Genomic DNA, 44,675 nt, shown 5'->3' on the forward strand with positions numbered 1-44,675 from the left:
GCCCTGCCGGGCACTTCTCCCCGTATAGTGACGGGGAGAAGGGGCTGGCCGCAACGACTGTGCTCTTCTTGCAATGCTGGTCATTGGCGAAACCGGTGATAATAGCGCCCCTCTCCCCGTCACTATACGGGGAGAGGATGCCGGCAGGCAGGTGAGGGGCGGCGCAGACGCTGGCCACTATGAACGGTCGCTGTGACGCAGTAGCATCAGCCGGTCGCTGGCACGGGAAACTTACTGCCGCAGCGCGGCGGAGATGGCGTCGAGGCCGCCGCGCAATTCGGCTTCCGTCGGCCAGCCAAAGCCGACGCGGAAGAAGCGCTTCTCCATCTCGAACCAGTGGCCGGGTCCGACATAGGCGCCATGGTTTTCCAGCAGGTTCGCATAGAACCGGTCGAGGTCGAAGCCGGGTTCGACATTGAGGCGCGGGAAGCCGACGACGCCACCTTCGGGCCGCACCCAGTCGACCAGCGGTTCGCGATCGATCCAGGCCTGGACGATGTCGCGGCGCTTGGCCATTTCGGGCAGCAGCGTCGCCAGGAAAGCGTCCCGGCGTTCGAGCATGCCGCGGGCAATGCCTTCGTCGATGACGCTGCCGCAAATGCCGATCTGCTCCTTGGCGGCGAGGAATTTCTCTTGAAGCTCAGCGTCCCGGGTGATCAGCCAGCCGATGCGGATGCCGGGAATGCCGAAGGCCTTGGACAATGACGAGACGCTGATCGCCTTCGGGCTGAGTGAGGCAGCCGTCGGCAGCCGCCGGCCGTAGGAAAGGTCGCGATAGGTCTCGTCGACCAGCAGACGGCCGTTGCTGCTTTCGGCAAGCGCAACCAGCGCATTGAGCTCGGTTCGGCTCATCATCGTGCCGGTCGGGTTGTGCGGGCAGGTGACGCTGATCAGCTTCGTGTCCGGCCGCAGCTCCGCCTTGACGCGTTCGACATCAACGGCGAAGCCTTCCTCGAAGGCCAGGTCGACAAAGCTGATGGCGCAGCCGATCGCCCTTGGGGTTTCGATGTTGGTGGCGTAGTTGGGCCTGATGACGACGAGATGGTCATTGGCCGACAAGAGCGAGGTCGAGATGATGAACAGCGCGCCCGCGGCACCGGCAGTGACCAGGACATCATCCGGCGAAATGCCGGCATCCTGCGCCGAGATCAGGGCTCGCAACTGATTGTCGCCGCGATGCTCGCCATAGAAAAGCGTGAGATCAGGCAGCGACAGGCCGATGTCGGAGAGCTTCTGGTCGGCGATCGAACTTTCCGAAAGATTGTAGCGGATACGGTCATAGCCATATTCTTCCGGCGCTTCTTTCTCGATCACCATCCTGGTGTAGTTCATGGCTTCCCCCAAAGACCTTGCCCGGCCCATCCAAGCCATAAAAATAGGAAGCCTGCCAAGGCGGATTCGCCGGCAGGCTTCTGTTCCAGTCGTCCTAACTGTTGGCTCAGGACTGAATATTCAGGCCGAGGCCTTGGCCTTCCTGCCCTTGGCGGGTGCCTTCACGGGGGCAGCCTTGCGGCCGAGGCCGATGGATTTCGCCAGCAGCGAACGCGAGGCCGCGTAGTTGGGAGCGACCATCGGATAGTCCGACGGCAAGCCCCATTTGGCGCGATAGGCGTCCGGTGTCAGGCCGAAATGCACGCCCAGGTGACGCTTCAGCGATTTGAACTTCTTGCCGTCTTCGAGGCAGATGATGAAATCGGGTGTCACCGACTTCTTGGGGTTGACCGCCGGGACCAGGGGGGCAGCCACCGGGACCGCAGGCTTGCCGAGCGCGTTTATCGAGGCGCTGACGCTGGCGATGAGGTCGGCCAGGCCGGAGGCGGGCAAGCGGTTCTTCTCGACGTAAGCGGACACGATGTGGGCGGTCAGCTCGAGCAGATCGATGTCTTTACGGGCACTGTTGCTATCGTCGGTCACTCTATTTCTCCGTCTACAGCGAATGACCTGAAAATCGGATTCGACTTCCGGAAAGGATCATGCGCGAAATCAAAATGCTATGGCGTCCTTCGTGCGTCCACGGGACGAATGGCGTTGGTGTAGCGCGGGATTCCTAGTCGGCAAATCTGCGTATTGCAACGACTTGATGTCAGGTCACACGTTATTTTGAACAACTATATTAAACAATAACAGTATCAGACTATCAGCGCTTTGTCGCGCCACAAACGAAACCCGCCTTCGAAGGCGCGTGTGTTGTCGCCGCGCCTGGAGTCGGTGGGCAATTCATCGAGCTTGTCGACGTTGCCGCCGCCAATCACGACATAGTCCGGCTGCATGGCGGCACGGAGCCGGTCGACGACGTCGAAGACGTATTTGCGCCATTTCTTCTTGCCGCGCTTTTCCAGGCCGCGTTCGCCGACATAATCCTCGAAACTCCTGCCCTTCTTGTAGGGCAAATGCGCGAGTTCCATCGGTTGGGCGACGTTGTCGGCAATCATCGCCGCACCGAGACCGGTGCCGAGCCCGAGGAACAGCATGCGCCCGCCCTCGTAGCTGCCGATGGCTTGCATCAGCGCATCATTGACCACTTTCACCGGTTTGCCGAACGCGCCCGCAAAGTCGAATCCAGCCCAGCCCTTGCCGAGATTGGCGGGGTCGGCGAGCGGCCTGTTGTGATTGACCGGGCCGGGATAGCCCATCGAGACGACGTCGTAGGACAGGCCTTCGGCGAGCTTGTTGACCACGTCGATCATCTGCTGCGGCGTCAGGCCCGGCCCCGAATCGGCGCGGCGCTCCTCGCCGCCGGCGCTGGTGAGGATCTTGACGTGCGAGCCGCCGATGTCGATCGTGAGCACGATCTTTTCAGTGTCCGGCTTCTCGGTGCCCGATGCAGGTTGCTTCACCGCCTTGGCCATCGTGTGGTCCTCTCACTTCACCGGATCGATCCAGCCATTGGGCGGCCCGAACCCGGCCATGACGTCCGCCGGTCCCCATGTGAGCGGCTCGTAGAGATGCGGCGGCGTGGTGTCGCCAAGCACCGGGCCGACGATGCGCCAGGCCAGTTCGCTGGCGTCCTGGCGGGTGAAGAGCTGGCCGTTGCCGTTCATGGCGTCGCCGATCAAACGCTCATAGGGCGGCATGTCGCCCTTTGAATCGTCGAGCGCCGTCAGTTCGACCTGCTCGCCGATCATGTCGTCGCCCGGCGCCTTGCGCTGTGCTCCGATGGCGATCACCACCTGTGGGTCGATGCGGAAGCGGACGTAGTTCTGGTCAGCGGGCTTGATCGGATCGAAGACATCGAGCGGCGGCCGCTTCAGCCGCACCACCACTTCGGTGACATGCACCGGCATGTTCTTGCCGGCGCGGATGAAGAACGGCACGTCCTGCCAGCGCCAGGTGTCGACGAAGAAACGCACCGCCGCGAAGGTCTCGACGGGCGAGTTCGGCGCCACGCCCGGTTCGGCGAGATAGCCGGTGAACTGGCCACGCACGACATCGTCTTTGGTCAGCGTCCTGATCGCGCGCAGCACTTGCACCTTCTCATCGATCAGGTCGTCGGCGGACCGGCCGACAGGCGGCTCCATGGCAAGCAGCAACAGGATGTTGAGCAGGTGGTTCTCGATGACGTCCCTTATGCAGCCGACATCGTCATAGAAGCGGCCACGTCCCTCGACGCCGAAATCCTCGGCCATGGTGATCTGCACGCTTTCGACGTAGTTGCGGTTCCAGATCGGCTCGAGCAGCGAATTGGCGAAGCGGAAATAGAGCAGGTTCTGGATCGCTTCCTTGCCCAGATAATGGTCGATACGGAAGATCGACTGCTCGTCGAACACCAGATGCAGGACCCGGTTCAGCCAGCGCGCCGATTGCAGGTCGTGGCCGAAGGGCTTTTCCACCATCAGCCGCGCGCCATGCGCGGTGCCTGATTGCTCCAGCCCCTGGACGACGGTCTCGAACATGGTCGGCGGCACCGCCATGTAATGCAGCGGCCGCTGCGCGGTGCCGAGGGCGTTTTTCAGTTTCTCGAACGTCGCTCCATCGCGGTAGTCGCCGCTGACGTAGCGCAGCAGCGAAGCGAACTTGGCGAACGCTTTCTCGTCGATCTTGCCGAGCGCATTGACGATGCCGTCGCGGGCGCGCGCCTGCAACTGCTTGAGGTCCCAGGCGTCGAAGGCGACGCCGATCACCGGTTCGGTGAGCGTGCCCTTGGCGACCATCTGGTAAAGGGCTGGAAATATCTTCTTGTGGGCGAGGTCGCCGGTTGCCCCGAAGAGCACCAGCGTGTCGGACCGTTCCTGGCTCATGCGCGTGTCTCCCCCGGTGTCGTCACTTGCCGGCCTTCGGCTTCTCGACATGGCCGCCAAAGGCATAGCGCATGGCGGAGAGCAGCTTGTCGGCGAATTCGGATTCGCCCTGCGAGGAGAAGCGGTCGAACAGCGCCGAGGACAGCACCGGAGCCGGCACGCCGGTGTCGATCGCCGCCTTCAGCGTCCAGCGGCCTTCGCCGGAATCCGAGACGCGGCCGCCGAAATTCACCAGGCCCGGATCGCTTTTCAAGGCGCCAGCCGTTAAGTCGAGCAGCCAGGAGCCGATAACGCTGCCATGCCGCCAGACCTCGGCCACCTGCGGAAGGTCGATGTCGAACTGGTAGTATTGCGGGTTTTCCAGCGGACTGGTCTCGGCGTCCGCCGTCCGTTGCCGCTTGCCGGCATTGGCCGACTTCAGGATGTTCATGCCTTCGGCATAGGCGGCCATGACGCCGTATTCGATGCCGTTGTGCACCATCTTGACGAAGTGGCCGGCACCGCTCGGTCCGCAATGCAGATAGCCGAAGGGCGCGGTGCCGGCATCCCCAGGCGGATTGGAGCCGGCATCGGCGCCCGGCGCCAGCGTGGCGAAGATCGAATCGAGGTGCTGCACCGCCACGTCTGGGCCGCCGATCATCAGGCAGTAGCCACGCTCCAGGCCCCAGACGCCGCCGCTGGTGCCGACATCGACAAGATGGATACCCTTGCCGGCCAGTTTCGCCGCCTGGTCGACGGCGTCGTGGTAATAGGAATTGCCGCCGTCGATGACGATGTCGCCGGGCTCCATCAAGGCCGCCACCTGGTCGATGATCCTGCCGGTGATCGCGGCCGGCAGCATCAGCCACACGCAGCGCGGCTTGGCCAGCTTGCCGACGAATTCTTCCAGCGAGGCCGCCCCTGACGCGCCGTCGGTCACCAGGGCCGCGACGCTGGCCGGGTTGATGTCGTAGACGACGCATTCGTGGCCGTCGCGCATCAGGCGCCGGACCATGTTGGCGCCCATCCGGCCCAGTCCCATCATTCCGATCTGCATGGTTTCGTCCCTGTTTTCTAAGAGATTTGCGGGGTTATTGAGGGAAGGTCTACTGGCTGTGATCTACTGGCCATCTTGGTCGCCCGATATGACGGAGAAGTCGACATTCTCCCAATCGCCGGTCCCGGGCCAGAAAAAAGTGAAGAGCAGCGTGCTTCCCTCGGGGAGGCTTGCCGCAGGCAGATCGGCAAGATGGATGCCGAAGGCGTTCTCCACCGTATGGCTGTCGTGGGCGGTCGCCCAGTTGTCGGTGCTCCAGTGGACTGTAGCCGGGTCCAACAATTCGACGCGCAACGTCTTGCCCTCCGGCATGGTGCGGATCTTGTTGTTGAACCGCCAGGTTCTGAACGGCGATACGGTCTTGTCCTCGATATAGCGCTTGACGCCTTGCGGCGGCATGTCGAAGACCGCGCCGTCGCGCAGCGAGCGCAGCAGCTTGATATGCTCCGAATGCGCCCAGACCAGCGGCATGGCGCTGCCCGAGGGGCGGCCGTGCAGCAGTTCGCGTTCCGGCAGATCGGCGCCGTCCCAGACCTGCTCCGGCAACAGGCCGCCCGATCCGGCCGAGCCTTCCAGCGCAGCCAGCAGGCTTGCCGCCTTTTCCCTGCGCCCCGCCGCCAGCTCGTAGTGGGCGCGTTCGCCGGCCAGCAGCGGCCAGGGGCGACCCTGGCCGGTGCCATCGAAAGGCGCGCCATCTTCATGCTCGCCGTAGCCATCGCCGTTGTAGCGGTACCAGAGCGGCCCTTGCGGCAGATCGCAGCGCAATTGCGCGTCGATGACCTTGACCGTGTCTGTCATGCGCGGATCGTCAGCCGCCCGCAGACCGAAGCGGACAAGTGCCAGTGCATCCGGGCTGACGATTTCCTCGGGCGGCCGGTCGGTGTCGCCGGGCGGCCGGTTCTTGATCGGGACATAGCCGTCCTTCGGCGAACCCGCTTCGGCGCTGTCGGGTGGTGCTATGCGGACATAGTAGCCTTCGACGCCGACTTGACTGCAGATCGCCGTGCCGGTGACGTAGGTCCAGCGCTCGACCTGGTCGTTCCAGACGTCTGATGTCTCGCGCAGATAGGTCGCGGCGTCTGTCTTGCCGCAGGCGTCGAGCAGGTCTGCCGCGGCAAGCAGTGCGGCGATTTCGACGGCGAGCGTGAACGGGCTGTAGCCGGCATCTTCTTCCCAGCGGTCCTCGCCGGTGACGGGTCCGTTGCGCACGACATAGCCGGCGGCGCGCTCGATCATCGGCAGGAAGGTCATGAGCCTGGCGCGCGGCAAATGGCCGGCGCGGCGCAAAGCATCGGCCAGCAACAGCGGAAAGGCGCATTCGTCCATCTGGATGCCGGGCCAATAGGCCGATCCGTCAAGCCAGGCGTTCTGCGGCCAATGGCCGTCCGGCTGCTGGATGGAGCTGAGGTAATCGAGGATTTGAAGGGCCGAGGCAGCATCGCCGGCAGCAAGAAAGCCGCCCGCCGTCTCGACCAGATCGCGCGGCCAGACCAGATGGTAGCCGCCGAGGTCGTCGTCGCCCTTGTTGAACCCCCACGGGATCGACAGGCTGGCGACCGCGGCGCCTGGCGTCGCGATCGACCGGTGCGTCGCCAGTACCGCCGTCGAGACGCGATAGAAGTTGATCCCGGGCACCGCGTGCCGGTCGTCCAGCGGCAGCAAGCCCTTTTGCCAATTGCGCCAGTTCTGAAGATAGGATTTCGCCGCGGGTTCAAAACCCTGCTTCAGGCTGGCGAAAGCATGTTCCGCGGCCTCGTCCGATGTCGCGCCGAACCCAAGCGCCAGCAAGGCCTTGGTCTCTGTGGCGGAAAAGCCGATCTCGCCCGTCAGCGCGACATTGCCGTCCTCGGCCCGCTGGTATGCAGCGTCGAGCTCACCGGTGTCGTGGAGTTGCTGCCAACCGTCGGAAAAACCGACATAACCGGCCGAGCCGGTGCGCCAGGGCTGCGACGAGGCCAGCGCCAGGCAAGAGCCGCGCCCCGAGGCGAACAGCACGGGCTTTCCCTCGTGCTCGCCGACCCAGGCGGTGTTGCCCATGCCGGCATTGACCAGATGCGGCGCCAGAAGCGCGTAGACGCGGTAGCCACCGGGCACCCCTTTCAGCGCCGTGAAGGTGATTTCCTGCAGCAGAGCCGGGCGCGCCGGGTCGGCGAGGATGCGCTTTTCGATCCGCCAGGCGCCGTCATCAGCCGTGTTGACCAGCCTGTAGGCGGGCACGCCGTCCTCGAACGGTTCGATCGTATGCACGGCATCGCGTTTCTCTTCCGAAAAATAGCCGCCGGGACCGGTGACGATCAAGCCGAGGTCGCGGGTGCAGGCGCTGTCGACGCGCGGATAGTAGATTTCGTTGAGGATGCCGTGACTGATCGTGAACCAAATCCGGCCGGCCGGCGAAAGCGACGTTCCGACGCCACTCTTGGCGCTTGATGTCCAGCGCGCCGGGATTCCCGGGGCGCCCGGAGCAACGTTTTGCGTCACTGGCATTCTGTTCGGTCTCCTGGCCTCCTCCCTAGACCAGGACGCGAACCCTTTACAATCATTGCACCGCAAGTTGATCGGCCGGTCCAACGGCAGGGCAACGAACTCGGGCTGACGGGTTTCTTCGGAGCCTTCGCCCGCCATTGGCTGACGGAGCATCAAGCGAACAACCCGCCTGTGCGGCGGGTCACTGGCGCAAATCAGCACCATGGACAAAAATGTACCATAGCTGAGGTCACCGAGTCAAGAAAAAATTCCTATAGTCAACGGCGCCGTCGTTGACAGCGGCGGCGGCATGCGTCCACTATTTCGCGGCACGGGAGGATCGTGAAAGCAATGGCGGAAGTGTCCCTGGTCCTGATCGACCGGCTGCTGGCGATATCGCGGGCGCTTGCCGGCCATATCGATCCCGGCACGGCGTTCCGCGCGACCGCCATCGAGATCGGCACGCTCATTCCGCACGACCATATCGATCTGGCTGTGCTGTCTCACGATGGGCGCATGCATGCCTGCTACGAAGCCGGTTTCCACACCAGCTGGAGCGAGCTCGCCCAGCATCCGGTGGAAGGCAGTCCGATTCGCTTCGTGTTGTGGGGCAAGACACCTTACCTGTTGTCGGACAACGCGCTTGTCGACGACCGTTTTCATTTTGCCGGCGCTTTCGACGAGCCGATTTTCGCGGCCAAGCTGCGCAGCCGCATCATCGTGCCGCTCAGGGCGCGCGGTAGCGTCATCGGCGCGCTCAATATCAGTCGGCACGAAATCGGCTGCTACACGCTTGCCGATGTCGCGGTCGCCCAGCAATGCGCCGATCTGATCGCGCCCTATATCTTCGCGCTGATCCAGACCGAGGAGGCGCGCCGCGCCATGCTGGCCGAGAGCGAGGCGCGCAACCGCGTCGAACTGCTGCGGGTCGGCGCCTCGCAACTGACCGAGGGCATGGAGCGCGAACGCCGCCGCATGGCCATGGACCTGCACGACCAGACGCTTGCCGATCTCGCCCGCATCGCGCGCCAGCTTTCGGCCTTGCGCGGCCAGGGCGTGGCGCGGGCCGCGCAGCTTGCCGACCTCGAGCAGGAGGTCGCCGGCTGTCTGACGGAACTGCGCCACATCGTCGACGCCATGCGGCCGAGCGTGCTCGAACTGTTCGGCCTGCGCGATGCGGTCGAAGCGCATCTCAACCGCAGTGTCAGCAAGGCCAAGCCGCCGATCGCCGTGCGCATCGCCGACACCAGCGACGGCGGCGCCGACAGTTTGCCGGAGCCAGTGCGGACCGCGCTCTACCGGATCGTGCAGGAAGCGATCAACAATGCCGTTCGCCATGCCGCGCCGCACCGCATCGACGTGCTGCTGGCGTCGACCGCGAGTGTGCTGCGGGTGATCGTGACGGATGACGGCCAGGGCTGCGGCACCGTCGACCCGGCTGCGTATGGCGGCATCGGCCATATGCACACGCGGGCAGCCCTTATCGGGGCGCGGCTGCGCATCGGCCAGGCCGGCCGCAAGAACGGCGGCACCCGTGTCGTCGTCGAGATCGACCGCCAGCCGTCGCGAGAATTGGCGGCGGCTGCAGCGGTGCCTGGCGAGTTCGCCGTATCGGAGGCCATGTGATGCTTGTGATGATCGCCGAGAATGACGGGCTGCACCGTAGCTTCGCGCGGCGGACGGTGGAGCAGCTGTGGCCCGGCGACGTCGAGGTGATCGAGGCGAGCGACGGCGAGGACGCCATCAACCTGGCGACTGAGCGCGAGCCACTGCATGTCGTGCTCGATTTGCAGATGCCCAAGGCGACGGGAATCGAAGTTGCCAAGGCGATCTGGAACCGTCGCGCCGGCACGCACATCCTGTTCTGGTCGAATTTCGCCGACGAAGCCTATGTGCGCGGCGTGGCGCGCATCGTCCCGCCCGGTTCGGTCTACGGCTATGTGCTCAAATCGGCGACGGAGGAGGGCATGCGGTCCGCGCTGCGCGGGGTTTTCCGCGAAGGCCACTGCATCATCGACCGCGAAATCCGCGGCATCCAGCACCGCGTGCAGGACAAGTTCGAGGGCATCACCGACGGCGAATATGAGAGCCTGATCGACATCGCGCTCGGCCTGACCGACCGGGCGATCGCGGCGCGGCGCGGCCTGTCGATCCGTGGTGCGCAGAGCCGCATCAAGCACTGCTACGACAAGCTCGGCATCGTGCCGGCGGAGGACGGCGCCGGCGATGCTTCCGTGTTCAACTCGCGGACACGGGCGATCTATCTCGCCATGGCGCGTGGCCTGATCAACATCGACGCACTGCGCCGCGAACAGGACCGGCTCGATGCCTGGCTGGCGGAGCACTGAAACAGCGGCGGCCACGCCCCGGAACTTCGGAAGGTCAGGCGCATTGCTAGTGAACGCCAACTCAATGCCTGCGGACCCGAAGTGCGACCCTCAATCACAGATTCATGGCATCTGGTGCGTGAAAGCATAGTCGGCTTCATCAACGACAATGCGCTTAGCCATGGTGCTGCGATGGCTTTCTATGCCACCACCTCGCTGGCGCCGATCTTGCTGATCGTGGTTGCGATTGCTGGTCTCGTCTTCGGCCACGATGCCGCACAATTGGCCTTGTCCGCGCAGATATCAGGGCTCATGGGGCCGGAAAGCGCCGATCTCCTGAAGACTGCGCTGGAAAGTGCATCCGACAGCCTGTACGGCACCTGGGCCGCGATCATAGGGCTGGTCACCTTGCTGGTGGCCGCGTCTGGTGTCTTCGGCGAAATGCAGCAGTCGTTGAACACAATCTGGAAGATCGAACCGCAAGGCAATTCCCTGTCGCGTCTGGTGCGGGCACGGGCCGCCAGCCTGGGGTTGGTGGCCGCACTCGGTTTCCTGTTGCTGGTCTCTCTCATCGCAAGCGCCGCGATTTCGGCACTGGGGGATTTCATCAACGCCTATCTGCCGTTCGGAACGATCATACTCAGCGGAATCAATGGCGTCGTTTCGTTTGCACTTATCTCCGTGATGTTTGCCGCCATCTACAAGGTTTTACCCGATCGAACCCTGGAATGGCGCGATGTGGCAATTGGCGCTGTCGGGACCGCGGCCCTGTTCACATTGGGAAAATCGCTTATCGGCTGGTATATCGGCACCAGCGCGGTTGCGTCTTCGTATGGCGCCGCTGGCGGCCTGCTCGTTATACTGCTCTGGGTTTACTACTCGTCGGAAATTTTCCTCCTCGGCGCCGAGTTCACGCGCGCCTATTCCGTTCGGCACGGCAGCCGGTCCGACCTGGGCACCTTGGTTGACAGCCCTTTACCCGCGCAGCACGACTGAGCTCGAGCACGGCAGGAGTCCAACTCTGCCGGCGTGGTCGTGCTCGTGGCGGTGGCGTGCGCGAGCGCAACCTTGACCGCGCTTTTGCGGAGTGGTCGCCGGCCCTGATCTGACGTCGTCGCTATCCTGTGCTCTATAGGCACGGCCGACTGTGCAAACGCACAGTCGGCCGTGCGCTTTGACCCGTATCGGCTCGTCGGTACCGCGCCTACGCTCTGCCCCAACAAGAAGACTATAACGGGAAGCGCTCATGCCATTCGTCACCATGCGGAGTAGCACGGCTGTTCGCGCCGGGAGCCGATGATGTCGGTGTCGGCGCGTGCGCGCCATTCCGGCTTCGACGATGTCGTCGGCGATGCGACCATTGAGACGCTGGCGAGCGGCTTCGGCTTCCTCGAAGGGCCGGTCTGGCACCCCTACGAAAAATGGCTGGTCTTTTCCGACATTCCGGAAAGCCGGATCTATCGCCGCAATGCCGAGGGTGAGATCGAGCTGTTCCGCGCGCCGAGCCACAAGGCCAATGGCAACACGCTGGACCGCCAGGGGCGGCTGGTCACCTGCGAGCACGCAACAAGCCGGGTGACCCGCGCCGAGCCCAACGGCAGCGCGACGGTGCTTGCCACGCACCATCAGGGCAAGCAGCTCAACAGCCCGAACGACATCGTCGTTGCCACCGGCGGATCGATCTACTTCACCGATCCGGGCTATGGCCGGAGGGAGTTCTATGGCGTACCACGCTCTCAGGACCTGCCGTTCCAGGGCGTCTACCGCATCGATGGCGATGGCGCCCGGCTGACATTGCTGGCTGACGATTTCGGGCAGCCGAACGGGCTTTGCTTTTCGCTGGACGAGTCGCGGCTGTTCATCAACGACACCGAACGCGGGCACGTCAGGGTGTTCGGCGTCGAAGCCAATGGCGACCTCAATGGCGGCGCGGTGTGGGCGGTGACCGAGGGCGAGGGGCCGGGGGCGCCCGACGGCATGAAGATCGACAGCCGCGGCAATCTCTACTGCACCGGACCCGGCGGCATCCACATTTTCGACGCCTCGGGTGCCATTCTTGGCGTCATCCGGACGCCCGAGGATTGCGCGAATTTCACCTTCGGTGACGACGATCTGCAAAGCCTCTACATCACCGCGTCGACGTCGCTGTACCGGCTCAGGGTGCGCGTGCCGGGATTGAGACTGTTTTGAGCTCGCGACAATCCGTGCTCAAATCAGAGTTGGGAGTGAGGCCGGGGTCAAAGCCGGTGGGAATGCAGCAGTCAACACATCTGGGAGGATAACGACATGAAGAAACTGTTCGTTCTGGGCGCTCTGGCGGCAATGCTCGCCTCGGGCACGGCGCTGGCCGACACCAGTGGCAAGAAGATCGCTTTTTCCAACAATTATGCCGGCAATTCCTGGCGGCAGGCGATGCTCGACAGCTATGGCATCGTCACCAAGAAGGCGGTCGCCGACAAGATCGTCGGCGCGGCCGACATCTTCACCACCGCCGACAAGGAGGTGCCGACGCAGGCAGCACAGGTGCAGAACCTGATCCTGCAGGGCTATGACGCGATCGTCATCAACGCGGCCTCGCCGGATGCGCTCAACGGCGCCATCAAACAGGCCTGCGATGCCGGCATCGTCGTCGTCTCCTTCGACGGCACCGTGACCGAACCTTGCGCCTACCGTGTCGTCGTCGACTTCAAGGACATGGGCAAGCAGGAAATCGAGCAGATGGCCAAGTTCCAGCCCAAGGGCGGCAATCTTCTGGAAATCCGTGGGCTTGCCGGGACCTCGATCGACGATGCCATCCATGCCGGCATCCTCGAAGGCGTCGCCGCCCATCCCGAGTTCAAGATCGTCGGTTCGGTGACCGGCGACTGGGACCAGACGACGGCGCAGAAGGCGGTGGCGACCATCCTGCCGTCGCTGCCCGACATCGTAGGCGTCGTCGACCAGGGCGGTGACGGTTACGGTGCGGCCCAGGCCTTCGCCGCCGCCGGCAAGCCGCGTCCGACCATCATCATGGGCAACCGCCAGGACGAGCTGCAGTGGTGGAAGGAGCAGAAGGACAAGGACGGCTACCAGACCTGGTCGGCTTCGATCGCGCCCGGCGTGTCGTCGCTCGCCTTCTGGGTGGCGCAGCAGGTGCTCGACGGCCGCACCGACATTCCGCACGATCTGCTGGTGCCGTATCTGGCCTTCACACAGGACGATTTCGAGGCCGAGCTGCCGAAGATCCCCAAGGGCGGCGTCGCCAGCCACGAATACACGCAGGAAGACGCGATCGCGGCCATCAAAGCCAACATCAAGTGAGCCTTGAACAAGCGTTGCCCTCCGGATCATCGAGCGGATATCGTTGAGCATGCCTGAAGGGAACGCTGACATCATCAGACTGAACGGCGCCGAAAAGCATTTCGGCGCCGTTCGCGCACTGGGTGGCGTGGATTTCCATGTCGGCCCCGGCGAGTGCGTTGGTCTCGTCGGCCACAATGGCGCCGGCAAATCGACGCTGATGCACATGGTGGCGGGCACGCTGGTGCCCGACAGCGGCAAGATCGGCGTGCATGGCGACACCGAGGACAATTACTCGGTGTCGCGCGCGCAGCAACTCGGCATACGCTGCGTCTTCCAGGAACTGTCGCTGTGCCCCAATCTCAGCGTCGCCGAGAACACGCGCATCAACCACGCTTCGCTGCGCGGGCTCAGTTGGCGGCGCAAGGCGGCCGAGCTGATCGCTGCCAAGCTCGACGAGATCTTTCCGGGCCACAGCATTTCGGCGTCCGATATTGTCGGCGACCTGTCGATCGGTCGGCGCCAGATGGTGGAAGTGGCGCGCGCCTTCACCGTCACCCAGGATCGTCTCGACCTCGTCATCCTCGACGAGCCGACATCGTCGCTCGATGCGCATACGGCGGGCCAGCTGCTGGCCTTCGTGCGCCGCTTCGTCGCCGGCGGCAAAAGCTGCATCCTGATCTCGCATGTGCTGGGTGAGGTGCTGCGCAATGCCGATCGCATCGTGGTGATGCGCGACGGCAAGGTGGTTGTCGCCGACGCCGCCAGTGCCTTCGACCGCGACCGGCTGGTGACGGCGATGGGCGGAGCGGAGGCGCGCCAGAAGATCGCGGCGCAAATCACGGCTGCCAAGCCCGCCGCCAGTCCGCTGCGGGTCCGGGCGCGGCCCGCCGCGCAGAAGGACGGCACCGACCTTGTCGCCTGTGCCGGGGAGATCATCGGCCTTGCCGGGCTGGCTGGCCATGGCCAGACCGACCTGCTGCTGGCGATCTTCACTGCTGCATCGCGCGCCAAGGCAGGCATCGAGGTGACGGCGCCGGTGGCGCTGGTCGCCGGCGACCGTCAGTCGGACGGCATTTTTCCGCAATGGTCGATCGCGCAGAATATCGGCATCCGCTCGCTGGCGCGGCTGCGCAGCGGGCTGCTGATCTCGCCGCAGCGCGAGGCCGAACTCGCTGCATTCTGGCAGAAGAAGATCGGCATCCGCACGCCCGATATGAACAACAACATCTTCTCGCTGTCGGGCGGCAACCAGCAGAAGGCGCTGTTTGCCCGCGCGCTCGGCTCGGACGCGCAGATCGTGCTGATGGACGACCCGATGCGCGGCGTCGACATCGGCACAAAGCTGGAGGTCTACGACCTCGTGCGCGAAGAGGCTGCCCGAGGCCGCACCTTCCTCTGGTACACCACGGAAACCGAAGAGCTCGACAATTGCGATCACATCTATGTCTTCAAGAACGGCCGCATCGTCGCCAATCTGCGCCGCGACGAGTTGACCGAAGAGAAGATCATCCAGTCCTCCTTCGGCGATGCGGCCTGAGATGACGGCCGCCAGCCTCGACACCGCCGCCAGGACGTCCGCCGAGCGAGGCGCACTGGCCCGTGCCCGTCTGTTGCGCGGGCTGCTGCCGGCGCTGTCGCTGGCGCTGGTGCTGCTCGCCATCGCCTGGCTCAACCCGCGCGCCATCAGCTATTTCGGATTCAGCCTGATGCTCAATTTGGCGATCCCGATCGCGCTGGCGACCATCGCGCAGATGTTCGTTATCGCCGGAAACGAGCTCGACCTGTCGATAGGTACTTTCGTCGGCTTCGTAGGCTGTGTCACGGCGACCTGGCTGAAGGACGCGCCGCTCATCGGTGCCGTCATCCTGCTTGGATCGATCGGCGTCTATGCACTGCTCGGCGCGCTGATCCATCTGCGCAATCTGCCGTCCATCGTGGTGACGCTCGGCATGAGTTTCGTCTGGCAGGGGCTTGCCATTCTCGTCTTGCCCAAACCGGGCGGCAAGGCGCCGGACTGGCTGCTCGGGCTGATGGCGTTCAAGCCGCCTTTCGTGCCGTTCCCGATCATCGCCGCGCTGCTGATCGGCCTCATCGTTCATTTCGGCCTGATGCGCACTTCCTATGGCGTGATCCTACGCGGCTCCGGCGGCAATCCGGCGGCACTCGGCCGCGCCGGCTGGTCGCTGCTCAAGACCAAGATCGTGCTGTTTGCGCTGGCCGGTCTGTTCGGCGTGCTGTCCGGAATGGCGCTGATCGGCATCACCACCTCGGCCGACGCCAATATCGGCAACGGCTACACGCTGCTGGCCATCGCCGGCGTCATCCTCGGCGGCGGCGAATTCGTCGGCGGCCGGGTGTCGCCGATAGGTGCTGTGATCGGCGCGCTGACGCTGGCGCTGGCGGCCTCGCCGCTGCTCACCTTCATGCACATTCCACCCGATTGGCAGGTTGCCGCCAACGGCGCCATCCTCATCATCGTGCTGGCGGCGCGGGTGCTGATCAGCCGCAAGGAGAGGTGAGCGATGACATCGGTGAAATCGCTGCTCGCCAAACCCTGGATCTGGTCGTTCATTGGCGCGCTTCTGGTGTGGCTGGCGACGATCGCCTTCACCGGCGGTTATGGCGCCGGCGGCATGGTGACGGCGGCCCTGTCGCTGGCGGTGTTCACCGTCATTGTCGGCGTCGGCCAGATGTTCGTCATCACACTCGGCCCGGGCAATGTCGACCTGTCGCTGCCGGCCAATATCGGCCTTGCCAGCGCCGTCGCGATGAAAGTGATGGACGGCAATGATTCCATGATCGCGGTCGGGCTGCTGGCGGCGCTTGCCTGCGGGGCGGCGATCGGCGCCGCCAACTATCTGCTGATCTGGGCGCTGCGCATCCCGCCGATCATCGCCACTCTGTCGGCCAGCTTCATCATCCAGTCGATCGACATCAGCTATGGGCGCGGGCTGCAGATCAAGCCGCCGCCGGGCTTCGCCGATTTCGCCAACTGGCAGATACTGGGCGTTCCGGTGCTGGCCATCCTCACCGTGCTGTTCACCATCGGTGCGGCCATCGCGCTGCAGCGTATGATCTATGGCCGCTCGGTGCTGGCGATCGGCCAGAATATCCGCGCCGCCTGGCTCGCCGGCGTAAATGTCGGCCGCATCCGCTTCCTCACCTACACGCTGTCGGGCGCGCTCGGCGGCATCGACGGCGCGCTGCTCGCCGGCTATTTCCGCGGCGCCAATGTCGATATCGGCAATGAATATCTGCTGGCCTCGATCGCCGTCGTGGTCATCGGCGGCACGTCGGTCGCCGGCGGCAAGGCCAACGTGCCCGGCGTCTGGGGCGCGGCGCTGTTCCTGGTGCTGCTTTTGACCATGCTCAACACGTTTGGGGTGAGTGCCGGCGTAAGGCTGCTGCTGACGGGGCTGATCATTGTCGGGGTGATCACGGCGGCGGGCGGGCAGAAGGCGCCGCGGTAGGCTCCGCCTTCGTCGTCCCAGGCCTGTAATCATTGTGCCAGGCCGACATCCGGTTCCCTTCGACGTCATGGCGCTGTAAATCCCGTTCGCGCGGCCACGGCCGCTGAATAGCGCTGGGAGGTTTGCGTGTCCGATTTCGTGAAGGTCAGCCGTGACGGCGACGTCGCCGTCGTCACTATCGACAACCCGCCGGTCAACGCGCTGAGTTTTCATGTTCGCGAACCGCTGATGCAGGCGCTCGTTGAGTTGCGCGACGATGCTTCGGTTGCCGCCATCGTCATTGCATGCGCCGGCCGGACGTTTGTCGCCGGCGCCGACATCACCGAATTCGGCAAGCCGATGCAGCAGCCGGAGCTGCGCGTCATCGTGGCTATGCTGGAGACCATCGCCAAGCCGACGGTGGCCGCCATCCACGGCACCGCGCTCGGCGGCGGGCTGGAGCTGGCGCTGGGCTGCCATTTCCGCGTCGCCGATGCCGGCGCCAAGCTCGGCCTGCCGGAGGTGAAGCTCGGCCTGCTGCCGGGGGGCGGCGGCACGGTGCGGCTGCCGCGCCTGGTCGGCGCGCTGAAGGCGCTGAAGATGATCGTCTCCGGTACGCCGATCGGTGCGACCGAGGCGCATGCCGCCGGTCTCGTCGATGCCGTCTTCGAAGGCGATCTGACGACGCATGCCGTGAACTTCGCCAGGGAAATTGCCCGCAAGGGTGGCCCCTTCACGCCGGTGCGCGATCGAAATGAGGGGCTCAAGGAGACCGACCTCGCGGCTTTCGACGCGGAGGCTGCGGACCTCGCCAGGAAGGCGCGCGGGCTCGAGGCGCCGATCGCCTGTGCGCTGTCGGTGCGCAATGCCGTCACGCTGCCCTTCGATGCGGCGCTGGCGGCGGAACGTGCGTTGTTCGTGAAACTGGTCGGCAGCGACCAGTCGCGGGCGCAGCGGCATTTGTTCTTCGCCGAACGTGAGGCGGCAAAGGTTTCGGGAAAAGACATCGTCAAGCGCAGGATTGCCCGCGTCGGCGTCATCGGCGCCGGCACGATGGGCGGCGGCATCGCCATGGCCTTCGCCAATGGCGGCTATCCCGTGACTTTGCTGGAAACCAGCCATGAGGCATTGCAGCGCGGCTTGGCGACGATCGACAGAAACTACTCGGTGTCCGTCACGCGCGGTTCGCTAAGTGAAGTCGCCAAGCGCGAGCGGCTCGCCCAGTTCAAGGGCTCCACCGATTATGCCGATCTCGCCGATTGCGACCTGATCGTAGAGGCGGTGTTCGAGGACATGGCGGTCAAGAAGGAGGTGTTCGGCAAGCTCGAAGCGGTGGCCAAACCGGGCGCGATCCTCGCCACCAACACCTCCTATCTCGACATCAACGAAATCGCCGCCTCGACCTCGCGGCCGCAGGACGTGCTCGGCCTGCATTTCTTCTCGCCGGCCAATGTCATGAAGCTCTTGGAGATCGTGCGCGCCGACAAGACCGCGCCCGATGCGCTGGCGACCGTCGTCGACCTGGCGCGGCGGATCGGCAAGGTGGCCGTTGTCGTCGGCGTCTGCCACGGCTTCGTCGGCAACCGCATGCTGGCCGCGCGCGGCTCGGAATCGGAAGCGCTTCTTCTGGAAGGCGCGATGCCCAGCCAGATCGACCAGGTATTCACCGATTTCGGCTGGCCGATGGGGCCTTTCCAGATGGGCGATCTCGCCGGTCTCGACATCGGCTGGCGCAACCGCAAGGCGCGTGGCTTGTCGGCCGTGATCGCCGACACGCTGTGCGAGCAAGGACGTTTCGGCCAGAAGACCGGCCGGGGGTTCTATATCTACGAGAACGGTTCGCGTACCCCGGCCCCGGATCCGGAGGTCGAGGCGCTGATCCGCGACAAGGCCGCCGAGAGGGGCATCGCGCCGCGCGCGATCAGTGCGGAGGAAATCATCGAGCGCACGCTTTACCCCCTGATCAACGAGGGCGCCAAGATCCTGGAGGAAGGCATAGCGGCCCGCGCGTCCGACATCGATGTCGTCTGGGTCAATGGCTACGGCTTCCCCATCGGCAAGGGCGGGCCGATGTTCTGGGCTGGCCTCGAAGGCCCGGCCAGGATCATCGAGCGGCTCGAGTACTGGCATCAACGGACAGGCAAGGACGTGTTCAAGCCGGCGCCGCTGCTGAAGCAGATGGTCGAGACCGGGTCGTGGAACGGCGACGCGATAGCCTGATCAATCGTCATGGGCAATCCACCCAATTGTCGAGGTCTGCGCTGCCCCTCATCGCCCTGCCGGGCGTTCGTTGTTCGAAAAGCCAAGCAGTTGGCTTTTCGTCCGCTGCGCGGACCACGCCTCGACTCCCCGTATAGTGACGGGGAGAAGGGGCTCGCGGTAACCTCGTCGCCTGTCTTGCAACGTTGAAGATTGGCGAAACCGGTAATTACTGCGCCCCTCTCCCCGTCCCTATACGGGGAGAGGATGCCGGCAGGCAGGTGAGGGGCAGCGCCGGCGTTCGCAAAAAAGTGACGCGGATTCGAAATCCGAAGCGATTGCCCAGGTAAACGGCGGGGCGAAGTAGCTACCTTATCCGCGCGTCGATGATCTCGACAAAACGTGCGAACAGGCCAGCCTGCGACTTGATCTTGAGCTTGCGGTAGATGTTGCGGCGATGGACCTTCACGGTACCCGGCACGATGCGCATGGCCCTGGCGATCGATTCCGTCGAATGCCCCTGCAGCACCAGGTCGACGACATGTTTTTCGCGCGGCGTCAGCGACAGGCTCTGCCAGATGTGGGCGCGGTCGAACTCGTTGACCGGAGTGGTCGTCTCGTCCTGCTGCGCCTCTGCAGGTTCATCGGCCGGAAGGGTGGGCCAGCGCAGCCTGGCGAAGCTGATCACCGCCGGCGCCATGTCGCGCAGCAATCTGGCATCGGCGGTGCCGAACGGGCCTGAAGCGCGCAGCCGCATCAGTGAGAGCACCAGCGCATCCTTGCCCGGCAGAGGCACGAAGAAGCCGACCTCCTCGGCCAGCCTGGTCTGGCTGTAGTAGGAACGGAAATACTCGCTGGCATAGAAACGGTCCGGTGCCAGTTCGCGCATGCGCCAGAAGCCTTCCTTGCGCTCGACCGCAGCATGATGGAACGGGTCGAGCAGATACGGCCCCTCCTGATAGAGCGCGACGAAGACGTGGCTTTCGGCCGGCGAGAAGGTCTCGAACAGCAGCGGCGGGCGCGCCGCGCCGCGATAGCCGAACACCACGCAGTGGTCGAAGCCGACATGGAGCCGCAGCCAATCGACCAGCGCATTGCCGAACAGGTCGCCGCTGGTCTCCCGCGTCGCCGCGACGAGCGTGGCGAGCTGGCTGTATTCGTCGCTGCGGGACAATCTATACCCCCTTAAACGAGAAAATAGATCAGATATACCACCTGAGAGGTATATACTAGCCGCCATTGGCTCTGGTAGCGTCCCGACATTGCCCTGTTGCTGGAGCCATCAGCCTTGACCGCAGTGCCGGACATCGAGTTTCGCGGCGTCACCAAGCGCTATGGCGCGGTGACCGCGGTCAGCGGCATCGATCTCGCTGTCCCGCCCTCCGCCTTTGTCGCGTTGCTCGGGCCGTCCGGCTGCGGCAAGACCACCTGCCTGCGCATGATCGGCGGCTTCGAACAGCCGAGCGAAGGCCGGGTGTTCATTCGCGGCCAGGATATGGCCGGGACGCCGCCCTACCGGCGGCCGGTCAACATGGTGTTCCAGCAATACGCGCTGTTTCCGCATCTCGATGTCGAGGACAACGTCGCCTACGGGCTGCGCCAGGCGCGGCCAAGGCTGTCTTCGCGCGAGATCGCCTCAAGAGCGGGCGAGGCGCTCGAAATGGTGCGGCTCGCCGGCTATGGCCGCCGCAAGATCCATGAACTGTCGGGCGGCCAGCAGCAGCGTGTGGCGCTGGCACGAGCCCTGGTCAACAAGCCGGCGGTGCTCTTGCTCGACGAGCCGCTGGCTGCGCTCGACAAGAAGCTGCGCACCGACATGCAGATCGAGCTGCAGAACCTGCAGCGCGAGATCGGCATCACCTTCGTGCTGGTCACGCACGACCAGGAGGAAGCGCTGTCGATGAGCGATTTCGTCTGCGTCCTGAACGGCGGCCGCATCGTCCAGCTCGGGCAGCCGAGCGAGATCTATGACGAACCGGCCGACCTGTTCGTCGCCGATTTCGTCGGCAAGACAAACCTGCTGAGCGGCACCGTCGCCGGACATTCGGGCGATCTGGTGGAGGTGGCGCTTGCCGATGGCACCGTCATTGCAGCGCGCAAGCGCACCGCCCTGCAGCAAGGTGAGGCCGTTTCGGTCAGCCTGCGTCCTGAATCGCTCAGTCTTGGTGCCCAGACAAGCGGTCCATTCAAGGGCATCGTCCGCAACCGAATTTTCCTCGGCTCGACAGCGGAATACGCGATCGAGGTCCAGGGCATCGGAACGCTGCTGGCCAAGGCCGATCACCTGATCGGTCACGGCAATCTCTTCAAGCCGGGTGAACCCGTCGCCATCGGCTTTGCCTCCGGAACGCCGCTGGCGTTTGCGGAGACCAAGAACAACGGGGCCAACCAGAGGGTAGATAAACATGTCGAAATCATATCGTGACGGACTGCCGATAAGCCCCAAGAATTTTGTCGATCAGCTGATGCGTTTGAAGCGCGGCTCGATCGGCCGCCGCGACTTCCTCGGCCTCACCGGCCTTGGCATTGCCACGGCGGTGATGGCGCGCGAGATCGGCATCATGCCGACACCGGCCTTTGCCGCCGAAAGCCTTGGCGACCGCATGTCGATCGCCACTTGGCCGAACTACCATGACCCGGCGACCTTCGAGAATTTCAAGAAGGACACCGGCGTCGCCGTCGAGGTCAACGTGTTCGGCTCCAACGAGGAGATGCTGGCCAAGCTGCAGGCAGGCGCCTCGGGCTGGAGCCTGTTCGTGCCGACCAACTACACGATCTCGACCTATAAGAAGCTCGGCATCATCGAGCCGCTGGAGATGGCGAAGCTGCCGAATTTCGACGGCTCGCAGCAAGATCCCCGCTTCACCGGGGAAGGCACGATCGATGCGGTGACCTATGCGGTGCCGAAGAACTGGGGCACCACCGGCTTTGCCGTCAACACCAAGAAGCTGACCAAGCCGATGACCAGCTGGAAGGAGTTCTGGGACACCGCCATGGCGGAAGGCGACAGCCGCACCATGGTGCATGACTACCAGCTGACCACGATCGGCAATGCGCTGAAATATTACGGCTATTCGTTCAACTCGTTGAAGCAAGACGAGCTCGCCAAGGCGGAGGAACTGCTGCTCAAGGTCAAGCCGCATCTGTTCGCGGTCTCCTCCGACTACCAGCCGGGGATGCGCGCCGGCGACGCCTGGATGACGATGTGCTGGACGAACGATGGCGCGCAGTTGCATCGCGACATTCCCGAGATCGCCTATGTGCTGGGCAAGGAAGGCGGCGAGATCTGGACCGATTTCTACGCCATTCCGAAAGATGCGCCGAACAAGCCGGCCGGCTACGCCCTGCTCAACTACCTGATGAATCCGCAGGTGGCGGTGAAGGAGCATTTGGCCAATGGTGCGCCGTCGACCGATGCGCGGGTCAATAAGCTGCTGCCCAAGGAAGTGCTCGACAATCCGATCCTCTATCCGGCGGCCGACCTGTTGACGCCGCTGGAATTCGGCGCGGCGGCAACGCTGACCGATCCGGGCCGCGCCGAATTGATGGCGCGCTTCAAGTCGGCCTGAGGGCCGGTCTGGCGCGGACAATTGACCGGCGGGCATATGTCCGCCGGTATCGGGGCGGTTTTCAATGCGCGGCAATAGATTTCGTCACAACCTCACGACCGCCATGCTGCTCGGTCCGGCGACCGCGTGGCTGGTGGTGTTTCTGGTGCTTCCATTCATTGCCATCGCGGTGTTCAGCGTCGGCGAACGGGCGCCGGAAGGCGGCTATCAAGCGGCTTTTACCTTCGCGCAATATGCCAATCTTCCGGCGCGGGCGGCTGCCTTCTGGAACACGATGGTGCTGGCGCCGATAGGGGCGCTCGCCTGTCTGCTCGTCGCTTATCCCGTTGCTTATTATCTCGCTCTGCGCGCACCGCAGCGCTGGCGGCTGATCCTGCTGGCGCTAGTCGTCATTCCGTTCTGGACCAGCCTTTTGATGCGGACCTATGCCTGGATGTATATCCTGGGCGGGCGCGGCATCCCGGCTCTGCTGTCCTATATCGGTTTCGAGGATATCAGGCTGATCAACACGCCGGGCGCGGTGCTGCTCGGCATCGTCTATGGCTACCTGCCGCTGATGATCCTGCCGATCTATGTCAGCCTTGAGCGGCTCGACCGCCGGCTGCTGGAAGCCTCCGCCGATCTCGGCGCGACGCCGCTCTCGACCTTCCTCGGCGTGACCCTGAAACTGTCGCTGCCGGGCGTGATGACCGGCTTCTCGCTGGTCATGATCCTGCTGCTGGGCGAATATCTGATCCCGACGCTGCTTGGCGGCGGCAAGGTGTTCTTTATCGGCAATGCGCTGGTCGACCTGTTCCTGCAATCGCGCAACTGGCCGTTCGGTTCGGCCATCGCGATCACGCTGGTGCTGGTTTCGGTGGTGGTGCTGATTGCCGCCAATCGCATTTCGACCCGGGTTTCGGGCGCCCGCCGGGTGGATTTGATCTGATGCGCGCCTTCGTCATTGTGGTGTTCGCCTTCCTCTATCTGCCGATCGCACTGGTCGTGCTGTTCTCCTTCAACGCCGGCCACCATGCCAGCGAGTTCACCGGCTTTTCGGTGCAATGGTACGGCAAGGCGCTGGCGAACCCGTTCCTGGTCGAAGCGCTGAAGAACAGCCTGTTCATCGCCACCACCAGCGCCTTGCTGGCGGCGTTGTGCGGCACTGCGGCGGCACTCGGCCTGGCGCGCGTCGGCATCAGAACACGCGCGGTCTTCGATGCGCTTCTGGGCGCCGCGATCGTCGTTCCGGGCGTCGTCATCGGCATTTCGACACTGGTCGCGCTCGTCCAGCTGTTCACGGTCGTCAATCCGTTCCTCGCCTCGATCTGGCCCGACGACCAGCCGCCGCGCCTGGCGCTCGGCTACGGCTCGATCATCGCGGCGCACGGCCTGTTCTCCATGGCGCTGGTGACGATGATCGTCGGCACGCGTCTCGGCAGCCTCGACCGCAATCTGGTCGAGGCGTCGAGCGATCTCTACGCCACGCCATTGACGACGTTCCGCTCGATCGTGCTGCCGCAGATCATGCCGGCCGTCGTTGCCGGTTTCCTGCTCGCCTTCACCTTCTCCTTCGACGATTTCATTGTGGCCTTCTTCGTCGCCGGGGCGCAGACGACGCTGCCGATCTATGTCTTCGCGTCGATCCGGCGCGGCGTGACGCCGGAGATCAACGCCATCGCGACGATCGTGCTCGTCGCTTCCGTGCTGCTTGTGGTGCTTGCCCAATGGCAATTGCGCCAGCGCAAGCCGTCGAACTGAAAGTCGCATCATGATCCTCAAAGACCGCATCGCCGTCGTGACCGGCGCCGGCTCCGGCATCGGGCGCGCCGGCGCCATGATCATGGGCAGGGAAGGCGCGGTGGTCGTCATCGCCGACAGGGATCAGGCCGCCGGAGAAGCAACGGCTTCGGACATAAGGGCAGTGGGCGGGCAGGCCGAGGCGATCGCCACTGACGTCGCGGACGATGGGGCGCTGGAAAAGCTCATTGCCGGCACGATCGAGAGGCACGGGCGCATCGACATCCTGCACAATCACGCCGGCATCCAGGTCGGCGGAACGCTGACCGAGGTCGAGGTCGGCGGCATGGACGCGTCATGGCGGGTCAATGTGCGGGCGCAGTTCCTGGCGGCCAGGATGGTCATGCCGTCGATGGTCGCACGAGGCGGTGGTGTCATCCTCAACACCGCCTCCAATTCGGGCGTGTTCTACGACCGCGAGATGATCGCTTACGCCACTTCCAAACACGCGGTAGTGGCAATGACGCGGCAGATGTCGCTCGACTATGCCCGGCACAATGTCCGCGTCAACGCGCTCTGCCCGGGCTGGGTCGACACGCCGTTCAACGAACCGTTCATCGCCCAGATGGGCGGACGCGAGGCGATCGAAACCTATGTCCGCACCAAGATTCCGATGGGACGCTGGGCCAGCGCCGATGAGATCGCGGAAGCGATCCTGTTCCTCGTCTCCGACCGCTCATCCTTCATGACCGGCCAGGCGCTGGTAATCGACGGCGGTGAAAGTATCGGCTGAGACTTGTGCTTTCTTTATCAATTGCCCTGTTTCAAAGCCTTTCCGATATACCACGTCACGACTTTCACCCATGCCGCTGGATTCCGGCAGGACTATAGTCCTGCCGGCATGGGACTTCAGTGCCATCGCCGTTCAAGAGCGCTGATTCGTGTTTAATATCAGATGGTTATGCTTCGGGCTGATCGGCAGATCGCGTATTGAGACAGCATTTGTCTAAAGTTTACTCTGTACAATTAGCGATTTCTCATAGGACGGTCGCTAGCGGTCGGGCCAGGTGACGATTCCCGAGGAGATTACCATGACAAACCGGAAAACTCTGTTCGCGGCGCTTGCCGCATTGGCGCTTCTGGCGTCTCCGGCGCTCGCCGGAGCCGGCGGCAACGGGCACGGCGGCGGCAATGGCGGTGGCAACGGCAACGGCGGGGGCAATGCCGGCGGTAACGGCGGCAATAGCAATGGCAAGAGCGGCGCTTCGCACGGCAAGTCTTCGTCGGCTCGGGGGCAGGTGGCAAAGGCCAAAACGGACGACACCACGGTCGACAAGACCACAAAGGTCTCGTCGGTTCCCAAGGAGAAGAACATCCACGCCAAGCTCGGTCGGCTGAACTCGCTTCAGCGTAACATCAACGCCTATATGAACTCGAAGAGCAAGAAGTTCGCTGCCATCCAGGCCTTCGTGACGCAGTCCGCCAAAGCCAAGATTACTCAGGCCGCCGCTGAAGCGGCCCAGGAGAAGCTGGATGCGCTGAATTCTCAGTTGACCGCGCTGACATCGCTGACGCCCGAGCAGATTGCGGCCATGACGCCCGAAGATCAGGCGGCCTTGCCTGGGAAGATAACGGATCTGGAGGCCGAAATCACTGCCCAGGAGGCAGAGGTCACCGCCGCCAATGAGGCGGCTGCCGCGGCAGAGGTCGGCACCGATGATGCATCGCTCGACGCGGCACTGGCGGATATGGCCAACAAGCCGGTCGACGCTGCGGTCACGTCCTGGGCTCAGGGCGTCCTTGCCGACAAGATCGACCAGACGGCCGCCGCGATGCAGGCGGAAACGACGCCGTAACGACTTGCCGTTGAATCGGCAGTAGCCAATCGAAGAAAGATGCCGCCGGGCCTTCGCCCGGCGGCATTGCTTTTTCCCGGTCATGGACTGGCTATCCCAGGATAGCCACCGAGCTGGCTATCCGGAGCTGGCGAGGTTCGAAACACTCAGACGTGCTTGCGGCCACCGGTCTCGCGGAACCAGCTGTCGGGGTACGGATACCACCATTCCTGGATTGCAGGCTTGTGGTCGATGATCACCATTTTGGAGCGGCGGAAGGCGTCGAGCCCCTGGCGTCCGAGCTCGCGGCCGAGGCCCGAGGCCTTCCAGCCGCCGAAGGGCAGGGCATCATTGTCGATCAGCGGGTTGTTGACCCAGACCATTCCGGCTTCGAGCCGTTCAGCCGCCTCGTGGGCTTCGGCCAGATCGGTGGTGAAGACAGAGGCGCCGAGCCCGAACGGGCTGTCATTGGCAAGCCGGATCGCCTCGTCGAAATCCCTGACCCGGCAGATGGCGGCGACCGGTCCAAAGCATTCTTCGCGCACGATTGCCATGTCCGGGGTGACGCCGGTCAGGATCGTCGGCTCGTAGAACCAGCCGGTGTTGTGTGCCGGAGGGATGCGTCCGCCGGTCACCGCCTTGGCGCCGCTGCGGATAGCATCGTCAACGAGGCGCATGACTTTGGTCCGCGCGCTTTCGCTGACCAGCGGTCCGATCTCGGTCTTGTCCATGCCGTTGCCGATGCGCAGCGCCCGGGTCCTTTCGGCGAACAGCTCGACGAAGCGGTCATGAACGGCGTCGACGACGAAGAAACGCTCGGCGGAGGTACAGACCTGGCCGGTGAGATGGAAGGCCGCGGTGACGCTGCCGGCCGCCGCTACATCGAGCGGGGCGTGTTGGCTGATGATCAGCGGATCGCTGCCGCCGGCCTCGATGACACAAGGCTTCATGCGTTCGGCGCAGGCCACCGCCACCGCCTTGCCGGCGGCGACCGAGCCGGTGAAGGCAACCGCATGGGTGCGTTCGGAGGCGATCAGCGCCTGCGCCGTGGCCACTCCACCAGGCAGGCAGGAGACCAGCCCCTCCGGCAGCGAGCGGAACACGGTCATGTAGTCCAGCGTCGACAGCGTCGTCGCCTCGGCCGGCTTGATGACGCAGGCATTGCCGGCGGCGAGCGATGCGGCGACCGTCCAGCACATCAGCAGGATCGGGAAGTTGTAGGGCATGATGTGGACGGAGACGCCATAGGGCTCGTAGCGCGCATACTGGAACGAACCGGCCTGCGTCGTGCCGGCGATCTTGCCGGCATCGTCGCGCGCCATCTCGGCATAGTAGCGGAAGATCGGCGCGCAGTTGGCGATCTCGCCGATCGCTTCGGGGTAGGGCTTGCCCATCTCGCGCACCATCAGCTCGGCGCAGCGGGTGAAGTCCGCCGCCTCGATGGCGTTGGCGACGGCATGCAGGTGCTTGGCGCGGCTCTTGGCGTCGAGCTTCTTCCAGGCGGCCTGCGCCCTGGTCGCGGCGGTGAGCACGGCATCGATCTCGCTATCGCTGGCTGCAGCGACGGCGCCGACGGTTTCCAGCGTCGCCGGATCGATCACTGGCTTGTTCGTGCCGGCCATCGGCCGGTAGTCCGGGTTGACGAAGAAAGCCGGCCGGTCAGGGGAGAAATCCATGGACATCCTCTCGGATCCGCTCAGCGGATCATGTAGACCTTCTTGATCGTCTCATGGACGGTGCAGACGCCTTTCCAGTCCTGTGGAAAGAAGGCCGCCGTGTCCGGTTCGATCTCGATGACCTCGCCGGATTCGTGGACGTAGGTGCAGCGTCCTTCGAGGAAGTGGCAGAACTCGTCGCGGGTGACATGGCAGTGCCATTTCCCTGGTGTGCAGACCCAAAGCCCGCATTCGGAGCGGCCTTCCGGCCCCTTGTACAGCAGCTTGCCCGAGGTGTGGGATTGCCCCTCGATCATGGTCGGTATGACGCCCCAGTCGACGAGGTCGGTAATGGTGAGCGGGGATTTCATGATGGGTGTGGTCATGTCGATTTCCTTGAAAAGAGTGCTCAGCGGCACATGAAGGCCTTGGTCAGCGTTTGCGTGATGATGGAGATGCCGTTCCAGCCGGCGGGGAAGAATACAAGCGTGCCGGCCTCGACCGGGATCTCTTCGCCGTCGTCATGGACATAGCTGCCACGGCCTGAGAGGAAATGGCAGAACTCGTCGGCGGCAAAGGTGACCTTGCGCGTACCCGGCGTGCATGACCACAGGCCGCATTCGCTCGATCCGTCCGGGTTCTGGGAAAGGACCCTGCCCGAGGTGCGCGGCGAACCGGCGAGCGTGCTGCTGCTCGCGCCCCAATCCTCCAGTTCCACGCTCGAGGCCTTCGGCCAGTGCGGTGTCGGCATGTCGTCAAGCTCCGTGGTCAGGCCAGCATATAGACGTTGCGCATGGTCTCATGCACGGTGCATTCACCCGTCCAGCCGGCAGGGAACATGACCACGGTCCCGGCGGAGATTTCTATCAGCTCACCGACATCGGACCGGTAGGTCGCGCGGCCGGCGACGAAATGGCACAATTCATCGCGCGGGATGCTCAGGCGCCAGCGGCCTGGCGTGCACACCCAGATGCCGGATTCCGGCTGGTTGTTCGGGCCTTTGTGCACGAGTTTGCCGGTCGAGTGGGAGGCACCGTCCAACGCATCCGGCTGGGCGCCCCAGTCGACGAGATCGGCGCGGGTGGAGGCCTGGTGGAGGTGGGGAGCGGAGGAGGTCATAGCAGCGTCTCCAGCAACCCGGCTGCTTTCTCCGGCCCATTCTGCGCGCGCATCTGCGCCGATGTCGTCGCCAGCTTGGCTTTCATCGCCGGGTCGGTCAGGCAGGTTTCGATTTTGGCAATCAGCTCGGCATCGGTCCAGTCGTAGCGCGGCATGCCGAAGCCGTGGCCGGTTTCCTCTACGCGGGTGGCGTTGTCGTGGCCGTCCCAGACATAGGGCATGATGATCGCCGGCTTGCCGAAATAGAGGCACTCGGTGAAGGAGTTGTTGCCGCCATGGTGGATCACCGCATCGACCTGCGGGATGACCGAAGGCTGCGGGAACCAACTCTCGACGATCACGTTGGCGGGCACGTCCGGGTACTGGTCCTTGTAGCCGCCGACATTGACCAGAGCCCGGTAGCGCGTCTTGCCCAGCGTCGCGATGATGCGCTTCAACAGCTCGACATCGCCGGCGCCGAGGCTGCCGAAGGAGACATAGAGCAGCGGCCCGTCATTGTTTTTGGCGAATGTCGGCACCGTGTAGGGTTTCTCCTGCCGCACGCAGCCTTCCAGATACTGGAACTTTGCCGGGTCGAGCGGATGGCGGCGCTTGAACTTTGCCGCTTCGGGATAGAGCAGCAGGTTGAGATGGGGGGAGGCCTCGAAGAACTGGCCGATCGGATAAGGCGCCTCGTTGTTGGCGGCGAGGAAGGCGTTGAAGTCGCCATGGATCGGCTTGATCACCGCGTTGAAATGATCGCGGTAGCGCTGGTGACCGGCGTGGTCGTTCTCGCCGCAGCCGGAGAGATGGGGCGGGATGTCCTCGTCGTCGATCTCGTTTTCCGAGCAGGAGATGACGCGCACCCAGGGTTTGCCGAACTGCTTGATCGCCGGAAACAGGATGACATTGTCGACGCAGATCACATCCGGCTTGATGGCTGAGAGAACGCGCGGCAGATCCTTCTGCGCCCATTTGGCGCTGTCGACGATCGCCGTCCAGCAATCCTTGACGTAATTGTCGACCTGATCGTAAGGCGATTTGCGAAAGTTCGGGATGTGGCCGTTGATGAAATCCTCCCAGAATTTCGCCATCTGCTCGGGGGGCATCGGCTCCGACAGGTTCACCGGATGCGCCTCGAAACCGTAGCCCTTGTAGACATCGAGAAAGCCGGGGTCGGACAGGAAAACGGCTTTGTGGCCGCGCGCCTCGACCGCCTGGGCGATGCCGACGGAATTGAGCGCCGGGCCGTAGGCCGCTTCTGGAAAAAACGCGATCGTCTTCTGCGCCATCAGGCTTCTCCTTTATTCTGCGAAAACTCTGGCATCGGCGGCGTCCCAGCCGAGTTCGACCTGATCTCCCGACGCGACCGGCCGGCGGTCGGCGGCATCAGCGGTGACGCGCACCAGGAACGGCTTTGGCGACAGGGGGGTGCGGACATGCAGCTGCAGGTCGAGCCCCTGATAGGCCAGCGCCTCGACCGTGCCGGTGGTGCGGTTGGCGGTCTCCACCGATGGGAACAGCCGGATGCGCTCGGGCCGCACCGACGCGACAGCCGACGCGCCGGGCGAGAGCTTTGCTGGAACCTTGCCTAGTACTCGAACGCCATTCGCGGCTACAACCCCATCGGCGGCGGCCTTGCCCGGCACGAAATTCATCACGCCGATGAAGTCGGCGACGAAACGGTCGGCCGGATGCTCATAGATCGCGTGCGGCGTGTCGCATTGCAGCAGCTTGCCGTCCTTGAGCACCGCCATGCGGTCGGCCATCACAAGCGATTCTTCCTGGTCGTGGGTGACGATGACGAAGGTGATGCCGACCTCATGCTGCAGGCGCTTCAATTCCAGCTGCATGGCGCCGCGCAGTTTCTTGTCGAGCGCGCCAAGCGGCTCGTCGAGCAGCAGCAGGCGTGGCCGCTTGACCAGCGCGCGGGCGAGCGCGACGCGCTGCTTCTGGCCGCCCGACAGTTGCTCCGGCTTGCGGTCGGCGAAGGGGACCAGCTCGGTTGTCGCCAGAATGGCGTCGACGCGGGAGCGGATTTCAGCTGCCGGCAAACGTTCCATCTCCAGGCCGTAGGAGACATTGGCGCGGACGCTCATATGCGGAAACAGCGCATAGGACTGGAACATCAGATTGACCGGCCGCTTGTTGGGCGGGGTTTTGGCAATGTCGCTTCCGTCGAGCAGGATGCGCCCGTCATTGGGCGTCTCGAAGCCGGCCAGCATGCGCAGCAGCGTGGTCTTGCCGCAGCCCGACGGGCCGAGCAGCGCGAAGAACTCATTCTCGCGGATGTCGAGCGAGATGCCGTCGACGGCGGTTACCCGGCCGAAATTTTTCGACACATGATCGATGGCCAGAAGCGTGTGGGGTTTGCTCATTGGCCTATGGTCCCACGGTTGAGCCGCTGCGACAGGGTCAGCGCAGTGATCGAGACCGCCATGACGATGGTCGCCAGCGCGTTGATCTCCGGTGTGATGCCGAAGCGAATCATGGCGTAGATCTGCATCGGCAGCGTCGTCGAGGCGCGGCCGGCGCCGGCGGTGAAGAAGGCGATGATGAATTCGTCGACCGAGAGCGTGAAGGCGAGCAGCGCACCGGCGATCACCGCCGGCGCGATGACCGGCAATGTCACCCGCCGGAAGGTGGTGAGCGCGGAGGCGCCGAGATCGGCCGAGGCCTCGACGATCGACCAGTCGAAACTCTTCAGCCGGGCACGCACCACCGAGCAGACAAAGGCGAGGTTGAAGACGACATGGGCGAGGATGATCGTGTGCAGCCCCATGGTCAGGTTGAGCATGGAGAAGAACGACAGCAAAGCGATCGCCAGCACGATGTCGGGGATGATCATCGGCGCGAAGATCAGCGCTTCGAGGCCCTTGCCGTATTGCCGGCGCATCTCGATGCCGATCGCCAGCAGCGTGCCGAGCAATGTTGCGATTGCGGTCGACACCAGCGCCACGATCAGCGTGTTGAGCGCAGCGGAGAGGATCGCCGAATTGCCGGCCAGCGAGGCATACCATTTCAGCGAAAAGCCCGACCATGCCGTCGGCAGCCCGCCTTCGTTGAAGGACAGCGCGACCAGCACGGCTATCGGGATGTAGAGGAAGGCGAAGACCAGGCTCAGCACGAGCCAGAGCGTGCGCCGCGTGGCGGGGGAGCGCTCAGCCATCGGTGTCTCCGCCGGCTTGCGCGGCGTGGCCCGAGGCGCGATTGGCGGCCAGCGCCTGCGCCATCAGCACCAGAAGCATGATGGCGATTAGCGCCATCGCGAGCGCGGCGCCGAACGGCCAGTCGTTTGCGGTCAGGAACTGGTCGTAGACGAGGTTGCCGATCATCTGGAAGCGGCCGCCGCCGAGCAGGGCCGGGGTGACGAAATTGCCGATCGACAGCACGAAGACAAACACCGCGCCAGCGGCGATGCCGGGCACGGTCAGCGGCAGGATGACACGGCGGAATGTGGTGGCGGCGGAGGCGCCGAGGTCACGCGAGGCTTCGGCCAGTTCCGGGTTGAGGCGCGACAGTGGCGCGTAGCAGGCAAGGATGACGAAGGGGAGATAGTTGTAGACCAGACCGGCGATAACCGCGCCTTCCGTATAGAGCATCGATGGCGGCTCGCCGGTGTAGCCGAACCAGCGCAACAACTGCGTGATCAGGCCTTCGCGGTTGAGCAGCACGATCCAGGCATAGGTGCGGATCAGGTAATTGGACCAGAACGGCAGCACGGCGAAGAACAGGAACACCGGCTGCCACCGGCGCGGGGCGGCTGCGATGGCGTAGGCGGCGGCATAGCCGATCACCACCGCGATCAGGGTGGCGGTGCCGGCGATGCGCGCCGAGTTGAGGAAGATGCCGGCATAGAGCGGGTCGAAGACCAGCCCGAAATTCTCGAGCGTGAAGGTGTATTCGATGCCGCCATAGACGCCGCGCCGGAAGAAGGCGAGCGCCAGCACCAGCGCGCACGGCACCACCATCAAGGCCGCGAGCCAGGCCAGTGCCGGGGCCATCAGCAGGGAGGAGCGGGAGGGGAGGTGCTTCACGAAGTACCCCCCTCTGCCCTGCCGGGCATCTCAGCGACCAAAGACCCCCTCACCCGGATTGCCAACCGAATTGCGAAGGGCAATTCGGGGCGATCCGACCTCTCCCCGAGGGGAGAGGAGGCCGTTGGCGCTAACGCCTTCCTCTTCTCCCCAACGGGGAGAAGGTGGCCGCGAAGCGGTCGGATGAGGGGGAGCTGCGCCGAAGATTGGCGAAAGCCTGCAAGCCAGCCAATCTCCCCCGCTAAGGGGCAGATGGCCGGCAGGCCAGAGGGGGGCGACACGGAACGCAAGCTTGATTCCAGGATGCTGTTGGAACAGTCCCTACTGCGCCGCCTTGATCTCGCTGACGATCTTCGAATAGTCGCGCTGGGCGTCGCCGACGTCGCGCAACTGCTCGAACTTGACGAGGTCGGCCACCGGCATCGCCATGTTGGGGAATTTGGCCAGGAAATCGGCCGGCAGGCTTTCCATGGCTGGCTTGTTCGGCACCTTGTAGTCGATGTTCTGCGCCGCCCAGGCGTGGTTCTTGGCGTCGAGCATGAAGTTGATGAACTGGAAGGCGGCATCCTTGTTGGCGGAGGCCTTCATCACCACCATCGTGTCAACCCAGAGGTCGGAGCCTTCCTTGGGAATGACGTATTTGATCTCGGGCTTTTCGGCGATGCCGTAATTGCACCAGCCGTCCCATGCCTGCACCATCAGCGCCTCGCCGGACACCAGCTTGGAATAGAAGGTGGTGTCGTCATAGGCGAGCAGGGTCTTCTTGGCCGAGATCAGCAGATCCTTGACCTCAGCCATCTTGGCCGGGTCGGTTTCGTTGACCGAATAGCCCTTGTCGAGCTGGCCGGCGGCCAGCAGCCAGCGGTCGGTAGCCAGCATGGTGGTCTTGCCCTTCAATTCGTCGGAAGGCGCGAGCAGGTCGCTCCAGCTGGTCGGTGCGACCTTCATCAGGTCCGAGCGATAGCAGAGGCCGGTGGTGCCCCAGGTGTATGGCACCGAGAATGCATTGCCGGCATCGTGCGGCAGCTTGGTTGCCTCGGGATAGAGATTGGTGAGGTTCGGTATCTTGGCGTGGTCGATCGGCTCGGTCAGGCCGAGCTTGTTCAGCACCTCGGCGAAGGGCGAAGAAACGAAGACCACGTCATAGCCCTTGCCGCCGGCGGCGATGAGCTTGCCCATGATCTCTTCATTGGTGGCGTGCACCACCACTTCGCCCGACACGCCGGTGGCGGTCTTGAAGGCGGCCATGGCGTCAGGCGCCATGTAGCCGTCCCAGTTGGAAATGACGAGGTCGGCAGCCGTCGCCGGCGCGGACAGCGCCAAGGCCAGGCCAAGTGCGATCGAAGATGTTTTCAGCGCACGGCGCCGCAGGCTGGTAGCGGTCATGACAGACTCCCATTTCGGTTGATCGTCGAATTGCATTCGCCGGACCAACGCTTGCGACCCTTGCCGCTGCCTCGATCCCGTTCCCTCGGTCTTTTTCTCGCCGATTGCCCTGACAGTACTATTGCAGAAAAAAGTACGTCAATCCATAATTTGCTAAGCGATCGTGGAATCTGGCCGATTGCGTCCGTGCGGGCGATCGGTCAGATCGATGCGGTCATCCCGTTTTCCACCGGACCAGCCATGCAAGCCGCAGCCCGACGACCTCGTACCAACCATCTCGATCTGGCGCAGCGCATCCTGGATGTGGCGCGGCAGCGCGGTTTTGAGCCCGGCGCACGCTTGCCGGAGCAGCAGATCGCTTCGCTGTGCAATGTCTCGCGCACGCCGGTGCGGGCGGCACTCGGCCTGCTCGCGGAGCGGGGCGTCGTACGCTGGGAGGCGGATTCCGGTTATCACCTGGCGATCGACCTCACCGCGCAGGCTTCGGTCGCCACGGAATTGCCTGCTGCCGAGGAGAACGAACTGGCCGAGGCGATCCTGCGCGATCGCTCGGCGCGGCGGCTGGACCAGACGGTGACCGTCGCGGGGCTGATGCGGCGCTACAGTGCCGAGCGCAAGACGGTACTAAAAGCGCTGAACAAACTAACGGATGAGAATCTGCTGGACCGTGCGCCAGGCCAGTCCTGGCTGTTTCGGCGCACGCCCGACGATCCAGAGGCGCAAGGCGACAGCTATGAGTTCCGCTTGCTGCTGGAACCCGCGGCCATCCTGACGCCGGGCTTCCGGCTGGACGGCGCGCGGGCGGCGACGTTGCGCCAGGGCATGGAAGCGCTGGTGGCGCTGCCGGACGCCGCATTCGACACACGCGAGTTCCAGCGGCTGGACATCGATTTTCACGGCATGCTCGCCGAAGGCTGCGCCAACCGCTTCGTTGCCGATGCGCTGGCGGATCACCTCAGGCTGCGCCGGCTGCCGGGCATCTATACCGGCGTCAACGTCTTCCGCTTGCGGCAATCGCTGCGCGAACACCTTGTTATACTCGACCATCTTGAAAGCCTGCAGTATGAGGTGGCGGCCGATCTGCTTCGCATCCACCTGCGGCTTTCCCGCAACCAGCGACCGCAAGCGGCCAGTCGCGGGGCGCCCGCCCTGTTCGGCATGATCAGCCGGCCGGAATGACGAGGAATAATTGACGCGTAAAGCCAGCCCGACCATCGCGCTGTTTCCCGAAGCCAGTTTCGGCGCGGCGTTGAATTGCGTCGGCATCGCGCAGGCATTGCGTGCCAAGGGAGCCCGGCCCGTCTTCATTTGCCATGCCGGCTTTTCCGGCGTCTTTGCCGACTATGGTTTCCAGGAATACCAGCTGCCGACCGACGAGCCGCTGAGCGACAGCGAACGCCAGAGCTACTGGCAGGCTTTCGTGCGCCGGCACCTGCCGCATTTCCGGCTGAGCCCGATCGACCAGCTGGAAACCTATGTCGCGCCGACCTGGCAGGCCATCGTCGACACTGCGGTCAATGCCGAGGCGCCGCTGCGCCAATTGCTGGCGCGGCTGAAGCCGGACGCGGTGGTGCTCGACAATGTCATCATGTTCCCGGCGATATCAGCCGCCGGCTGTCCCTGGGTGCGTGTCGTCTCCTGCGCCGAGACCGAGCTGCCGGATGCCAATGTGCCTCCCTATCTGTCGGGGCTTGGCGCCGACGACCCGCAACGCGCGGCTTTCGAGGCAAGGTATCTGGCGGCTTGCGCGCCCGCACATGACCGCTTCAATCGCTTTCGCATGGATGCCGGCCTGGCGTCGCTGCCGAAGGGCCTGTTCCTCGAGGCGTCGCCCGACCTCAATTTGCTGCTGACGCCTTCGATCGTGCGTCGTGAGCGGGCCGAGCCGCTCGATCCGGAGCGCTTCGTGTATCTCGAAGGCTGCGTGCGCTCGGAAGGGCCATTCGAGGTCCCCGTGTTCCCACGCAATGGCGGGCCGCTGGTCTATGTCAGCTTCGGCAGCCTCGGCGCCATGGATGTCGGCCTGATCGAGCGCATGCTTGCCGTCTTCGACAGGCTGCCGGCGCGCTTTATTGTCAATGTTGGCGGCCTGCGCGACGCCTATCGCGCGGTGCCCGACAACGTCTATCTCGATGCCTGGTTTCCCCAGCCCTCGGTGGTGGCGAAGTCGGACCTGTTCATCCATCACGGCGGCAACAACAGCTTTTGCGAAGCGCTGCGCTTCGGCGTGCCGTCACTGATCATGCCCTATTGCTGGGACGGACACGACAATGCGCGCCGCGCCGGAGAAACCGGCGTCGGTGACCATATCGGCCGCGACGCCTGGACCGAAGGAGTGTTGGAGAGAGCCATTCTCGGCCTGTTGGCCGACGATGCCATGCGCGCCCGCCTCAAGGACAATGCAGCCCAAATGGCGCTGAAACCTGGAACGGATGTGGCCGCGCAAGCCATACTCTCCCTGATACGGACATGAACGAAATGCCTGACAACAACACGAATATCTCGCTCTCCAGCGGCAACGATCCCAAGGCCTGGCTGGCCCGGCACGGCATAAAAGAAGTCGAGTGCCTGGTGCCGGACATGAACGGCGTGCTGCGCGGCAAGGCGCTGCCTACGGCCAAATTCCTCCAGGCGCTGGAAGACCGGGCGCTCTATCTGCCGAGCAGCGCCTTCCTGGTCAGCATCGACGGCCGCTATTCCGGTTCGGTCGACGAGGGCTTTGCCTATTCGGACCCGGACATGCGCATGGTGCCCGACGTCTCGACGCTCTGCCTGGCGCCCGGCGCCGCTCCCGGCAAGGCCTATGTCTTCGCCGATGCCTTCCATATGGACGACCGGCCCTGGATGGCCTCGCCGCGCCATGTGCTGCGCGCCGTGCTCGATCTCTATGCCAAGCGCGGCTGGCGGGCGGTGGTGGCGCCGGAGCTCGAATTCTATCTGACCGCGCCCAATCCCGATCCGGACCAGCCGCTGACCGCTCCGATCGGCGCCAATGGCCGTGCCGAGGGTGTGCAGCATCCCTATGACATGGCCGCGCTCGAGGAGTTCGAGCCGGTGATCCGCCGCGTCTATGACTATGCGGCGGCGGCCGGCCTGCCGCTCGACACGCTGATCCATGAATCGGGTACGGCGCAGCTTGAGATCAACTTCCTGCATGGCGATGCGCTGCCGCTGGCCGACAAGGTGCTGCTGTTCAAGCGGCTGACGCGCCAGGCCGCGCAGCAAAGCGGAATGCATGCGACCTTCATGGCCAAGCCGATCGCCGCGCAGGCGGGAAGCTCGATGCATCTGCACATGTCGGTCATCGACGAGGCTGGCAGGACGCTGTTTGCCGGCAGCGACGATGCCGACACCGCAATGTTCGGCCACTTCATCGGCGGCCTGCAGAAATATGTCCCGGAAATCATGCCGCTGTTTGCGCCCAATGTGAATTCGTACCGTCGCATACGGCCGAACCACAGCGCGCCGGCCAACATCGAATGGTCGCATGACAACCGTTCCTGCGGCCTGCGCGTGCCGGCCGGGGGCCGCGCGGCGCGGCGGGTGGAGAACCGGCTTCCGGGTGCGGATTCCAATCCTTACCTGGCGATCGCCGGCTCGCTGCTTGCCGGCTATCTTGGCGTCGAACAGAAACTGGCGCGCTCGGCCGAGGCGTCGGGCAATGCCTACAAGATCAAGAGCACGCTGCCGAAAACGATGGAGGAGGCGCTCGACCGTTTCGAGGCTTGCGGCCCGGTGCGAGAGTTGCTCGGCGAGGATTTCTTCCAGACCTACCTGCGCGTCAAGAGCGTGGAGCTCGACCTGTTCCAGGGCGTGGTGACGAGTTGGGAACGCGACCACCTTCTGCTGAAGGTGTGAACATGGCTTCCAGTTCAACGGGCTTCAATTCGGGCCTCGATATCGCCAAATCCTATTATGTCGCCACCGCCAATCCGGCGCCGGATCATCCGGCGCTGGTCGGCGACGTCGACACCGACCTGGTTGTCGTCGGCGGCGGCTGCACCGGCCTGTCGGCCGCCCTTCACGCCGCCGAGCGCGGGTTGAAGGTGGTGCTGCTCGAAGGCGGCAAGATCGGCTGGGGCGCATCGGGCCGCAATGGCGGCCAGATGATCCCAGGTCTGCGCAAGGGCGCCAAGGGCCTGGTCAAACTCTACGGGCCGGAGCGGGCAAAGGTGCTGTTCGATCTTGCCTTCGAGGCACGCGGGCTGGTGCTCGATATCATTGAGCGCCACGCCATCGATTGCGATCTCAGGCTGACCGGCCATCTGGTCGGCGCGGTCAATGGCTCCGACCTCAGGGATCTCGAGGAAGAGGCCGAGTGTCTGGCCACGGTGATGAAATTTCCGCATGCCGAGATCCTGTCGGCGGCGGAAGCCCGAGCCAAGGTCGACACATCCTACCATGGCGCGATGTACGAGCCGCTCGGCGGCCACATGCATCCGCTGAACTACACGCTCGGCCTTGCCCGTGCGGCAGTTGCGGCCGGCGTCATCATCCACGAGAATTCGGTGGTGGTGAAACTGGAGCGCGAGCCTTCGATCCGGGTCTCGACTGCAAAGGGATCGGTTCGGGCCAGACATGTCGTGCTGGCGGGGGACGCTCTGCTCAACGGGCTGGAGCCGCGCGTCAACAGCCGCATCATGCCGGTCGGCAACTACATCGTCGCCACCGAGCCGCTGGAGGGCAAGCGCTATGTCATCCCGGCCAATGTCGCGGTGTCCGACACCCGCTTCGTCGTCAACTACTACCGCATGTCGGCGGATGGACGCCTGCTGTTCGGCGGCGGCGAACGCTACACGCCGTCACCGCCGGCCGATATCGCCGGCTTCGTGCGGCCGCACATGGAAGCCACCTTTCCGCAGCTCAAGGGCTGCCGCATCGATCACGCCTGGGGTGGGCTGGTGTCGGTGACGACATCACGGCTGCCGCACGTCGGGCACTATGGCGAGGTGTATTTCGCGCATGGCTATTCCGGCAAGGGCGTCATCCTGTCGACGCTGTCGGGCAAGCTGCTGGCCGAAGCGATCACGGGTGATGCCTCGCGGCTGGATTTGTTCTCGACGCTGAGCCCGATGCCGTTCCCCGGCGGCACGGCGTTGCGTGGGCCGCTCTATGTGCTGGGCATGCTGTGGTACGCGATGCGGGATCGCATCAAGCATTGATCAGAAGCAATTGTCGACGTTAGCACTGCCCCTCACCTGCCTGCCGGCATCCTCTCCCCGTCAACGGGGCGAGGGACGCTGTTGTCGCCGGTATCGCCAATGTTGCAGGAAAGGCGATGGCGTTGCGCCAGCTACTTTCTCCCCGTCACTATACGGGGAGAAATGCCCGGCAGCGCAATGAGGGGCGGCGCTGGCGTTTGAAGAGGTTTCGGGCGATTGATTAGACGACAAAAAAATCCTCGATGCGCTGCCTGGCCTCAACCAGCACCGGCAGTATCTCCCGCTCCATCTCCGCCACCGAAAATCGCGCCGACTGAGTCGAGACGTTGATGGCCGCGACCGTGCGCTCCGCGCGGTCGCGGATCGGCACCGCGATCGAGCGCAGGCCGAGCTCCAGTTCCTCGTCGACGATGGCAAAGCCGTCGGCTTTCGCCTTGCCGATGGCGCCGGCCAGCAGCCTGATATCGGTGATCGTCTTCGGTGTCCGTGTCTCGATGGTCGCCTGACCGAGGAATGCGTCCAATTCCCCTGATGTCAGGCCGGCAAGCAGGATGCGTCCCATCGAGGTGCAGTAGGCCGGCAGCCTGGTGCCGACGTCGAGCGACACGCTGAGGATGCGGCGGCCGGGAATGCGGGCGACATAGACGACATCCTCACCCGACAGGATGGCCGCCGAGCAGGCCTCGTTCAGTTGTGCTGCCACAGAGCGCATGATGGGCGCGGCGAAGGCCCATAGCGAGGCGCCGCCGAGCCAGGTGCGGGCAACCGTCAGCAGGCGCGGCGACAGCGAGAACACGCGGCCGGCCTGTGTTGCATAGCCGGTGGCGGTGAGTGTCAGCAGGAAGCGGCGGGCGCCGGCGCGGGTGAGGCCCGCTTCCTCCGCCATTTCTGTCAGCGTCGTGCCCGAGGGATGGCGGGCCAGGATCTCCATGACGGCGAGGCCGCGCTCGAGCGAGCCGACATGATCACGGGAAACAGCCGCTTCGTCCATCTTGTCTCCGCGGAACGGCATCGGCGTCAGGATTGACTCCTCGCCCTCGCTCAGCGTAGGAAGTATCGCATACAAAACATATGTTCGCAATACGAACTTTCTGAAAACCCGGAGCCGATGCGATGGTCAAGTTCCTGCCGCTCAAACAGGCCGTGGCCGAGAATTTGAAAGATGGCGACTCCGTCGCCTTCGAGGGCTTCACCCATCTGATCCCGACGGCGGCGGCGCATGAGGCGATCCGCCAGGGTTTTCGCGACCTGACCCTGATCCGCATGACGCCGGACCTGATCTACGACCAGATGATCGGCATGGGCATGGCGAAGAAGATCGTCTTCTCCTATGTCGGCAATCCCGGCGTCGGCCTGCTGCGGCGCGCCCGCGATGCCATCGAGAACGGCTTTCCGCGCTCACTCGAAATCGAGGAGCACAGCCATGCCGGCATGGCCAACGCCTATGAAGCGGGTGCTGCCGGCCTGCCCTGCGCGGTGTTTCGCGGCTATCGCGGCGCTGGGCTGGCGGCGGTCAATCCGAACATCAAGTCGGTGACCTGTCCGTTCACCGACGAGGTGCTGGCTGCTGTCCCTTCGATCCGGCCTGACGTCACCTTCATCCATGCCCAGAAGGCCGACAGGAAAGGCAATGTGCTGGTCGAGGGCATCATCGGCATTCAGAAGGAAGCGGTGCTGGCGGCCAAACGCGCTGTGGTGACCGTCGAGGAAGTCGTCGACAATTTCGACGATCTGCACCCCAATCTGACCGTGCTGCCGCGCTGGACGATCGCGGCGATATCGGTCGTGCCTGGCGGCTCGCATCCGTCCTACGCGCACGGCTACTATGCGCGCGACAATGCGGCCTATCTCGAATGGGACGAGATCGCCGCCGACCGCGAGAAATTCCAGGCGTGGATGCAGGCCTACGTGATCGAGAAGAGCGCCGACGATTTCGCGGCCCGGGTCGAGCATTTGAGGAAAGCGGCATGAGCGACAATCCGGGATTCACCCCCAACGAGATGATGACCATCGCCGCCAGCCGCGCGCTGCGCAACGACGATGTCTGCTTCGTCGGCATCGGCGCGCCATCGGCCGCCTGCAATGTGGCGCGGCTGACGCATGCGCCTGACATCACCCTGATTTACGAGAGCGGCACGATCGGCACCGCGCCTGACGTGCTGCCGCTGTCGATCGGCGACGGCGAATTGTGCGAGACCGCTATCACCACCGTCGCGGTGCCGGAGATGTTCCGCTACTGGCTTCAGGGCGGCCGCATCTCGATCGGCTTCCTTGGTGCGGCGCAGCTCGACAAGTTCGGCAACATCAACACCACGGTTATCGGCGACTATTTCCATCCCAAGACCCGGCTGCCGGGCGGCGGCGGCGCGCCGGAGATCGCGACGTCGTCGAAGGAGATCTACATCACCATGGCGCAGACCAAGCGCGGCATGGTCGAGAAGATCGACTTCTTCACCTCCTTCGGCCATGGCGAGGGTGGTGACCATCGAAAACGGCTTGGCATCGACACCGCCGGCCCGACGCTGCTGATCACCGATCTTGCCATCTGGAAGCCGGATCCGGTGAGCAAGGAATTCACGGTCGTGTCGCTGCATCCCGGCGTGACCCGCCAGCAGGTGAAGGACACCTGTGGCTGGGTGGTTAAGTTCGCCGAGGCGCTTGACGAAACACCGGCGCCAAGCGAACTCGAACTCAAGACATTGCGCGACCTGCAGGCCCGCACCAAGGCGGCGCATGAGGGAACCGGAAAAGCAAAGGCTGCATGACATGGCCGAGGCCTATATCTGCGACTACATCCGCACACCGATCGGCCGCTTCGGCGGTTCGCTGTCTTCGGTACGATCAGACGATCTTGGCGCGATACCGCTGAGGGCATTGGTCGAGCGTAATCCCGGCATCGACTGGCAGGCTATCGACGACGTCGTCTATGGCTGTGCCAACCAGGCCGGCGAGGACAACCGCAACGTGGCGCGCATGGCGCTGCTGCTGGCAGGCTTGCCGAAGGAGATTCCAGGTTCGACCGTCAACCGCCTGTGCGGCTCCGGCATGGATGCGCTGACCATTGCCGCGCGCGCCATCAAGGCCGGCGAGGCGGAATTGATGATCGCGGGCGGTGTCGAATCAATGAGCCGGGCGCCCTTCGTCATGCCCAAGGCCGACACGGCGTTCTCGCGCAATGCCGAGATTTACGACACCACCATCGGCTGGCGCTTCGTCAACCCGCTGATGAAGAAGCAGTATGGCGTCGATTCGATGCCGGAAACCGGCGAGAACGTCGCCGAGGATTTTTCGGTGTCACGCGCCGACCAGGACGCCTTTGCCGTGCGCAGCCAGGAGAAGGCGGTCGCGGCCCAAGCCAATGGAAGGCTGGCGAAGGAGATCACAGAGGTGACGATCCCGCAGCGCAAGGGCGATCCGGTGGTCATCTCGAAGGACGAGCATCCCCGCGCTGGCTCAACGGTCGAGGCGCTGGCCAAGCTGCCGACGCCGTTCCGCCAGGGCGGCACAGTCACGGCCGGCAATGCCTCCGGCGTCAATGACGGGGCGGCGGCGCTGATCGTCGCTTCCGAGGCGGCGGTGAAGACATATGGCCTGACCCCGATCGCCCGCATTCTCGGCGGGGCCGCCGTAGGTGTGGCGCCGCGCATCATGGGCATCGGCCCGGCGCCGGCGACGCAAAAACTCTGCGCGCGGCTTGGGCTGACCCCGCAACAGTTCGATGTCATCGAGCTCAACGAAGCCTTTGCCTCGCAAGGCATAGCCGTGCTGCGCCAGCTTGGCATTGCCGAGGATGCGGAACACGTCAACCCGAATGGCGGCGCCATCGCGCTTGGCCATCCCCTGGGCATGTCGGGTGCCCGCATCTCCGGCACGGCGGCGCTGGAGCTGCGCGAACGTGGCGGCCGTTATGCGCTTGCCACGATGTGCATCGGTGTAGGCCAGGGCATCGCGATCGCGCTGGAACGGGTTTGATCGGCGGCCCTTGCTTGGCCGGCTAAGATCAAGAATCCGGTGCGCGGTTCAAATTTGACCACGTGGACAAAAGTCTGGCGTCGTTCCATACTTCCCCGTCTGACATTTTCACGAACAGCCGGCTCGACACGGCTGTCGAACCGAGGGGAATGCAATGGAAAACCGGAACAATAAATCGCAGATAAAACGCGAAGGGCTTTCGCGACGCAATGTGCTGGAGCTGGGCGCGCTTGGTTTGGCTGCTGCGATGCTGCCGGGCGCCGCCTTCGCGGCGGACAAGAAGCTGAAGGTGGCGGCGATCTTCGCCACGCCGATCGAGGAGCCGTGGGACAACCAGATCCATGTCGCCTTGCAGAGGGCCGAGAAGGAACTCGGCATCGAATACAAATGGTCCGAGAAGGTGCAGACCGCCGATTTCAGCCGCGTCATGCGCGAATATGCGCAAGGCGGCTATGAGCTGGTGCTGGGCGATGCCTTTGCCGCCGAGCGTGAATCGCGCCGCACAGCCAAGCAATTCCCGAAGACCGCCTGGCTGTTCGGCTCCGGCGCCGGCCCGGCGGAACCCAATTTCGGCGTCTTCGACAACTGGATCCACGAGCCGGCCTATCTCTCCGGATTGATCGCCGGCAAGATGTCGAAGTCGGGCACGATCGGCGCCGTCGCGGCGATGGGCATTCCGGAAGTCAACCGGCTGGTCAACGCCTTCTTCGCCGGCGCCAGGGAGGTCAATCCCAACATCAAGAAGAAGGTCGCCTTCATCGGTTCCTTCTTCGATCCGCCCAAGGCCAAGGAAGCGGCGGTCGCGCAGATCGACGCCGGTGTCGACGTCATCTATGCCGAGCGCTTCGGCGTCATCGAAGCCGCGGTCGACAAGAAGATCCTTGCCATCTCCAACATGTCTGACCAGTCGAGCCTCGGCCCCGACACGGTCATCACCGGCCCGGTCTGGAACATGTATCCGACGGTCGAGCAGGCGATCAAACTGGTCAGGGCCGGCGTCTTCACCGCGCAGGACTATGGCGACTTCTCGCGCATGGCCAAGGGTGGCTCGCATCTGGCGCCCTACCACAAGTTCGACAAGACGCTGCCGGCGGACGTGAAGGAGCTGGTCGAGAAGAAGAAGGCCGAGATCCTCGAAGGCAATTTCCGGGTGGATGTGGACGAGAATACGCCGGTTTCGGATTGACGCTCTGGCTTTTGGGGGTTGGTGCTAGGTGCCCCCCTCTGTCCTGCCGGACATCTCCCCCT

General features: G+C 64.2%; 40 protein-coding genes. 23 read left to right on the forward strand and 17 right to left on the reverse strand.

Going from position 1 to position 44,675, the window contains the following annotated elements; translation table 11 throughout:
- Positions 1–231: 231 nt before the first annotated feature.
- The 6 genes from EOB80_RS22145 to EOB80_RS22170 form a co-directional block, all read right to left on the reverse strand.
- Positions 232–1,332 (reverse strand): aminotransferase class I/II-fold pyridoxal phosphate-dependent enzyme, encoded by a 1,101-nt coding sequence (locus tag EOB80_RS22145; RefSeq protein ID WP_127329729.1) that lies wholly within the window; start codon positions 1,330–1,332, stop codon positions 232–234.
- Positions 1,333–1,452: 120 nt separating this feature from the next.
- The gene (locus EOB80_RS22150; RefSeq protein ID WP_127270031.1) at positions 1,453–1,914 is read right to left on the reverse strand and encodes a MucR family transcriptional regulator; all 462 of its coding nucleotides are present in this window, start codon (positions 1,912–1,914) and stop codon (positions 1,453–1,455) included.
- Positions 1,915–2,129: 215 nt separating this feature from the next.
- On the reverse strand, positions 2,130–2,849 hold the full coding sequence (locus EOB80_RS22155; RefSeq protein WP_127329731.1) for an ROK family protein: 720 nt from the start codon (positions 2,847–2,849) through the stop codon (positions 2,130–2,132).
- Positions 2,850–2,861: 12 nt separating this feature from the next.
- Positions 2,862–4,238 (reverse strand): glucose-6-phosphate dehydrogenase, encoded by a 1,377-nt coding sequence (zwf, locus tag EOB80_RS22160; protein WP_127267460.1) that lies wholly within the window; start codon positions 4,236–4,238, stop codon positions 2,862–2,864.
- 22 nt (positions 4,239–4,260) lie between these two features.
- On the reverse strand, positions 4,261–5,274 hold the full coding sequence (gnd, locus tag EOB80_RS22165; RefSeq protein WP_127329733.1) for a phosphogluconate dehydrogenase (NAD(+)-dependent, decarboxylating): 1,014 nt from the start codon (positions 5,272–5,274) through the stop codon (positions 4,261–4,263).
- A gap of 63 nt (positions 5,275–5,337) precedes the next feature.
- The gene (locus EOB80_RS22170) at positions 5,338–7,758 is read right to left on the reverse strand and encodes a glucan 1,4-alpha-glucosidase (protein WP_127329735.1); all 2,421 of its coding nucleotides are present in this window, start codon (positions 7,756–7,758) and stop codon (positions 5,338–5,340) included.
- A gap of 330 nt (positions 7,759–8,088) precedes the next feature.
- On the opposite strand from EOB80_RS22170, the gene EOB80_RS22175 reads away from it, so the two are divergent.
- The 9 genes from EOB80_RS22175 to EOB80_RS22215 all read left to right on the forward strand — a co-directional run bounded on the left by EOB80_RS22175 (position 8,089) and on the right by EOB80_RS22215 (position 19,015).
- Positions 8,089–9,363, forward strand: a complete 1,275-nt coding sequence (locus EOB80_RS22175; RefSeq protein WP_127318790.1) for a histidine kinase — start codon at positions 8,089–8,091, stop codon at positions 9,361–9,363.
- The gene (locus EOB80_RS22180; protein ID WP_127329737.1) at positions 9,363–10,085 is read left to right on the forward strand and encodes a response regulator transcription factor; all 723 of its coding nucleotides are present in this window, start codon (positions 9,363–9,365) and stop codon (positions 10,083–10,085) included. The genes EOB80_RS22175 and EOB80_RS22180 overlap by 1 nt, the downstream gene beginning before the upstream one ends.
- A 114-nt stretch (positions 10,086–10,199) precedes the next feature.
- Positions 10,200–11,060 (forward strand): YihY/virulence factor BrkB family protein, encoded by an 861-nt coding sequence (locus EOB80_RS22185; protein ID WP_281035277.1) that lies wholly within the window; start codon positions 10,200–10,202, stop codon positions 11,058–11,060.
- Positions 11,061–11,363: 303 nt separating this feature from the next.
- On the forward strand, positions 11,364–12,254 hold the full coding sequence (locus EOB80_RS22190; protein ID WP_127329739.1) for an SMP-30/gluconolactonase/LRE family protein: 891 nt from the start codon (positions 11,364–11,366) through the stop codon (positions 12,252–12,254).
- A gap of 96 nt (positions 12,255–12,350) precedes the next feature.
- Positions 12,351–13,364 carry an ABC transporter substrate-binding protein gene (locus EOB80_RS22195; protein WP_023811211.1) on the forward strand — a complete coding sequence of 338 codons (1,014 nt, stop codon included), beginning with the start codon at positions 12,351–12,353 and terminating at the stop codon, positions 13,362–13,364.
- A gap of 49 nt (positions 13,365–13,413) precedes the next feature.
- Entirely contained in the window at positions 13,414–14,883 is a 1,470-nt protein-coding gene (locus EOB80_RS22200; protein WP_127329741.1) for a sugar ABC transporter ATP-binding protein, read from the forward strand.
- A gap of 1 nt (position 14,884) precedes the next feature.
- On the forward strand, positions 14,885–15,865 hold the full coding sequence (locus tag EOB80_RS22205; RefSeq protein WP_164762681.1) for an ABC transporter permease: 981 nt from the start codon (positions 14,885–14,887) through the stop codon (positions 15,863–15,865).
- 3 nt (positions 15,866–15,868) lie between these two features.
- Positions 15,869–16,816 (forward strand): ABC transporter permease, encoded by a 948-nt coding sequence (locus EOB80_RS22210; RefSeq protein WP_127329745.1) that lies wholly within the window; start codon positions 15,869–15,871, stop codon positions 16,814–16,816.
- A gap of 126 nt (positions 16,817–16,942) precedes the next feature.
- Positions 16,943–19,015 carry a 3-hydroxyacyl-CoA dehydrogenase NAD-binding domain-containing protein gene (locus EOB80_RS22215; protein WP_127329747.1) on the forward strand — a complete coding sequence of 691 codons (2,073 nt, stop codon included), beginning with the start codon at positions 16,943–16,945 and terminating at the stop codon, positions 19,013–19,015.
- A gap of 346 nt (positions 19,016–19,361) precedes the next feature.
- Here EOB80_RS22215 and EOB80_RS22220 read toward each other — a convergent pair whose 3' ends face one another.
- Complete coding sequence (locus EOB80_RS22220; protein ID WP_127329749.1) at positions 19,362–20,168, reverse strand: LuxR C-terminal-related transcriptional regulator; 807 nt, start codon at positions 20,166–20,168, stop codon at positions 19,362–19,364.
- Between the two features lie 114 nt (positions 20,169–20,282).
- Between EOB80_RS22220 and EOB80_RS22225 the strand changes: the two genes are divergently transcribed.
- The 6 genes from EOB80_RS22225 (at position 20,283) to EOB80_RS22250 (ending at position 26,138) form a co-directional block, all read left to right on the forward strand.
- The gene (locus tag EOB80_RS22225; protein WP_127329751.1) at positions 20,283–21,419 is read left to right on the forward strand and encodes an ABC transporter ATP-binding protein; all 1,137 of its coding nucleotides are present in this window, start codon (positions 20,283–20,285) and stop codon (positions 21,417–21,419) included.
- Positions 21,400–22,563 carry a spermidine/putrescine ABC transporter substrate-binding protein gene (locus tag EOB80_RS22230; RefSeq protein ID WP_127322184.1) on the forward strand — a complete coding sequence of 388 codons (1,164 nt, stop codon included), beginning with the start codon at positions 21,400–21,402 and terminating at the stop codon, positions 22,561–22,563. The genes EOB80_RS22225 and EOB80_RS22230 overlap by 20 nt, the downstream gene beginning before the upstream one ends.
- A gap of 64 nt (positions 22,564–22,627) precedes the next feature.
- Complete coding sequence (locus tag EOB80_RS22235; protein WP_127266978.1) at positions 22,628–23,491, forward strand: ABC transporter permease; 864 nt, start codon at positions 22,628–22,630, stop codon at positions 23,489–23,491.
- Positions 23,491–24,303 (forward strand): ABC transporter permease, encoded by an 813-nt coding sequence (locus tag EOB80_RS22240; protein ID WP_127266977.1) that lies wholly within the window; start codon positions 23,491–23,493, stop codon positions 24,301–24,303. The genes EOB80_RS22235 and EOB80_RS22240 overlap by 1 nt, the downstream gene beginning before the upstream one ends.
- Positions 24,304–24,313: 10 nt before the next feature.
- Complete coding sequence (locus tag EOB80_RS22245; RefSeq protein WP_127321335.1) at positions 24,314–25,075, forward strand: glucose 1-dehydrogenase; 762 nt, start codon at positions 24,314–24,316, stop codon at positions 25,073–25,075.
- 298 nt (positions 25,076–25,373) lie between these two features.
- A complete protein-coding gene (locus EOB80_RS22250) occupies positions 25,374–26,138 on the forward strand; it encodes a hypothetical protein (RefSeq protein ID WP_127329753.1) in 765 nt (254 codons plus the stop codon).
- A gap of 146 nt (positions 26,139–26,284) precedes the next feature.
- On the opposite strand, the gene EOB80_RS22255 is transcribed toward EOB80_RS22250, so the two are convergent.
- The 9 genes from EOB80_RS22255 to EOB80_RS22295 form a co-directional block, all read right to left on the reverse strand.
- On the reverse strand, positions 26,285–27,793 hold the full coding sequence (locus tag EOB80_RS22255) for an aldehyde dehydrogenase family protein (RefSeq protein ID WP_127329755.1): 1,509 nt from the start codon (positions 27,791–27,793) through the stop codon (positions 26,285–26,287).
- 20 nt (positions 27,794–27,813) lie between these two features.
- The gene (locus EOB80_RS22260) at positions 27,814–28,158 is read right to left on the reverse strand and encodes a cupin domain-containing protein (RefSeq protein WP_013528939.1); all 345 of its coding nucleotides are present in this window, start codon (positions 28,156–28,158) and stop codon (positions 27,814–27,816) included.
- 23 nt (positions 28,159–28,181) lie between these two features.
- Entirely contained in the window at positions 28,182–28,523 is a 342-nt protein-coding gene (locus tag EOB80_RS22265) for a cupin domain-containing protein (protein ID WP_127329757.1), read from the reverse strand.
- Between the two features lie 17 nt (positions 28,524–28,540).
- Positions 28,541–28,891, reverse strand: a complete 351-nt coding sequence (locus EOB80_RS22270; protein ID WP_127266972.1) for a cupin domain-containing protein — start codon at positions 28,889–28,891, stop codon at positions 28,541–28,543.
- Positions 28,888–30,162: a glycosyltransferase gene (locus tag EOB80_RS22275; protein ID WP_127329759.1), complete on the reverse strand. Its 1,275-nt coding sequence runs from the start codon at positions 30,160–30,162 to the stop codon at positions 28,888–28,890. Before EOB80_RS22275 ends, EOB80_RS22270 begins: the two co-directional genes overlap by 4 nt.
- A 12-nt stretch (positions 30,163–30,174) precedes the next feature.
- Positions 30,175–31,248: an ABC transporter ATP-binding protein gene (locus EOB80_RS22280; RefSeq protein ID WP_127329761.1), complete on the reverse strand. Its 1,074-nt coding sequence runs from the start codon at positions 31,246–31,248 to the stop codon at positions 30,175–30,177.
- Positions 31,245–32,039, reverse strand: coding sequence for an ABC transporter permease (locus tag EOB80_RS22285; RefSeq protein ID WP_127329763.1), 795 nt, complete (start codon positions 32,037–32,039; stop codon positions 31,245–31,247). The genes EOB80_RS22280 and EOB80_RS22285 overlap by 4 nt, the downstream gene beginning before the upstream one ends.
- Complete coding sequence (locus tag EOB80_RS22290; RefSeq protein ID WP_127329826.1) at positions 32,032–32,874, reverse strand: ABC transporter permease; 843 nt, start codon at positions 32,872–32,874, stop codon at positions 32,032–32,034. The genes EOB80_RS22285 and EOB80_RS22290 overlap by 8 nt, the downstream gene beginning before the upstream one ends.
- 354 nt (positions 32,875–33,228) lie before the next feature.
- Positions 33,229–34,293, reverse strand: a complete 1,065-nt coding sequence (locus EOB80_RS22295) for a spermidine/putrescine ABC transporter substrate-binding protein (protein ID WP_127266967.1) — start codon at positions 34,291–34,293, stop codon at positions 33,229–33,231.
- Positions 34,294–34,311: 18 nt separating this feature from the next.
- Between EOB80_RS22295 and EOB80_RS22300 the strand changes: the two genes are divergently transcribed.
- From EOB80_RS22300 to EOB80_RS22315, 4 genes are read left to right on the forward strand one after another with little or no spacing between them, the layout of a single operon-like run.
- The gene (locus tag EOB80_RS22300; protein ID WP_245466416.1) at positions 34,312–35,472 is read left to right on the forward strand and encodes a GntR family transcriptional regulator; all 1,161 of its coding nucleotides are present in this window, start codon (positions 34,312–34,314) and stop codon (positions 35,470–35,472) included.
- 10 nt (positions 35,473–35,482) lie between these two features.
- A complete protein-coding gene (locus EOB80_RS22305) occupies positions 35,483–36,766 on the forward strand; it encodes a glycosyltransferase (RefSeq protein WP_127329765.1) in 1,284 nt (427 codons plus the stop codon).
- Between the two features lie 5 nt (positions 36,767–36,771).
- Positions 36,772–38,151, forward strand: a complete 1,380-nt coding sequence (locus EOB80_RS22310; RefSeq protein ID WP_127329830.1) for a glutamine synthetase family protein — start codon at positions 36,772–36,774, stop codon at positions 38,149–38,151.
- A 2-nt stretch (positions 38,152–38,153) separates the two neighbouring features.
- Positions 38,154–39,455, forward strand: coding sequence for an FAD-binding oxidoreductase (locus EOB80_RS22315; protein WP_127329767.1), 1,302 nt, complete (start codon positions 38,154–38,156; stop codon positions 39,453–39,455).
- A 220-nt stretch (positions 39,456–39,675) separates the two neighbouring features.
- Here the strand turns inward: EOB80_RS22315 and EOB80_RS22320 are convergent, their stop codons facing one another.
- Complete coding sequence (locus EOB80_RS22320; RefSeq protein ID WP_127329769.1) at positions 39,676–40,446, reverse strand: IclR family transcriptional regulator C-terminal domain-containing protein; 771 nt, start codon at positions 40,444–40,446, stop codon at positions 39,676–39,678.
- 122 nt (positions 40,447–40,568) lie between these two features.
- On the opposite strand from EOB80_RS22320, the gene EOB80_RS22325 reads away from it, so the two are divergent.
- The 4 genes from EOB80_RS22325 to EOB80_RS22340 all read left to right on the forward strand — a co-directional run bounded on the left by EOB80_RS22325 (position 40,569) and on the right by EOB80_RS22340 (position 44,613).
- On the forward strand, positions 40,569–41,426 hold the full coding sequence (locus tag EOB80_RS22325; protein ID WP_127329771.1) for a CoA transferase subunit A: 858 nt from the start codon (positions 40,569–40,571) through the stop codon (positions 41,424–41,426).
- On the forward strand, positions 41,423–42,220 hold the full coding sequence (locus EOB80_RS22330; protein WP_127329773.1) for a CoA-transferase subunit beta: 798 nt from the start codon (positions 41,423–41,425) through the stop codon (positions 42,218–42,220). Before EOB80_RS22325 ends, EOB80_RS22330 begins: the two co-directional genes overlap by 4 nt.
- 1 nt (position 42,221) lies before the next feature.
- Complete coding sequence (gene pcaF / locus EOB80_RS22335; RefSeq protein WP_127329832.1) at positions 42,222–43,427, forward strand: 3-oxoadipyl-CoA thiolase; 1,206 nt, start codon at positions 42,222–42,224, stop codon at positions 43,425–43,427.
- 154 nt (positions 43,428–43,581) lie between these two features.
- Complete coding sequence (locus tag EOB80_RS22340; protein WP_127329775.1) at positions 43,582–44,613, forward strand: BMP family protein; 1,032 nt, start codon at positions 43,582–43,584, stop codon at positions 44,611–44,613.
- Positions 44,614–44,675 lie beyond the last annotated feature (62 nt).

The sequence above is a fragment of the Mesorhizobium sp. M7A.F.Ca.MR.245.00.0.0 genome (assembly GCF_003997415.1).
In the GTDB taxonomy this organism is placed as follows: Bacteria; Pseudomonadota; Alphaproteobacteria; order Rhizobiales; family Rhizobiaceae; genus Mesorhizobium.

Excerpts from the sequence above, each read along its gene's own strand:
- EOB80_RS22180 (WP_127329737.1), top strand. The coding sequence starts at position 9,363 with ATGCTTGTGATGATCGCCGAGAATGACGGGCTGCACCGTAGCTTCGCG.
- EOB80_RS22340 (WP_127329775.1), top strand. The coding sequence starts at position 43,582 with ATGGAAAACCGGAACAATAAATCGCAGATAAAACGCGAAGGGCTTTCG.
- pcaF (WP_127329832.1), top strand. The coding sequence starts at position 42,222 with ATGGCCGAGGCCTATATCTGCGACTACATCCGCACACCGATCGGCCGC.
- EOB80_RS22295 (WP_127266967.1), bottom strand. The coding sequence starts at position 34,293 with ATGACCGCTACCAGCCTGCGGCGCCGTGCGCTGAAAACATCTTCGATC.
- EOB80_RS22320 (WP_127329769.1), bottom strand. The coding sequence starts at position 40,446 with ATGGACGAAGCGGCTGTTTCCCGTGATCATGTCGGCTCGCTCGAGCGC.
- EOB80_RS22240 (WP_127266977.1), top strand. The coding sequence starts at position 23,491 with ATGCGCGCCTTCGTCATTGTGGTGTTCGCCTTCCTCTATCTGCCGATC.
- EOB80_RS22255 (WP_127329755.1), bottom strand. The coding sequence starts at position 27,793 with ATGGATTTCTCCCCTGACCGGCCGGCTTTCTTCGTCAACCCGGACTAC.
- EOB80_RS22200 (WP_127329741.1), top strand. The coding sequence starts at position 13,414 with ATGCCTGAAGGGAACGCTGACATCATCAGACTGAACGGCGCCGAAAAG.
- EOB80_RS22250 (WP_127329753.1), top strand. The coding sequence starts at position 25,374 with ATGACAAACCGGAAAACTCTGTTCGCGGCGCTTGCCGCATTGGCGCTT.
- EOB80_RS22155 (WP_127329731.1), bottom strand. The coding sequence starts at position 2,849 with ATGGCCAAGGCGGTGAAGCAACCTGCATCGGGCACCGAGAAGCCGGAC.
- EOB80_RS22145 (WP_127329729.1), bottom strand. The coding sequence starts at position 1,332 with ATGAACTACACCAGGATGGTGATCGAGAAAGAAGCGCCGGAAGAATAT.
- EOB80_RS22285 (WP_127329763.1), bottom strand. The coding sequence starts at position 32,039 with ATGGCTGAGCGCTCCCCCGCCACGCGGCGCACGCTCTGGCTCGTGCTG.
- EOB80_RS22230 (WP_127322184.1), top strand. The coding sequence starts at position 21,400 with ATGTCGAAATCATATCGTGACGGACTGCCGATAAGCCCCAAGAATTTT.
- EOB80_RS22270 (WP_127266972.1), bottom strand. The coding sequence starts at position 28,891 with ATGACCTCCTCCGCTCCCCACCTCCACCAGGCCTCCACCCGCGCCGAT.
- EOB80_RS22315 (WP_127329767.1), top strand. The coding sequence starts at position 38,154 with ATGGCTTCCAGTTCAACGGGCTTCAATTCGGGCCTCGATATCGCCAAA.
- EOB80_RS22330 (WP_127329773.1), top strand. The coding sequence starts at position 41,423 with ATGAGCGACAATCCGGGATTCACCCCCAACGAGATGATGACCATCGCC.
- EOB80_RS22175 (WP_127318790.1), top strand. The coding sequence starts at position 8,089 with ATGGCGGAAGTGTCCCTGGTCCTGATCGACCGGCTGCTGGCGATATCG.
- EOB80_RS22170 (WP_127329735.1), bottom strand. The coding sequence starts at position 7,758 with ATGCCAGTGACGCAAAACGTTGCTCCGGGCGCCCCGGGAATCCCGGCG.
- EOB80_RS22310 (WP_127329830.1), top strand. The coding sequence starts at position 36,772 with ATGCCTGACAACAACACGAATATCTCGCTCTCCAGCGGCAACGATCCC.
- EOB80_RS22280 (WP_127329761.1), bottom strand. The coding sequence starts at position 31,248 with ATGAGCAAACCCCACACGCTTCTGGCCATCGATCATGTGTCGAAAAAT.
- EOB80_RS22210 (WP_127329745.1), top strand. The coding sequence starts at position 15,869 with ATGACATCGGTGAAATCGCTGCTCGCCAAACCCTGGATCTGGTCGTTC.
- EOB80_RS22190 (WP_127329739.1), top strand. The coding sequence starts at position 11,364 with ATGTCGGTGTCGGCGCGTGCGCGCCATTCCGGCTTCGACGATGTCGTC.
- EOB80_RS22245 (WP_127321335.1), top strand. The coding sequence starts at position 24,314 with ATGATCCTCAAAGACCGCATCGCCGTCGTGACCGGCGCCGGCTCCGGC.
- zwf (WP_127267460.1), bottom strand. The coding sequence starts at position 4,238 with ATGAGCCAGGAACGGTCCGACACGCTGGTGCTCTTCGGGGCAACCGGC.
- gnd (WP_127329733.1), bottom strand. The coding sequence starts at position 5,274 with ATGCAGATCGGAATGATGGGACTGGGCCGGATGGGCGCCAACATGGTC.
- EOB80_RS22290 (WP_127329826.1), bottom strand. The coding sequence starts at position 32,874 with ATGGCCCCGGCACTGGCCTGGCTCGCGGCCTTGATGGTGGTGCCGTGC.
- EOB80_RS22275 (WP_127329759.1), bottom strand. The coding sequence starts at position 30,162 with ATGGCGCAGAAGACGATCGCGTTTTTTCCAGAAGCGGCCTACGGCCCG.
- EOB80_RS22235 (WP_127266978.1), top strand. The coding sequence starts at position 22,628 with ATGCGCGGCAATAGATTTCGTCACAACCTCACGACCGCCATGCTGCTC.
- EOB80_RS22325 (WP_127329771.1), top strand. The coding sequence starts at position 40,569 with ATGGTCAAGTTCCTGCCGCTCAAACAGGCCGTGGCCGAGAATTTGAAA.
- EOB80_RS22260 (WP_013528939.1), bottom strand. The coding sequence starts at position 28,158 with ATGACCACACCCATCATGAAATCCCCGCTCACCATTACCGACCTCGTC.
- EOB80_RS22205 (WP_164762681.1), top strand. The coding sequence starts at position 14,885 with ATGACGGCCGCCAGCCTCGACACCGCCGCCAGGACGTCCGCCGAGCGA.
- EOB80_RS22195 (WP_023811211.1), top strand. The coding sequence starts at position 12,351 with ATGAAGAAACTGTTCGTTCTGGGCGCTCTGGCGGCAATGCTCGCCTCG.
- EOB80_RS22265 (WP_127329757.1), bottom strand. The coding sequence starts at position 28,523 with ATGCCGACACCGCACTGGCCGAAGGCCTCGAGCGTGGAACTGGAGGAT.